54 protein-coding genes are annotated in these 55574 nt (G+C 73.3%); 18 read left to right on the forward strand and 36 right to left on the reverse strand.

The features are described 5' to 3' along the window. Positions 1 to 128: 128 nt before the first annotated feature. Together ACZ60W_RS22470 and recO are read right to left on the reverse strand one after the other, a co-directional pair. A complete protein-coding gene (locus ACZ60W_RS22470) occupies positions 129 to 953 on the reverse strand; it encodes an isoprenyl transferase (protein ID WP_469757122.1) in 825 nt (274 codons plus the stop codon). Between the two features lie 13 nt (positions 954 to 966). Further along, positions 967 to 1716: a DNA repair protein RecO gene (recO, locus tag ACZ60W_RS22475; RefSeq protein ID WP_469757123.1), complete on the reverse strand. Its 750-nt coding sequence runs from the start codon at positions 1714 to 1716 to the stop codon at positions 967 to 969. Between the two features lie 156 nt (positions 1717 to 1872). Between recO and ACZ60W_RS22480 the strand changes: the two genes are divergently transcribed. Both ACZ60W_RS22480 and ACZ60W_RS22485 read left to right on the forward strand, forming a co-directional pair. Then, positions 1873 to 2343 carry a carboxymuconolactone decarboxylase family protein gene (locus tag ACZ60W_RS22480; RefSeq protein ID WP_469757124.1) on the forward strand — a complete coding sequence of 157 codons (471 nt, stop codon included), beginning with the start codon at positions 1873 to 1875 and terminating at the stop codon, positions 2341 to 2343. 35 nt (positions 2344 to 2378) lie between these two features. Then, positions 2379 to 3302 carry an RNA polymerase sigma-70 factor gene (locus tag ACZ60W_RS22485; RefSeq protein WP_469757125.1) on the forward strand — a complete coding sequence of 308 codons (924 nt, stop codon included), beginning with the start codon at positions 2379 to 2381 and terminating at the stop codon, positions 3300 to 3302. Between the two features lie 58 nt (positions 3303 to 3360). Here ACZ60W_RS22485 and ACZ60W_RS22490 read toward each other — a convergent pair whose 3' ends face one another. Next, positions 3361 to 3576, reverse strand: coding sequence for a hypothetical protein (locus ACZ60W_RS22490; RefSeq protein ID WP_469757126.1), 216 nt, complete (start codon positions 3574 to 3576; stop codon positions 3361 to 3363). Positions 3577 to 3926: 350 nt separating this feature from the next. Here ACZ60W_RS22490 and ACZ60W_RS22495 point away from each other — a divergent pair, with 350 nt between their 5' ends. The 7 genes from ACZ60W_RS22495 to ACZ60W_RS22525 all read left to right on the forward strand — a co-directional run bounded on the left by ACZ60W_RS22495 (position 3927) and on the right by ACZ60W_RS22525 (position 10166). Further along, entirely contained in the window at positions 3927 to 4760 is an 834-nt protein-coding gene (locus ACZ60W_RS22495; protein WP_469757127.1) for a helix-turn-helix domain-containing protein, read from the forward strand. Further along, a complete protein-coding gene (locus ACZ60W_RS22500) occupies positions 4742 to 4936 on the forward strand; it encodes a DUF397 domain-containing protein (protein WP_469757128.1) in 195 nt (64 codons plus the stop codon). Before ACZ60W_RS22495 ends, ACZ60W_RS22500 begins: the two co-directional genes overlap by 19 nt. Beyond that, positions 4933 to 5436 carry a hypothetical protein gene (locus ACZ60W_RS22505; RefSeq protein WP_469757129.1) on the forward strand — a complete coding sequence of 168 codons (504 nt, stop codon included), beginning with the start codon at positions 4933 to 4935 and terminating at the stop codon, positions 5434 to 5436. The genes ACZ60W_RS22500 and ACZ60W_RS22505 overlap by 4 nt, the downstream gene beginning before the upstream one ends. Before the next feature lie 55 nt (positions 5437 to 5491). Continuing rightward, a complete protein-coding gene (locus tag ACZ60W_RS22510; protein ID WP_469757130.1) occupies positions 5492 to 6316 on the forward strand; it encodes a hypothetical protein in 825 nt (274 codons plus the stop codon). A gap of 159 nt (positions 6317 to 6475) precedes the next feature. Beyond that, positions 6476 to 7846, forward strand: coding sequence for an FAD-dependent oxidoreductase (locus tag ACZ60W_RS22515; protein WP_469757131.1), 1371 nt, complete (start codon positions 6476 to 6478; stop codon positions 7844 to 7846). Between the two features lie 95 nt (positions 7847 to 7941). After that, complete coding sequence (locus tag ACZ60W_RS22520) at positions 7942 to 9678, forward strand: helix-turn-helix transcriptional regulator (RefSeq protein WP_469757132.1); 1737 nt, start codon at positions 7942 to 7944, stop codon at positions 9676 to 9678. Between the two features lie 284 nt (positions 9679 to 9962). Then, positions 9963 to 10166 carry a BBE domain-containing protein gene (locus ACZ60W_RS22525; RefSeq protein WP_469757133.1) on the forward strand — a complete coding sequence of 68 codons (204 nt, stop codon included), beginning with the start codon at positions 9963 to 9965 and terminating at the stop codon, positions 10164 to 10166. A gap of 18 nt (positions 10167 to 10184) precedes the next feature. Here ACZ60W_RS22525 and ACZ60W_RS22530 read toward each other — a convergent pair whose 3' ends face one another. The 3 genes from ACZ60W_RS22530 to leuA all read right to left on the reverse strand — a co-directional run bounded on the left by ACZ60W_RS22530 (position 10185) and on the right by leuA (position 14336). Next, positions 10185 to 10877, reverse strand: coding sequence for a TerB family tellurite resistance protein (locus tag ACZ60W_RS22530; protein WP_469757134.1), 693 nt, complete (start codon positions 10875 to 10877; stop codon positions 10185 to 10187). Positions 10878 to 11008: 131 nt separating this feature from the next. Then, complete coding sequence (locus ACZ60W_RS22535; RefSeq protein ID WP_469757135.1) at positions 11009 to 12334, reverse strand: choice-of-anchor A family protein; 1326 nt, start codon at positions 12332 to 12334, stop codon at positions 11009 to 11011. 238 nt (positions 12335 to 12572) lie between these two features. Continuing rightward, positions 12573 to 14336: a 2-isopropylmalate synthase gene (gene leuA / locus ACZ60W_RS22540; RefSeq protein WP_469757136.1), complete on the reverse strand. Its 1764-nt coding sequence runs from the start codon at positions 14334 to 14336 to the stop codon at positions 12573 to 12575. Between the two features lie 293 nt (positions 14337 to 14629). On the opposite strand from leuA, the gene ACZ60W_RS22545 reads away from it, so the two are divergent. Both ACZ60W_RS22545 and ACZ60W_RS22550 read left to right on the forward strand, forming a co-directional pair. After that, complete coding sequence (locus ACZ60W_RS22545; RefSeq protein ID WP_469757137.1) at positions 14630 to 15682, forward strand: M4 family metallopeptidase; 1053 nt, start codon at positions 14630 to 14632, stop codon at positions 15680 to 15682. Between the two features lie 20 nt (positions 15683 to 15702). Continuing rightward, entirely contained in the window at positions 15703 to 15960 is a 258-nt protein-coding gene (locus ACZ60W_RS22550; RefSeq protein WP_469757138.1) for a protealysin inhibitor emfourin, read from the forward strand. A 10-nt stretch (positions 15961 to 15970) separates the two neighbouring features. Here the strand turns inward: ACZ60W_RS22550 and era are convergent, their stop codons facing one another. From era to ACZ60W_RS22580, 6 genes are all read right to left on the reverse strand, one after another. Beyond that, a complete protein-coding gene (gene era, locus ACZ60W_RS22555; RefSeq protein ID WP_469757139.1) occupies positions 15971 to 16921 on the reverse strand; it encodes a GTPase Era in 951 nt (316 codons plus the stop codon). A gap of 21 nt (positions 16922 to 16942) precedes the next feature. Continuing rightward, positions 16943 to 17887: a DUF916 domain-containing protein gene (locus ACZ60W_RS22560; RefSeq protein WP_469757140.1), complete on the reverse strand. Its 945-nt coding sequence runs from the start codon at positions 17885 to 17887 to the stop codon at positions 16943 to 16945. 67 nt (positions 17888 to 17954) lie between these two features. Continuing rightward, complete coding sequence (locus ACZ60W_RS22565; RefSeq protein ID WP_469757141.1) at positions 17955 to 19286, reverse strand: beta-xylosidase; 1332 nt, start codon at positions 19284 to 19286, stop codon at positions 17955 to 17957. 201 nt (positions 19287 to 19487) lie between these two features. Further along, positions 19488 to 19967: a hypothetical protein gene (locus ACZ60W_RS22570; RefSeq protein WP_469757142.1), complete on the reverse strand. Its 480-nt coding sequence runs from the start codon at positions 19965 to 19967 to the stop codon at positions 19488 to 19490. A 205-nt stretch (positions 19968 to 20172) separates the two neighbouring features. Further along, complete coding sequence (locus ACZ60W_RS22575; RefSeq protein ID WP_469757143.1) at positions 20173 to 20535, reverse strand: cytidine deaminase; 363 nt, start codon at positions 20533 to 20535, stop codon at positions 20173 to 20175. 122 nt (positions 20536 to 20657) lie between these two features. Beyond that, complete coding sequence (locus ACZ60W_RS22580; RefSeq protein ID WP_469757189.1) at positions 20658 to 21479, reverse strand: helix-turn-helix transcriptional regulator; 822 nt, start codon at positions 21477 to 21479, stop codon at positions 20658 to 20660. Positions 21480 to 21647: 168 nt separating this feature from the next. Between ACZ60W_RS22580 and ACZ60W_RS22585 the strand changes: the two genes are divergently transcribed. Further along, complete coding sequence (locus ACZ60W_RS22585) at positions 21648 to 23051, forward strand: MFS transporter (RefSeq protein ID WP_469757144.1); 1404 nt, start codon at positions 21648 to 21650, stop codon at positions 23049 to 23051. A gap of 15 nt (positions 23052 to 23066) precedes the next feature. On the opposite strand, the gene ACZ60W_RS22590 is transcribed toward ACZ60W_RS22585, so the two are convergent. The 5 genes from ACZ60W_RS22590 to ACZ60W_RS22610 form a co-directional block, all read right to left on the reverse strand. Next, positions 23067 to 23420, reverse strand: a complete 354-nt coding sequence (locus ACZ60W_RS22590; RefSeq protein WP_469757145.1) for an MmcQ/YjbR family DNA-binding protein — start codon at positions 23418 to 23420, stop codon at positions 23067 to 23069. Beyond that, positions 23417 to 24712, reverse strand: coding sequence for a hemolysin family protein (locus ACZ60W_RS22595; RefSeq protein WP_469757146.1), 1296 nt, complete (start codon positions 24710 to 24712; stop codon positions 23417 to 23419). Before ACZ60W_RS22595 ends, ACZ60W_RS22590 begins: the two co-directional genes overlap by 4 nt. Positions 24713 to 24716: 4 nt before the next feature. Continuing rightward, positions 24717 to 25214 carry an rRNA maturation RNase YbeY gene (gene ybeY / locus ACZ60W_RS22600; protein ID WP_366306073.1) on the reverse strand — a complete coding sequence of 166 codons (498 nt, stop codon included), beginning with the start codon at positions 25212 to 25214 and terminating at the stop codon, positions 24717 to 24719. 22 nt (positions 25215 to 25236) lie between these two features. After that, the gene (locus ACZ60W_RS22605) at positions 25237 to 26280 is read right to left on the reverse strand and encodes a PhoH family protein (RefSeq protein ID WP_469757147.1); all 1044 of its coding nucleotides are present in this window, start codon (positions 26278 to 26280) and stop codon (positions 25237 to 25239) included. A 141-nt stretch (positions 26281 to 26421) separates the two neighbouring features. Next, entirely contained in the window at positions 26422 to 27540 is a 1119-nt protein-coding gene (locus tag ACZ60W_RS22610) for a carbohydrate kinase family protein (RefSeq protein ID WP_469757148.1), read from the reverse strand. A gap of 255 nt (positions 27541 to 27795) precedes the next feature. On the opposite strand from ACZ60W_RS22610, the gene ACZ60W_RS22615 reads away from it, so the two are divergent. Further along, positions 27796 to 29145, forward strand: a complete 1350-nt coding sequence (locus ACZ60W_RS22615) for an MFS transporter (RefSeq protein WP_469757149.1) — start codon at positions 27796 to 27798, stop codon at positions 29143 to 29145. Positions 29146 to 29224: 79 nt separating this feature from the next. Here the strand turns inward: ACZ60W_RS22615 and ACZ60W_RS22620 are convergent, their stop codons facing one another. From ACZ60W_RS22620 to ACZ60W_RS22640, 5 genes are all read right to left on the reverse strand, one after another. Then, entirely contained in the window at positions 29225 to 30235 is a 1011-nt protein-coding gene (locus ACZ60W_RS22620) for an adenosine deaminase (protein WP_469757150.1), read from the reverse strand. A 10-nt stretch (positions 30236 to 30245) separates the two neighbouring features. Then, positions 30246 to 31148: a ribonuclease Z gene (locus ACZ60W_RS22625; protein WP_469757151.1), complete on the reverse strand. Its 903-nt coding sequence runs from the start codon at positions 31146 to 31148 to the stop codon at positions 30246 to 30248. Between the two features lie 3 nt (positions 31149 to 31151). Then, positions 31152 to 31511, reverse strand: coding sequence for a histidine triad nucleotide-binding protein (locus ACZ60W_RS22630; protein ID WP_469757152.1), 360 nt, complete (start codon positions 31509 to 31511; stop codon positions 31152 to 31154). Between the two features lie 76 nt (positions 31512 to 31587). Further along, on the reverse strand, positions 31588 to 32682 hold the full coding sequence (locus tag ACZ60W_RS22635) for a tetratricopeptide repeat protein (RefSeq protein ID WP_469757153.1): 1095 nt from the start codon (positions 32680 to 32682) through the stop codon (positions 31588 to 31590). Next, positions 32679 to 34058, reverse strand: a complete 1380-nt coding sequence (locus tag ACZ60W_RS22640) for an ATP-binding protein (protein ID WP_469757154.1) — start codon at positions 34056 to 34058, stop codon at positions 32679 to 32681. The genes ACZ60W_RS22635 and ACZ60W_RS22640 overlap by 4 nt, the downstream gene beginning before the upstream one ends. A 74-nt stretch (positions 34059 to 34132) precedes the next feature. Here ACZ60W_RS22640 and ACZ60W_RS22645 point away from each other — a divergent pair, with 74 nt between their 5' ends. Next, the gene (locus ACZ60W_RS22645) at positions 34133 to 34501 is read left to right on the forward strand and encodes a hypothetical protein (RefSeq protein ID WP_469757155.1); all 369 of its coding nucleotides are present in this window, start codon (positions 34133 to 34135) and stop codon (positions 34499 to 34501) included. Positions 34502 to 34587: 86 nt separating this feature from the next. Here ACZ60W_RS22645 and ACZ60W_RS22650 read toward each other — a convergent pair whose 3' ends face one another. The 4 genes from ACZ60W_RS22650 to hrcA form a co-directional block, all read right to left on the reverse strand. After that, entirely contained in the window at positions 34588 to 35331 is a 744-nt protein-coding gene (locus ACZ60W_RS22650; protein WP_469757156.1) for a 16S rRNA (uracil(1498)-N(3))-methyltransferase, read from the reverse strand. Next, complete coding sequence (locus tag ACZ60W_RS22655) at positions 35328 to 36410, reverse strand: nitronate monooxygenase (RefSeq protein ID WP_469757157.1); 1083 nt, start codon at positions 36408 to 36410, stop codon at positions 35328 to 35330. Before ACZ60W_RS22655 ends, ACZ60W_RS22650 begins: the two co-directional genes overlap by 4 nt. Positions 36411 to 36554: 144 nt before the next feature. Beyond that, entirely contained in the window at positions 36555 to 37694 is a 1140-nt protein-coding gene (gene dnaJ / locus ACZ60W_RS22660) for a molecular chaperone DnaJ (protein ID WP_366306051.1), read from the reverse strand. Then, on the reverse strand, positions 37695 to 38714 hold the full coding sequence (gene hrcA, locus ACZ60W_RS22665) for a heat-inducible transcriptional repressor HrcA (RefSeq protein ID WP_376438464.1): 1020 nt from the start codon (positions 38712 to 38714) through the stop codon (positions 37695 to 37697). Positions 38715 to 38861: 147 nt separating this feature from the next. Between hrcA and ACZ60W_RS22670 the strand changes: the two genes are divergently transcribed. Continuing rightward, positions 38862 to 39590 carry an MBL fold metallo-hydrolase gene (locus ACZ60W_RS22670; RefSeq protein WP_469757158.1) on the forward strand — a complete coding sequence of 243 codons (729 nt, stop codon included), beginning with the start codon at positions 38862 to 38864 and terminating at the stop codon, positions 39588 to 39590. Between the two features lie 10 nt (positions 39591 to 39600). After that, the gene (locus ACZ60W_RS22675; RefSeq protein WP_469757159.1) at positions 39601 to 40407 is read left to right on the forward strand and encodes a DUF3097 domain-containing protein; all 807 of its coding nucleotides are present in this window, start codon (positions 39601 to 39603) and stop codon (positions 40405 to 40407) included. Positions 40408 to 40879: 472 nt separating this feature from the next. Here ACZ60W_RS22675 and hemW read toward each other — a convergent pair whose 3' ends face one another. The 3 genes from hemW to lepA form a co-directional block, all read right to left on the reverse strand. After that, positions 40880 to 42112 carry a radical SAM family heme chaperone HemW gene (hemW, locus tag ACZ60W_RS22680; RefSeq protein WP_469757160.1) on the reverse strand — a complete coding sequence of 411 codons (1233 nt, stop codon included), beginning with the start codon at positions 42110 to 42112 and terminating at the stop codon, positions 40880 to 40882. A 58-nt stretch (positions 42113 to 42170) separates the two neighbouring features. Continuing rightward, positions 42171 to 44048 carry an AMP-dependent synthetase/ligase gene (locus tag ACZ60W_RS22685; protein ID WP_469757161.1) on the reverse strand — a complete coding sequence of 626 codons (1878 nt, stop codon included), beginning with the start codon at positions 44046 to 44048 and terminating at the stop codon, positions 42171 to 42173. A 231-nt stretch (positions 44049 to 44279) separates the two neighbouring features. Further along, positions 44280 to 46145 (reverse strand): translation elongation factor 4, encoded by a 1866-nt coding sequence (gene lepA / locus ACZ60W_RS22690; RefSeq protein WP_469757162.1) that lies wholly within the window; start codon positions 46143 to 46145, stop codon positions 44280 to 44282. A 185-nt stretch (positions 46146 to 46330) separates the two neighbouring features. Between lepA and rpsT the strand changes: the two genes are divergently transcribed. Further along, positions 46331 to 46597, forward strand: a complete 267-nt coding sequence (rpsT, locus tag ACZ60W_RS22695) for a 30S ribosomal protein S20 (RefSeq protein WP_366306038.1) — start codon at positions 46331 to 46333, stop codon at positions 46595 to 46597. 276 nt (positions 46598 to 46873) lie between these two features. Here rpsT and holA read toward each other — a convergent pair whose 3' ends face one another. Continuing rightward, complete coding sequence (holA, locus tag ACZ60W_RS22700) at positions 46874 to 47863, reverse strand: DNA polymerase III subunit delta (RefSeq protein WP_469757163.1); 990 nt, start codon at positions 47861 to 47863, stop codon at positions 46874 to 46876. 33 nt (positions 47864 to 47896) lie between these two features. On the opposite strand from holA, the gene ACZ60W_RS22705 reads away from it, so the two are divergent. Further along, positions 47897 to 48157: a hypothetical protein gene (locus ACZ60W_RS22705; RefSeq protein ID WP_469757164.1), complete on the forward strand. Its 261-nt coding sequence runs from the start codon at positions 47897 to 47899 to the stop codon at positions 48155 to 48157. 52 nt (positions 48158 to 48209) lie between these two features. On the opposite strand, the gene ACZ60W_RS22710 is transcribed toward ACZ60W_RS22705, so the two are convergent. The 6 genes from ACZ60W_RS22710 to ACZ60W_RS22735 all read right to left on the reverse strand — a co-directional run bounded on the left by ACZ60W_RS22710 (position 48210) and on the right by ACZ60W_RS22735 (position 55196). After that, positions 48210 to 49100 carry a YceI family protein gene (locus ACZ60W_RS22710; protein ID WP_469757165.1) on the reverse strand — a complete coding sequence of 297 codons (891 nt, stop codon included), beginning with the start codon at positions 49098 to 49100 and terminating at the stop codon, positions 48210 to 48212. Between the two features lie 104 nt (positions 49101 to 49204). Beyond that, positions 49205 to 50098, reverse strand: a complete 894-nt coding sequence (locus ACZ60W_RS22715) for an arylamine N-acetyltransferase family protein (protein WP_469757166.1) — start codon at positions 50096 to 50098, stop codon at positions 49205 to 49207. After that, entirely contained in the window at positions 50095 to 51384 is a 1290-nt protein-coding gene (locus ACZ60W_RS22720; RefSeq protein ID WP_469757167.1) for an MFS transporter, read from the reverse strand. Before ACZ60W_RS22720 ends, ACZ60W_RS22715 begins: the two co-directional genes overlap by 4 nt. Positions 51385 to 51389: 5 nt before the next feature. Continuing rightward, the gene (locus ACZ60W_RS22725) at positions 51390 to 52004 is read right to left on the reverse strand and encodes a winged helix-turn-helix domain-containing protein (protein WP_469757168.1); all 615 of its coding nucleotides are present in this window, start codon (positions 52002 to 52004) and stop codon (positions 51390 to 51392) included. A gap of 133 nt (positions 52005 to 52137) precedes the next feature. Continuing rightward, complete coding sequence (locus ACZ60W_RS22730) at positions 52138 to 54759, reverse strand: ComEC/Rec2 family competence protein (protein ID WP_469757169.1); 2622 nt, start codon at positions 54757 to 54759, stop codon at positions 52138 to 52140. Continuing rightward, positions 54756 to 55196, reverse strand: coding sequence for a ComEA family DNA-binding protein (locus tag ACZ60W_RS22735; protein ID WP_469757170.1), 441 nt, complete (start codon positions 55194 to 55196; stop codon positions 54756 to 54758). Before ACZ60W_RS22735 ends, ACZ60W_RS22730 begins: the two co-directional genes overlap by 4 nt. Between the last annotated feature and the right edge of the window lie 378 nt (positions 55197 to 55574).

Raw genomic sequence — 55574 nt, forward strand, 5'->3', positions numbered from 1 at the left:
GCACCCCGCCCCCCCCCCCCCCCCCCTCTCCCCCCCCCCCCCGCACCCCCCCCCCCCCCCCCCCCCCCCCCCCCCCCCCCCCCCCCGCCCCCCCCCCCCCCCCCCCCGCTCGTCTGCCAGGAGCGCCCTCAGCCCTTCTCCAGGACGGCCAGGTCGGCCGGGTCGACGCCGCCGAAGCGGCGGTCGCGCTGGGCGTACTCGATGCAGGCGCGCCACAGGTCGCGGCGGTCGAAGTCGGGCCACAGCACGTCCTGGAAGACCATCTCGGCGTAGGCGCTCTGCCAGATCAGGTAGTTGGAGGTGCGCTGCTCCCCGCTGGGCCGCAGGAAGAGGTCGACGTCCGGCATGTCCGGGTAGTACAGGTACTTCTGGATGGTCTTCTCGGTGATCTTCGCCGGGTCGAGGCGTCCCGCCTTCACGTCCTCGGCCAGCGCCTGCGCCGCGTCCGTCAGCTCCGCGCGGCCGCCGTAGTTCATGCAGAAGTACAGCGTGAGCCTGGTGTTGTCCTTGGTCTGCTCCTGGGCGACCTGGAGCTCCTTGGCCACGGACTTCCACAGCTTCGGCATCCGGCCCACCCAGCGGACCCGGATGCCGAGCTCGTCGAGCTGGTCGCGGGTCTTGCGGATGAAGTCGCGGTTGAAGTTCATCAGGAAGCGCACCTCTTCGGGCGACCGCTTCCAGTTCTCGGTGGAGAAGGCGTACAGCGAGATCGCCCCCACCCCCATCTCGATCGCACCCTGCAGCACGTCGAGCACCTGCTCGGCACCGACCTTGTGCCCCTCGGTACGCGGCAGCCCGCGCTCCTTGGCCCACCGGCCGTTGCCGTCCATCACGATCGCGACGTGCTCGGGGACGAGCTCCGACTGGAGCTTCGGCGGGCGGGCGCCCGACGGGTGCGGCTCGGGGGTCCGGTACTCCCGGCGCTGGCGCCCGAGCAGTCGTGCGATGGCCATGGCGATGGATCTCCTAGTTCTTCTCTACGTACCGCAGGGAGCGCAGGCCGCGCTCCAGGTGCCAGTGCAGATAGGCGGACACGAGTCCGCTGCCCTCCCTGACGTGACGCGGCTCGCACGCGTCCGCCGTCGCCCAGTCTCCGGTGAGGAGCGCGCTGAGCAGGCCGATGGCCTCCGCAGAGGGTACGACGCTTCCGGGGACGCGGCAGTCGCCGCAGATGACGCCGCCGGCCGCGACCGAGAAGAACCGGTTCGGGCCGTGGATCCCGCACTTCGCGCAGTCCTCGAAGCTCGGCGCGTAGCCGTTGACGGCCAGGGAGCGGAGCAGGAAGGCGTCGAGGATCAGATGGGGGGCGTGCTCGCCGCGGGCGAGCGTCCGCAGGCCGCCGACGAGCAGCAGGTACTGCTGGACCGCGGGCTCGCCCTCGTGGTCGGTGAAGCGCTCCGCCGTCTCCAGCATGGCCGTGCCGGCCGTGTAGCGGGCGTAGTCGGTGACGATGCCGCTGCCGTACGCGGCGATGGTCTCGCTCTGGGTGCAGAGCGGCAGGCCGCGTCCGACCAGGTCGCTCCCCCGCGCGAAGAACTGCACGTCGACGTGGGAGAAGGGTTCGAGGCGCGCCCCGAACTTCGACTTCGTCCGGCGCACGCCGCGCGCGACGGCGCGCACGCGGCCGTGACCGCGCGTGAGGAGCGTGATGATGCGGTCCGCTTCGCCCAGCTTCTGGGTGCGCAGCACGATGCCGTCGTCGCGGAACAGACTCATGCGCCCCATTCTCGCGTACGCCACGGACAGCCGGGCCCGGGGCGGGGTGTCCGTCCGCGGGGAGACGCAGGTCACATGCGTCCGTGTCACAGGGCTCCCGGCCGTCTCGTCTCAGGGGTGTAGCGAGCGACCGACACACTCACGAAGGAGCACCCCATGGACGCGCGTCTGAACCTCTTCACGAACCCGGTCTTCGGCAAGTCGTTCAAGCACCTCATGGCGGCGGGCAAGGCGGTCAAGGAGTCCACGGTCCCCGCCGCGACCCAGGAGCTGGTGGCCCTGCGCGTGAGCCAGATCAACGGCTGCGCCGTCTGCATCGACATGCACACCAAGGAAGCGGCCCACGCCGGCGAGACCGCGGTACGGATCAACCTGGTCGCGGCGTGGCGCGAGGCGACCGTCTACACCGAGGCCGAGCGCGCCGCGCTGGAACTCGCCGAGGAGGGCACCCGCATCGCCGACGGCACCGGCGTCGGCGACGCCGTCTGGGAGCGGGCCGCCCTCCACTACGACGAGGAGCAGCTCGCCGCCCTCGTCCTCCACATCGGCTTCATGAACCTGGCGAACCGCCTGAACGCCATCACCCGGCAGCCGGCCGGCGACTACGTTCCCGGACGGTTCCACTGATCCGAGCGACGCACACCGACAGGAAGGAAGCGCCCATGAGCAAGGTCGAGGAGTTCGAGGAGCTGCGCCCGCTGCTCTTCTCCATCGCCTACCGCATCCTCGGCAGCGTCGGCGAGGCCGAGGACGCCGTCCAGGAGACCTGGCTCCGCTTCGACGCCTCGCCGACCCGCCCCGCCTCCGTCAAGGCGTTCCTGTCGACCACGATCACCCGCCTCTCGATCGACGTCCTGCGCTCCGCGCGGGTCCGCCGCGAGGAGTACGTCGGCCCCTGGTTCCCCGAACCGCTCCTCAGCGACCCCTACCAGGACCCGGCGCGGTCGGCCGAGCTCGCCGACTCCGTCTCCATGGCCGCCCTGCTCCTCCTGGAACGCCTCAGCCCCCTCGAACGGGCCGTCTTTCTGCTCCGCGAGGTCTTCGCCTTCGACTACGAGGACGTCGCGGAGGCCGTCGGCCGCTCGGAGGCCGCCTGCCGCCAGCTCCTCGTCCGCGCCCGGCGCCACATGCACGACGGCCGCCCCCGCTTCGCCGCCGACCGCGAGGAGCGCCGGGAGCTCGCCGCCCGCTTCTTCGGCGCCCTGGAGAACGGCGACCTCGGCGGCCTCCAGGACCTGCTCTCCGTCGACGTCCGCCTCGTCGGCGACGGCGGCGGCAAGTCCCCCCAGCTCGCCCGCGCCGTCGTCGGCGCGGAGAACGTCGCCCGGCTCCTCACCTCACTGCTCCCCTGGCTGGCCCGCATCGACGTCACGTGCGAGCCCTGCGAGGTCAACGGCCAGCCCGGCGCCCTCTACCGCGACCGCGACGGCCGGATCGTCCAGGCCCTCGCCCTCGACGTCCTCGACGGACGCGTCCAGACCATCCGCGCCGTCACCAACCCCGACAAGCTCGGCCACCTCGGCCCCGTCGCCGACGCCTGGGCCCTCAATCGCGAACTCAAGGAGGCCCGCCGCCAGGCCCGCTGACCCGGCCGCGGTCACCGGCCGGCGAGCTCCCTCCGTGCGCGCCGGCCCGCGGGCGCCCTCAGGGCACCTCGCCCCTGCTCCGCGCGTTCGCGTGCGCCGTCGCCGCGCTCAGCCGCTCCGACGACGTCGCCTCCCGCACCCCGTCCGGCTCCACGTCCCACTCGCGCCCGCCCCCCAGCGGGCGCACCTGCACGTAGGGCCCCTCGTGCCCCATCACCCTCCCGACCCGTCCCGTGCGGATCTCGACGACGTACGACCCGATGGGCAGCGTCATGAGCGACTCTCCTCCCTCGGCAGTACGGCGGCGGCGAGGAGCCGGGCCGTTTCCACCGTGCAGCATCCCAATTCCACGAGCGGCCGCGGAGGCTCGGCCGCGAGCGTGACGACGTCGAGCCCCAGCGAAGGGAGCGTGATTCCCGCTCTCGCCAGTGCCTCCCGCAATTCCGTCACCGCCTCTTGTGCCGCTCCGACCGCCCCCGTGGTCGTCTTCGTGATGTCTTCCTTCACCAACGTATGCCTTTCTGAATCCATTTCCCGCTTCGCCTCTCCAGACTGACGGCACATCCGTAGAATCGGCAGCCGCCCGGCTCCGACAACTGCGGCGTAGCGTGCGGGAGTTAATCCATGGCCAGAAGCAAGCAGCAGGACGCCTGGGAGTTCTTCGGCGAGGTGCTCAAGGAACGCCGCGAAGGCGCCCGCCTCTCCCAGGGCGAGCTGGGCAGACGCGTGTTCGTATCCGGCGCCTACATCGGCCTGTTCGAGCAGGGAATTCGAAAGCCGCAGCTGGACGTGGCACAGCGAATCGACGACGTCCTACAAACCGGTGGTATTTTCGAACGCACGTGGCGGAAACTCATCGACAACTCGCCGTACGCGTCTTATTTCCAGGCCGCCGCCGAACTGGAGGACATGGCCACGAAGATCTGCGAGTTCGAGTCGACGGCCGTTCCGGGACTGCTCCAGACGCCCGCCTACGCTCGGTCGGTCGTGCGCGCGAGCAATCCGCTCGCCACCGACGAGTACGTCGACGACACGGTCAAGGGACGACTGGACCGTTCCGCGATCCTTGCGGACGCCACCCGGCCCGTGTACTGGGTGATCCTGCACGAGACCGCGCTGCGCATCCCCGTGGGCGGAGCCGCCGTCATGGCCGAACAGCTGGACCACCTCGCGACACAGGCCCGGAGGCGCGTGGCCCTCATCCAGGTGCTCCCGTTCGCCGCAGGCGCCTACCCACAGATGGGCAAACCGCTGAAGCTCATGGAGTTCGAGGACGCTCCCCCAACGGCCTATACAGAGGCGGTGTATTCGGGCAACCTCCTCGACGATCCGGCAGTGGTGAAGCGGGCACAGGCCACCTACGATCTGCTCAGGGCCGCCGCTCTGTCGCCGGAAGCGTCCCTGCCTCTCATCGAGTCGGCGGCGGAGGACCACAGACGATGCGCGCGTACGACCTGAGCAACGCCCGTTGGCGCAAGAGCTCCTACAGCGACGGCGACGGCGGCAACTGCGTCGAGGTCACGCGCGACGTTCCCGGCATCGTCCCCGTGCGGGACACCAAGGTCGCCGAGGGTCCCGTGGTCGTCGTGACCGCCGCCGCCTGGTCCGTGTTCGTCGCCGGCCTCGCGAGATGACGACGGCGGCGGCCGCCGCGCCCCGGCACGGTGGGGGCAGGGCCGGGACGGCCGTGCTCGCCGGTCTCGGATGGGTCGTCGTGCCGGCGGTGACGGCGGGCGTGGCGGGCGGCTGGGGGTACGGGGCGCTGATCGTCCTGCCCGCGGTGTTCGCCCTGTTCGGGGCCGGGATCGCGTACGCGGTCGGGGAGTCGCTCCGCGAGTCGTGGTACATCCCGGAGCGCGGGGTCACGGTGGTGGCGGAGTTCGACCACTACACCGACACCGCGAGGGCGTACCGGTACGTGGACACGACCGGGACGGCGCACGTGTACACCGCGAGGACCGGGGGCGACCGGGTGGTCGTGAGCTATCTGCCCCGGGCGCCGCACCACGCGGTCGTCGCGTCGTCGACCGGCGAGCGGATCCGGCTGGCCTTCACGGCGCTGGTCGGCACGGTCATGGGCGCTGCGGGGGTCGTGGGGGTCGCGGTCCTCGCGGTGCAGGCGTTCGCGGGGTGATCGGGGAGGCGTCATGCCTTCCGGGGCCGCCGCGTCCCCCTCTACGATCACGCCCATGTCGATCACCTCGCCCATACCCGTCCTCCACGCCGGCGCGGACACCGTCGTGCGGCCCGAGGGCGAGGCGCTGCTCGTCCGCCGGCCGCACGAGCAGGCGCTCATCCCGCTGCGGGCGGTCGCCCGGGTGCTGGCCGAGGGACGGACGGTCACGATCGAGCTGACGTCCGCGCCGGGGTCGGAGCGGACGCACGTGCACCGGGTGTGGGACGTGGTGGACGAGGCGGCGGCCACGGCCTTCGCGGCGGCGGTGAACGCGGCGCTGCCGGAGCGGGCGGACGCGGTCGACGGCGCGGACCTCGTCACGGGCGAGCGGCTGTACCAGCCGAGCTACCGGAACTGGCTGCGGCGGGTGAAGCGCGGCACGCTGATCGCGACGCTGACGGTCGTCGCCCTGTGCGTGCTCGTGAGCGTCGCGGGGTACCCGGCCACCCTCATCGTGCTCATTCCGTTCGCCTGCGTCGGGGTGCCGGTGGTCGCGCTCGCGGCGGTGCTGGCGTACGACTACGCCGAGGAGCGGCACCTGCGGCGGCACGGCGTACGCACCGCGGCGATCCGGCTGCGGGACGAGGACGTGTACGTCTACACGGATCCCGCGGGCCTGGTGCGTTCGGTGCGGTCGCCCGTCCGGACCTGGGACATCCAGGCGGCCTACGATCCGCGGGACCCCGGACGGGTCGTGCCGCTGCGGGCGCGGTCGCGCCGGGTCAGGAACGCCGTCGGGGTGCTGGCCGTCCTCCTCGTCGGCCTCCTCTTCACGGGGGCGGCCCTGGGGTCGGTCGTCGCGGCCTTCTTCTTCGGCAGCTTCGACACCCTGTCGTGACGGCCCTGCCGACGGTCACACAGGCACACTTATGGAAGCCATAAGTCCGTCTTATGAGCTCATAGACCGGGGCCGGGTACCATTTCTCGAGCGTCATTATTTAGGGTGACCTAAGTGTCGGCGGCTTCGCCGCCACGTCGCTTGCGAAGGGAACCTGACATGCCCCGCCCCCTCCGGGTCGCGATCGTCGGCGCCGGCCCCGCCGGAATCTACGCCGCCGATGCGCTGCTGAAGTCCGACGCCGCCGCCGAGCCGGGTGTGTCCATCGACCTCTTCGAGCGGATGCCCGCGCCCTTCGGCCTCATCCGCTACGGCGTCGCCCCGGACCACCCGCGCATCAAGGGCATCATCACCGCCCTCCACCAGGTCCTCGACAAGCCGCAGGTGCGCCTCTTCGGCAACGTCGACTACGGCACCGACATCCACCTCGACGACCTGCGCGCCTTCTACGACGCCGTGGTCTTCTCCACCGGCGCCATGGCCGACCGCGAGCTCCGCATCCCCGGCGTCGAGCTCGACGGCTCCTACGGCGCCGCCGACTTCGCCTCCTGGTACGACGGCCACCCCGACGTCCCGCGCACCTGGCCGCTGCACGCCGAGAAGGTCGCCGTCCTCGGCGTCGGCAACGTCGCCCTCGACGTCGCCCGCATCCTCGCCAAGACCGCCGAGGAGCTGCTGCCCACCGAGATCCCGCCGAACGTCCACGAGGGCCTCCAGGCCAACAAGGCCGTCGAGATCCACGTCTTCGGCCGCCGCGGCCCCGCCCAGGCCAAGTTCAGCCCCATGGAGCTGCGCGAGCTGGACCACTCCCCCACCATCGAGGTCATCGTCAACCCCGAGGACATCGACTACGACGAGGGCTCGATCGCCGAGCGGCGGAAGAACAAGCAGACCGACATGGTCGCCAAGACGCTGGAGAACTGGGCGATCCGCGACGTCGGCGAGCGCCCGCACAAGCTGTTCCTGCACTTCTTCGAGTCGCCCGTGGAGATCCTCGGCGAGGACGGCAAGGTCGTCGGCCTGCGGACCGAGCGCACCGAGCTCGACGGCACCGGCAACGTCACGGGCACCGGCACGACCACCGACTGGGACGTCACCGCCGTCTACCGCGCCGTCGGTTACCTCTCCGACGAGCTGCCCAAGCTCCCCTGGGACACCGCCAGCGGCACCGTGCCCGACGAGGGCGGCCGGGTGATCGAGGAGACCGGCGAGCACATGGCCTCCACCTACTGCACCGGCTGGATCCGCCGCGGTCCCGTCGGCCTCATCGGCCACACCAAGGGCGACGCCAACGAGACCGTGGCGAACCTCCTGGACGACTTCGCGAACGGCCGCCTGCTCACCCCCGACACCCCGCAGGAGGACGCCGTCGTGTCCTTCCTGGAGGAGAAGGGCCTCACGTACACGACGTGGGAGGGCTGGTACGCCCTGGACGCCGCCGAGAAGGCGCTCGGCGAGCCGCAGGGCCGCGAGCGGGTCAAGCTCGTCGAGCGTGAGGACATGCTGCGCGCCAGCGGCGCCCTCCGGTAGCCGGACCCCCGAGGGCCCCCGCGACCACCCCGGTCGCGGGGGCCCTCGCCCCTTCCCGGTCCTACCCTGAAAGGACCGGGAAGAGGTGAGGCCCCATGTCCGCACCCGCGCTCCACACCGCCGACGGGACCGCCGGTGCCGACCCGGTCGAGCGGGCCCGGGACGCCGCCGCCCGGGAGTCCTGGCCGGAGGCGTACGCGCTGCTGCGCGCCCACGACCGGCACCCCTCCCCGGCGCTGACCGCCGACGACCTCTCCGTGCTCGCCGACGCCGCCTGGTGGTCGGGCCGCGTCGACGAGTCCGTCACCGCCCGGCTCCGCGCCCACGCCGGATACCTCGCGGCCGGCGACCACCGGCGCGCCGGGCTCGCCTCCTGGTGGCTGCACTACGAGTACCGGGGCCTGGGGCGTCCCGCCGCCGCCTCCGGGTGGCTCCACCGGGCCCGGCACCACCTCGCCGACCTGCCGCCCTGCCCCGAGCAGTGCTTCCTCGCCTGGGCGGACGCCGAGGAGGCCGAACAGCACGGCGACCCGGCGGCGGCCCTCGCCGCCACCCACCGCATGACCCGCCTCGCGCTCCGCTCCGGCAGCCCCGACCTGCTCGCCCTCAGCCGCCAGGCCGAGTCCGCCGTCCTGCTCGCCCAGGGCCGCCGCGCCGAGGCCCTCGCCCTCCTCGACGACGCCATGTGCGCGGTCTGCGCCGGCGAGCTCACCGGCATGTTCACGGGCTGGCTCTACTGCCTCGCCCTCACCCAGTGCCTGGAGGCCGCCGACTTCGGCCGCGCCGTGGAGTGGACGAACGCGGCGATGGAGTGGTGCGCGCCGCCCTGGTCGGGCCGGCCCACGGCCTCCCCCGGGACGGGCGGCCCCCTCCCCATGGCCGTCTCCTCCGGCGAGAACCCCTTCCGGGGCGTCTGCCGGGCCCACCGCGTCCGGGTGCTCGACCTGCTCGGTTCCTGGGAGCTCGTGGAGGAGGAGGCCCGGATGGCGTGCCGGGAGGTGCCGGTGGACCGCCTTGAGTCGGCCGCGGCCGCGTACTACGCCGCCGGGGACGTGCAGCGGCGGCAGGGCAGGCTCGACGCGGCGGCGGAGTCGTACGCCCACGCGCACGAGCTGGGGCGGATCCCGCAGCCGGGGCTCGCACTGCTGCGCCTCGCGCAGGGCCGGGCCGACGCGGCGGTCGCGGGCGTCGCCCTCGCCCTCGCCTGCCAGAGCGACCCGCGCCACGACGTCCTGGGCCGCGCCCGGCTGCTCGCCGCCCGCACCGAGGTGGCCCTCGCCGTCCGGGACGCGGCCGGGGCCGCGGAGGCGGCGCGGGAGCTGGCCTCCCTCGCCGGGGACGTGCCCCTGCTGCGGGCGATGGCCGACACGGCGGAGGGCGCGGTCGCCCTCTCCGCGGGCCGGGCGGCCGCGGCGGTGCCCCTGCGCCGGGCGCTCGCCGGGTGGCTGGAGCTGCGGGTGCCGTACGAGGCGGCGCAGGTGCGGATGCTGCTCGCCGCGGCCTGCCGGGCGGCGTGTGACGAGGAGGCGGCCCGGCTGGAGCTGGCCGCCGCGCGCGCCGCGTTCGAGCGGCTCGGGGCCGCCCCGGACGCCCGGCGCGCGGCGGCGCTGCTCTCCGGCGGGGCGCGGCGACGGCTGCCGGGCGGGCTGACCGCCCGGGAGGCCGAGGTGCTGAGGCTGGTCGCCACCGGCGGCACCGACCGCGACATCGCCCGGGCGCTGGTGATCAGCGAGCGCACCGTGGCACGGCACCTGAACCACATCTTCGCCCGGCTGGGCGTCGGCTCGCGCGCCGCCGCCACGGCGTACGCCTGCGCGCACGGCCTGGCCTGAACCGGCCGTGGGCCGTCCGGCCCATCCCCGGCCTGCCGCCGTCCGTGGGCGGTTCGGGCGATGCGGCCCCGCCGTCCGCCGGGCTGGACCGGGACCATGACCACCACGACCGCATCCCCGGACACGCTCCGCGGTGCCGTGCGCGGCACCGCCGTCACCCGCGGCGACCCGTCGTACGACGTCTCCCGCCGGGTCTGCAACGCCCTGCACGACCGCCGGCCGGCCGTCGTCATCCACGCCGTGGACGCCGGGCCATCGCGGTCCACACGGCGTATGGCGAGACGATGCCGTCGCCGGAGTCGGACACCGTGGTCTTCCCGGTCGTCGGGGCCTGCCACGAGGTGGGACCGGAGGAGACCGCCTTCGCCTCCCGGGACGCGGCCTTCTCGCACTCCTTCGGCGGCAGGAACTACGCCCGGCTGCGCGGGGTCAAGCGCCGGGACGACCCGGACAACCTGTTCCGGCTCAACCGGAACATCGTCCCCTGAGCGCGGCGGAGCCGGCCGCTACGGCACCGTCCGGGCGGAGGCGAGCAGGCGGACGGTGTCGTCGGGGGCGAACGCGAGGGCGTTGCCGACGGTCCCGAGGACCTCCATCTCGGCCGGGCTGTACGCCCCGTCGGCCAGCGCGATCCGCGCGGCCTGGAGCAGGATCGACTCCCGCCCGGAGGGGGCCAGGTGCGGGGTGAGGGGCTCCAGGGCCTCGTGGAGCTCGATCGCGAGGAGCGTCCCCTCGGGGTTCACCTCGGGCATGAACCGGCCGGTGTCGGCCTCCAGCGCCTCGACGAGGTCGACGAGCTGGACGGCCGTGCACTCGGCGAAGCCGGCGGACCGGACCGCGCTCACCGCCCGGTCGAGCACGGCCCGGGAGTCGGTGCCGCCGGCCGCGAGCACGGCGAGGGCGACGGTGTGCACGCCGTCCCGCAGCATCGCCGAGAAACGGCTGGTCGTCGGGTGGTCCAGGACCTCCGTGCCGAAGTGCGTGTGACAGGCCGCGCACTCGACCACGGGGCCCGTACAGCCGCGCGGCAGGACCGGGACGCCCAGGACGGCGAACCTGCGCCGGCCGGTGCGCCGCCGGTAGTTCCGGTCGCCCCCGCACTCCTCGCAGAAGAACTCGCCGTCCCCGACCGTGTTCCAGGAGGTGCGGATTCCGCAGACGCCCACTTTCCCACCACGTGAATTCCGGGCAGACCGCACACGCACCTCCTCAACGGCCCGGCTGCACTGCCGGCGTTGGCGTGATGTTAGCCACATCCTTGATGCGACGTCAGCACCCCGTCAGGAGTTCACCACGGACTTGGCCGAGACACGCCACCCCGCCGGGGCCTTCAGGAGGAGCGGCGGCGGCGCTTTCCGAAGGCCAGGAAGGCTCCGCCGACGGCCACGGCGGCCGCGGCGGCGCCGATCACCCCGGGGCCGATGGCCGAACCGGTCGTCGCGAGATCACCCTCCGGGGTGGCGGAGGGCGCCGGGGCGGTGGCCGGGGCCGTGGTGGCCCCTCCCGGGGTGGCGGGCGCGGACGGGGAGGCGGAGGTCTCCGGCGTCGCGGAGGCGCCGGGGGTCTCGCCGCCCTCGCTCGGGGTCGCCTCCGGGGTCGGCGGCGGCGTGGGGACGGGCTTCTCGGTCGGCTTCGGCTTCTCCGGGGGGACGACCGGGCCCGGCTCCGTGCCCGTGGGCAGGCAGCCGGTGAAGTTCATCCGGTGGGTCTCGGCGCCGGGGACGGTGAGCAGCTCCTCGGCGATGACGGAGCCGTTGACGTGCCCGGGGCCGACGTTCCTGCCGCCCATCTCGACGGTGGCGTTCGGCGCGAGGATGGTGCCGGGCCAGGAGGTGTAGTTCTTCTTCACGCTCTCGGCCTGCGGGAAGTTCCACAGCAGCTTGGCGCGGATCCGGCGGTACTCGTCGCGCGGCACGGCGTAGTCGTCGATGACGTCGCCGCCGCCGTCGAGGTTCTTGTAGTAGACGCCGTAGGTGGCCGAGGTGCTCATGTCGTACGAGGTGCCGAGCACGTTCACCAGGGTCGTGGAGCCGACCGGGACGTCCAGGGTGATCGCGCGGGCCTTCTCCAGGTCGGCGGCGTCGATCGCGAAGACGTTGAGCCGTGCGTCGGTGCCGGTGAGGAACAGGCCCTGGGAGCCGGCGGCGACCTCGCCGTTCGCCCGGAGGGCCGCCCAGCCGGTGGAGAGCGCGCGGAGGCTCTTGAACTCCCGCGCGAAGTCGACCGGGGAGCCGCCGGTCGCGACCTTGCCGCCGTCGACGCCGAAGCCCTGGCCGGGGGTGGAACGGTCGACGACCCCGGCGGCCACGCCGGTGCCGTGGTCGAGGACGACCTGGTTCGCGTAGAGGGTGCCGCCGACGACGAGGCTGTGGCCGCCGGGCAGCTTCGCGAGGTCGGCGGCGGTGAGCTCGTGGCCGATGGAGAAGCCGGAGCGCTGGGCCGGGTCGCCGAAGCGCGCGTCCCCGCCGACCGCGACCGCCCCCTCGGAGTCGGAGTGCCGGACGGAGTCCTTCTCGACGAACTCGGCGTAGAGACCGGCCGTGCCGAGCGGCTGCGTCACGCACTCCGCGGAGGTCGTGGCGGAAGCGGCGGGGGCCCAGGAGAGGGCGGCACCGGTCACCGCGAGAACGGCGGCCACGGCAGCGGTGGTGCGCATGCGGAACTCCAGGTCAGGAGGGGTGGGGAGGGGGCGCGTGGGGGGGATGTCCGAGGGGACGGGCCGACCTTCCGCCATTCCGCGATCTACCGTCAACTCACCGGATATCGCGCCGATTCCGGCATGTCGGAACGATCTTCCTTAAGCGAACCTGAAACCGTGACGCAGCTCACAGACGAGACCGCCCCGCGCCCTCCGGGAAGGGAGGGCGCGGGGCGGGCGCGGAGCCGGGTGGCGGTCAGCGGGCGGAGCGGTTGACCGCCGAGACGACCGCCTTGAGCGAGGCGCGGGTCGTGTTGGCGTCGATGCCGATGCCCCACAGGACCTGGCCGTCGATGGCGCACTCGATGTACGAGGCGGCCTGCGCGGAGGCGCCCTCGCTCATGGTGTGCTCCTGGTAGTCCAGCAGGCGGGCGTCCACGCCGATCGCCTGCAGCGCGGCGAAGAAGGCCGAGATCGGGCCGTTGCCGGAGCCGGTCAGCACGGTGTCGGCGCCGTCCACGACGGCCTCGACGGTCAGCGTGTCCGTGCCGTCGGTGTCGGAGGTGCTCTGGCCGGAGCGCAGCTGGATGCGGCCCCAGGCGTTGTCCGGGTTGGGCAGGTACTCGTCCTGGAAGACGGACCAGATCGCGGCCGGCGTGACCTCGCCCCCCTCGGTGTCGGTCTTCTGCTGGATGATCTTCGAGAACTCGATCTGCATCCGGCGGGGCAGGTCCAGCTTGTGGTCGTTCTTCAGGACGTACGCGATGCCGCCCTTGCCGGACTGCGAGTTGACCCGGATGACGGCCTCGTAGGAGCGGCCGACGTCCTTCGGGTCGATCGGCAGGTACGGCACCGCCCACTCGATCTCGTCGACGGTCTTGCCCGCGGCGGCCGCGTCGGCCTCCATCGCGTCGAAGCCCTTCTTGATGGCGTCCTGGTGGGAGCCGGAGAAGGCGGTGTAGACCAGGTCGCCCGCGTAGGGGTGGCGCGGGTGGACCTCCATCTGGTTGCAGTACTCGGAGGTGCGGCGGATCTCGTCGATCTGCGAGAAGTCGATCTGCGGGTCGACGCCCTGGCTGAACAGGTTCATGCCCAGGGTCACCAGGTCGACGTTGCCGGTGCGCTCGCCCTGCCCGAACAGGCAGCCCTCGATGCGGTCCGCGCCGGCCATGATCGCCAGCTCGGCCGCCGCGACCGCCGTACCGCGGTCGTTGTGCGGGTGGACCGACAGGCAGACGTGCTCGCGGCGGGTCAGGTTCCGGGACATCCACTCGAACCGGTCCGCGTGCGTGGACGGCGTCGAACGCTCCACGGTGGCGGGCAGGTTGAGGATGATCTCGCGGCCCGGGCCGGGCTGCCAGACGTCGCAGACCGCCTCGCAGACCTCCAGGGCGAAGTCCAGCTCGGTGTCGGTGAAGATCTCCGGGCTGTACTGGTAGCCGAAGGCCGTCTCCGGGCCCAGCAGCTTCTCCGCGTACTCCATGACCAGGCGGGTGCCGTCCACGGCGATCTGCTTGATCTGCTCCTTCGAGCCGCGGAAGACGACCCGGCGGAAGGTGGGGGCGGTGGCGTTGTACAGGTGGACGGTGGCGCGCCGGGCGCCGACCAGGGACTCCACGGTCCGCTCGATCAGGTCCTCGCGGGCCTGGGTCAGTACGGAGATGGTCACGTCGTCCGGGATCGCGCCGTCCTCGATGATGGAGCGCACGAACGCGAAGTCGGTCTCACCCGAGGACGGGAAGCCGACCTCGATCTCCTTGTAGCCCATGCGGACCAGCAGGTCGAACATCTCGCGCTTGCGGGCCGGCGACATCGGGTCGATCAGGGCCTGGTTGCCGTCGCGCAGGTCGGTGGAGAGCCAGCGCGGCGCCGTGGTGATCCGCTGCTCGGGCCAGGTGCGGTCGGGGATGGCCACGGCCTCGTACCGGCCGTACTTGTGGATCGGCATCCCGGACGGGCGCTGCGTGTGGGTCGCGGTGGTGAGGGGCGTCGGGCGGCTGACGAAAGGCGACTGGGACATTGCGTAGGGCTCCTCGGGGGTCCAACGGAGGGACGGCCGACTGTCGAACGCAACGCCAGTACCCGCGGGGAGGGGGTCGGCCTACGACTACAGGCCCTCGCCGCGGCAGCTAAGGAGAAGCAGCCCGAAACGCATGATGTGCGTCACCATAGCCCAGGTCCGTGGGGGCGGACGTCCTGTTCCAGTATGCGGGACGGCCTCCACGTCAAGCCCGAACAGTGACGCATCACTCCATTTCGCCAATCCTCGTCTCTCCTCGTGACAGTGGCATCACTCAGTGCCACATTGCAGGGATGACTCCCCAGACGTCCGTCTTCTGCTCGATCGTCCCGCCCCACCTCCTGGAGCACCTGGCCCGCTCCTCCAACGAGGCGGTCGCCGCCACCGCGCGCCGCACCCTCGTCGCCGACGCCGCCGCCCGCACCTTCCGGGTGCTGCCCCTGCCCGGCGCGGTGCCCACGCTCGCCCCGGGCGACGCCCAGCGCCCCCACCGCACCGTCCACGACTGCGGGCGCGGCACCGACCTGCCGGGGACCAAGGTGCGGGGCGAGGGGGACGAGGCGGTCGCCGACGCCACCGTCAACCGGGCGTACGCCGGCCTCGGCGCCACCTTCGACCTCTTCCTCCAGGCCTTCGGCCACGACTCGATCGACGGCTCGGGACTCCCCCTCGTCGCCTCCGTCCACTACGACGAGAACTACGGCAACGCCTTCTGGAACGGCGAGCAGATGGTGTTCGGCGACGGCGACGACGAGATCTTCCTCGACTTCACCCTCCCGGTGGACGTCATCGGCCACGAGCTCGCCCACGGCTTCACCCAGTACACGGCGAACCTGGAGTACTTCAGCCAGTCCGGCGCCCTCAACGAGTCGGTCTCCGACGTCTTCGGCTCCCTGGTGAAGCAGCACGCCCGCGGCCAGAGCGCGAGCGAGGCCGACTGGCTCATCGGCGAGGGCCTCTTCCACCCGAACGTGCAGGGGACGGCCCTGCGCTCCATGAAGGCCCCGGGCACCGCGTACGACGACGACGTCCTCGGCAAGGACCCGCAGCCCGGGCACATGGACGACTACGTCCGCACCGGCCGCGACAACGGAGGGGTGCACATCAACTCCGGCATCCCCAACCACGCCTTCTACCTGCTCGCCACCGAGCTCGGCGGCAACGCCTGGGAGCGCCCCGGGCAGATCTGGTACGACGTCATGACCGGCGGCGCCCTCACCCCCGAGGCCCGCTTCTCGGAGTTCGCGGCGGCGACGGTGGCGGCGGCCCGGGCCCGGTACGGCGACGGGGAGGAGATCCAGGCCGTCCTGAAGGCCTGGACCGCGGTGGGGGTGCCCACCGGCTGACGGCCTGGTAGACAGGGCCCATGCGGATTCGAGTGCGGCGCACGGGCGGCTTCGCGGGCATCGAGCGGTCGGCGGAGGTGGTGGTCGCGGACCCCGAGCTGGAGTCCCTGGCCGCCACCGTCCTCGCGGACGGCGACGGCCACGGCGACGCCCGGGGCGTCCCGGACGGCTTCTCCTACGAGATCACCGTCGACGGCACCACGGTGCACTGCCGCGACCCCCGGCTGACCGACGCCCAGCGGACCCTCGTCACGAGGGTCCTCAAGGAGGGCGCCTGAGCGGGCCCGGCTAGAAGCCGAGCTTGCGCAGCTGCTTCGGGTCGCGCTGCCAGTCCTTCGCCACCTTGACGTGGAGGTCGAGGAAGACGGGGGTGCCGAGCAGCGCCTCGATGTGCTTGCGGGACTTCATGCCGACCTCCTTGAGGCGGCTGCCCTTCGGGCCGATGATGATGCCCTTCTGGCTGGGGCGCTCGATGTAGACGTTGGCGTGGATGTCGAGCAGCGGCCGGTCCGCGGGGCGGTTCTCGCGCGGGATCATCTCCTCGACGACGACCGCGATGGAGTGCGGCAGCTCGTCCCGGACGCCTTCGAGGGCGGCCTCGCGGATCAGCTCGGCGACCATCACCTGCTCCGGCTCGTCCGTGAGGTCGCCCTCCGGGTAGAGCGGCGGGGACTCCGGCAGGAGCGGGACGAGGAGGTCGGCGACGAGCTGGACCTGCCGGTCGCCGACGGCCGAGACCGGGACGATCTCCGCCCACTCGAAGCCCAGCTCCTTGCCGAGCTGGTCGACGGCGATGAGCTGCTCGGCGAGGGTCTTGGAGTCGACCAGGTCGGTCTTGGTGATGATCGCGACCTTGGGGGTCTTCTTGATCCCGGCGAGCTCCTTGGCGATGAAGCGGTCGCCGGGGCCGAGCTTCTGGTCGGCGGGCAGGCAGAAGCCGATCACGTCGACCTCGGCCCAGGTGGTGCGCACGACGTCGTTGAGCCGCTCGCCCAGGAGGGTGCGCGGCTTGTGGAGACCGGGGGTGTCGACCAGGATCAGCTGGGCGTCCGGGCGGTGCACGATGCCGCGGACGGTGTGCCGGGTGGTCTGCGGCCGGTTGGAGGTGATGGCCACCTTCTGGCCGACCAGAGCGTTCGTGAGGGTGGACTTGCCCGCGTTGGGGCGGCCGACGAAGCAGGCGAAGCCGGCCCGGTGGACGGCTTCGGTTTCTTGGTTGCGAGCGCTCATGGGGGCCATTGTCCCCGATGAGCGCCCTCCTCACGTACTCAGTGCCCTGCGGCGCCGTATCCGCAGGCCGAAGAGGCCGGCGGCGGCGCCCACGGCGAGGACGGCGGCCGCGAGCCAGGGCAGGGCGAGGAAGGAGACCCGGCCGGTCTCCCGCACGTCCTTCGCGGTGGCCGTGAGGGTCACGTCGCCCCAGTCGAGCTGCGGGGAGCCCGTCCACCGCTCGGTGAGCCGGATCTTCTGGCGGGGCAGCAGCTCGGACGGGACCTCGGTCAGGTCGCGGTCGAGGAGGGTGCGGCCGAAGAGCCCCCGGGCCTTCAGGACGACCTTGGGGTTGAGCGTGACGTTGCCCCGGTTGTGCAGGGTGTACGAGACGACGGCGGTGCTCGTGCGGGTGCCGGGGACGAGCGGCCGGTCCTGGTCGAGGGTGACGTCCTCGACGCCGAGTGCCGCGAGCGTCGGCCCGCCGACCCGGAGGTAGAGGCGGGCGGCGACCGCGCGCTGCACGCCGACGGCGACGCTCCCCTTCCCGCCGGCGCTGATGCGCTCGTCGAGGGCGACGAGGGCGCCCGGGTGGTCGCCGGGGTCGGCGTCGGCGGGCACGGCGAGGGTGTAGGCCACGGTGACGGCCGAGCGGGGCGGGACGGTGATCCGGGTCCGCTCGGGCGTGATCCAGGCGCCGGCGCCGGTCTGCCGCTCCTGCCGGGTGCGGACGGCGAAGCCGCCGTCCCGGTCGGTGTTGTAGGCGTCGGCACCGTAGAGCCGGAAGGTGAGCGGGGCGGCGGTCTTGTTGGCGACGGTGACCCGGTCGGTGAGGGTCGCGCCGGGGGAGGCGGTCAGGAAGAAGTACGGGCGGCTGCCCAGGGTGGCGGCCGCCGGGTAGACGGCCCATTCGCCGTTCTCGGCGGCGCGCGCGTCCGGCACGGGGGCCAGCAGCGCGACGAGGACGCTCAGGAGGAGGACGTACAGCTTGCGCACGGTGCGGAACCCCCCGGGGTGCGGAGACGGAGCGGGCCGGCCGGGTGCGCGCCCGGCCCGCGGGCGGTCAGGAGAGCGTCAGCGTCAGCACGCCCGCGTACGCGCCGGGCGCGGTGAACGCCGGGACGTCGAGGGAGAGCTGTGCGTCGACGGTGAACTCGCCGCCCGTCAGCGTGCCGTTCGGCGTGGAGGCGAGGGTCGCGCCGCCGCTGCCGACCGGTCCGGCCGAACCCGCCGCACAGGCGCTGGGACTGCCGGCCTTGGCGGTGCAGGCGGGCGTCCAGCTGAGGTTCCCGGCGCCGATGGCACCGCCCGGTCCGGCGAAGTCGGTGACCTTGCCGGTCAGGGACCAGCCCGCGGGTCCGCCGCGGAAGTCCTTGACCGTCACCGTCTGCAGGGCGCCGGTGGCCGCGCCACCCTGGCCGAAGTCGACGGAGGACAGCTGGACCGCGTCCCCCGCCTGAGTCATGGACAGCTCGCCCGCCGTGACGGCCGCGGTGATCGTCTGGCTGTTCGGCGGGGCCGGCACGACGACCTTGTAGGCGACGGGTCCGGCGCCCTTGTCCAGGTCCCAGGCCGCGCCCTCGTACGCCACGATCCCGGTGGTCGCCGCGTCGTTGACCTTCAGCCGCGCGGCGAAGCCGCCCTCGCTGTCGGTCGTGACCGTCATCCGGTCGGCGGTCTCCGCCGCGCCTGCCCGGCCGGCGACAGTGACCTCGGTGAGCGGCGTGAAGCGGCTGCCGGTGACGGTGACGCGGACGCCGGGATCACCCGAGGCGTTGTCCAGCTGGAGCGCCCGGGTGTTGGGGTCGGTCGCGGGACTCACCACGACGGTCTCGGAGACCGGGGCCGGCGGGGTGAGGACCGTACAGGGGGTGTCCAGCTCCATGAGGTAACTGGTGTGGATGTTGTAGTCGCCCGGCGAGAGGGTGACCGAGCCCGCCCCGGTGGCCGTGAAGGTGCCCGTCATGGAGAAGGCCGGGAAGGAGCCCTTGCCGGGGACCGGCGGGTTCTTCCGGGGGCCGGTGACGGTGACCTGGCCGGTCTGGGCGCCGCCGAGGACGACCTTGCCGGTGGGCGTCATGATGTCGGCCGGCAGCGCGAGGTCGACCGGGTTGGACGCGGCGGGCTTGGTGATCGTGTAGGTGACGGTCACCGTCTCGCCGACCTTGGGGCTGAGCTTGTCGACCGTGATCTCGGCGGTCGTGGTGCCCGTGATCGGCGGGATGCCGGCGATCGGCGGCGGGACGCAGCGGGTCTGGAATTCCACCGGCTGCGAGGCCGTGGACGCGCCGGCCGGGGCCGCGAGCGCGCCGCCGGCGACCGCGAGGGCGGTGGCGGCGAGGACGGCGGTCCAGCGCCGTCTTCGGGCCGCCGCCCGGGATCGGGTGAGTGCCATGGGGTGCCCCTCCTGAGGGTTGGGTGGGCGCCATTGACGGCCGCGCGCGGAGAGAAGTCAAGGGAAGCGAAAGACCTCGACTGATGACCCATCAGATACTGTCAAGATCGACGATCTGTTGCCGTTTTCGCAGGTCACAGCCTTCTGCGCACGAGAGGAACCGGTGCCGCCCAGGGCGACACCGGTTCGGGGTGGAGCGGCTCAGCTGAAGACGAACGGGCCGGGCGACTGTGACGTCAGCGCGTCGCAGTTCACCGTGACCCCGAAGATCACCATCTTGAGGGCGACCCCCGCGAAGTACGAGTTGAGGCTGTCGCCCGAGGCCACGGTCCCGCTCAGGGGGCCGATGACGACGGACTGGCCGGCGGCGAGCGCCGGGTTCTTCTTGCCGGTGAAGACCCGGGTGCCGCCGCCGCCCTTGGCCATCGTCAGGGTGGCGTTGATCGTGTTCGCACCGACCGCGATCGGCGTCGTGACGGCCGAGGTGACGGTGATCGTCGCGGCGGTGCCGCTCTGCGTGGCCGTGAGGGTGGCGCCGCCACCGCCCCAGCTGCCGCAGTCGTACGTCGCCGTGGCGGTGCCCGGCGAGACGGCGCCGGCCGTGGGGGCGAACGCGAGCCCCGCGGCGGCGAGCGCTCCGGTGAGTACCGCGACGGTTCCTAAGGTGCTTCTGCTTCTCATGGCGGGTTCGTACCCCTTCCGATGACGAACGCAGGGGTGCGGACACTGCGTGGACGGTGAACATCTGACGGTCCGTCGGGCGAACCGATGCCATTGATGCGCAGACGGCCGGGGAAGGCAAGAGAAGATGCGGTGCCACTTCACAAACGCGCAAAGGGCCCGGCGCTGCGCCGGGCCCTCGTCGTACGCGTCGCCGCCGTCCGGATCAGCCGGCCGTGACCGCCGAGCGCAGCCGGCCGTCGGGACCCGCGAGCAGGACCGGGGTCCCGGGGCCGCCGAGGTCGCGCACCGCCGCGCGGTCCTCCTCCGACGCCGCCCCGGCGGTCGACACGACGGCCGCCGCCTCCAGGGACTCGGCGCCGCTGGCCACCGCCATGGCGACCGCGGTCCGCAGCGCGCTCAGCTTGAGCGACTCCAGCTCCACGGTGCCGGCGACGTAGGTCCGGCCCGTCTCGTCGCGCACGGCCGCGCCCTCGGGCACGCCGTTGCGGGCGCGGGCGCTGCGCGCCAGGGTGATGATCTTGAGGTCCTCGGCGCCGAGGTCGCCGTGCTCGCTGCTGAGTGTCATGCCCCGAGCATAGGTCGCGGGCCCCGGACGCCCGGACGCCGTCTCAGCCCTCGACCGCTCCGTCTCGGCCCGTGACCCGGACCCCGGCCGGTGGCGCAGTCGGTCCGCGCCCGCCCGCACCCTCAGCCCGCGACCGGGTACATCGCCCCGCGGCGCCCCTCGGGCGACACCAGCCACTCCAGCTTCCCGGCCGTGTCCGCCTCGGGGAGCGGGGTGTGCATGACGATGACCAGGTCCGGGCGGGCCGGCACCCTCAGCTGGGTCGCCTCGACGACCAGCGTGCCGACCAGCGGGTGCTCCAGCTCCTTGCGGTTCTGGCCACCCGGCAGGATGTCCCGCCGCTCCCACAGCTCGGTGAACTCCTCGCTGCGCTCCTTGAGCTCGGCGATCACCGCCTGGAAGCCGCCGTCGTCGTCGCACTCCGAGCACGCCGAGCGGAACTGCGCGACCACCTTCGGCGCGATCTCCTCCCAGTGCCCCACCCGCGAGCGGTAGAGCGGGTCGGTGAAGAAGTCGATCAGGCAGTTCTGGGAGATCTCCGGCCGCATCCCGAGCACGATCGCCGCCGCGTCGTTGTACATGACCGTGTTCCAGTACTGGTCCATGATGTGCGCCGGGAAGGGCATCCACGCGTCGATCAGGCGCCGCAGCCCGTCGCACATGTCCCGGTCCTCCGGGGCCGCCTCCAGCGCCGGCGGGTTCAGCGCCGCCAGGACGTACAGGTGGCGCCGCTCCGCCGGGCTCAGCCGCAGCACCCGGGCCACCGAGTCGAGGACCTGCGGCGAGACCGTGATGTCCCGGCCCTGCTCCAGCCACTGGTACCAGGAGACGCCGACCCCCGCGAGGACCGCGACCTCCTCCCGGCGCAGCCCCGGGGTGCGCCGGCGCGCCCCGCCGTCCGGGAGTCCCGCCTCCGCGGGGCTGATCCGGGCCCGACGGCTCATCAGGAACTCGCGCAGCTCCCCGAGTCGCCGCTGTTTCGCACTGGTGCTCTCAAGAGCGGTGGCCACGTGTGCTTCCTCCCCCTGGACGCATGGTGGATGCCTGGTGGTGCGACCAACAGGATAAGTTCCCGCTCCCCACCGTTGTTCCCGCCCGCCGAAGGTGGGGGCATGGCAACGACGACCTCTCCCCCGGCCTCCCCCACCGCCCCCGCGGCGCCCCCCGCGCTCACCGGCCGCACCCGGCTCATCCTCTTCGTGCTCTGCGCCGCCCAGTTCATGGTGGCGCTCGACTTCTCCGTCCTGAACGTGGCCCTGCCCGTCCTCGGCGCCGACCTCGGCCTCGGCCAGTCCGCCCTCCAGTGGGCCGTCACCGCCTTCGCCCTGCCGTCCGGCGGCTTCCTGCTCCTCTTCGGACGCGTCGGCGACCTCTTCGGCCGCAAGAGGCTGTTCCTGGCCGGCCTCGTCCTCTTCGGCGCCGCCTCGCTGCTCGCCACCTTCGCCTGGAACCCGGCCGCCTTCCTCACCGGGCGTGCCCTCCAGGGCCTGGGGGCCGCGGCCATCGTCCCCACCGGCATGTCCCTGCTGACCACCACCTTCCCGGAGGGCCCGCTGCGCGACCGGGCGCTCGGCATCTCCGGCACCCTGCTCTCGCTCGGCTTCACCGTCGGCATGGTGCTGGGCGGCGTCATGACCGACACCCTCGGCTGGCGCTCCACCATGGGCCTGCTCGCCCTGTTCACCGTGATCGTGCTCCCGCTGGCGCCGGGCCTGCTGCCCGAGTCCCGCACCCCGGAGCGGCCCCGTCTCGACGTGCCGGGCGCGGTGACCGTCACCGGCGGCCTGCTCGCCCTGATCTACGCCCTGTCGACGGCGGCCCAGCGCGGCTTCGGCGGCGCGGACGTGCTGGTCAGCCTGGTGGCGGGGGTGGCGCTGCTGGCGGTCTTCGTGCGGGTCGAGTCCCGGCACGCGGCCCCGCTGGTCTCGCTGCCGATGCTGCGGCGGCGGACGGTGGCCTTCGGCAACCTGGCCGGTCTGGTCACCTTCTCGATGATGTCGACCGTCGTCTTCGTGCTGACCCTGTACCTCCAGGAGACCCTGGAGCTGTCGGCCTTCGCGACCGGTCTGGTCTTCGGCGTGCAGGGCCTGGCGGCGATCCTGGCCGGCACGCTCGCCCCGAAGGTGATCGGCCGGCTCGGCACCCGCCGCGTCCTGGTCGGCTCCCTCGCCGGGCAGGGCCTGCTGACCGCCGCGATCCTCGGCGTGGGCCGGGAGTCAGGGGTCGTCCTGGCGACCGTCGCGGCCTCGCTGGCCTGCATGTTCCACCTGGGCGCGATCATCTCGTACGGACTGACCGTCACCTCCGGCGTCCCCGACGAGGAGCAGGGTCTGGCGACCGGCCTGGTCACCACCACCCAGCAGGTCGGCCTCACCGTCGGCATCCCGCTGCTCGGCGTCCTCGCGACCACGGGCGGGGACCTGTACGGAGGGGTCCGCACGGTCCTCGCCCTGGACGCGGCGATCGTGGTCGGCACCGCGGTCCTCGTCGGCCTCGGACTGCGGCGCCGGTCCTGAGGCCGGGCCGGCCTCCTACGGCCGGTCGAGGCGGAGCCGTACCGCCTTCGGCAGACCCGCGACGACCAGGTCGTACGAGTCCTCGACGAGCTCCCGGACCATCCGGTCCGGGAGCTCCGCGACGGTGACGGTGTTCCAGTGCCGCTTGTTCATGTGGTAGCCCGGGGCGACGGCCGGATGCTCCTCGCGGAGCCGTACCGCCTCGTCCGGGTCGCACTTGAGGTTGACCTTCAGCGGGTCGGCGTCGAGCCAGGACAGCGCGAACATCTTCCCGGCGACCTTGAAGACGGAGACCTCCGGACTGAAGGGGAACTCCTCTGTCGCGTCGTTGAAGTCCAGGCAGAAGGCGCGCAGTTGCTCGGGGGTCACGCCGGCTCCTCCTCCGGTTCCAGGGGCTCCACGAGAACGGTCACGATCTTGTTCCGGCGGCCTGCCGGAGCCTCGGCGGTCAGCCGCAGCGAGCGGCCGTCCGGCAGCTCCACCACCGCCTTCGCGCCCGCGATCGGCACCCGGCCGAGGGCCTTGGCGAGCAGACCGCCGACGGTCTCCACGTCCTCGTCGTCGTACTCGTCGGGGCCGAAGCCGTACAGCTCGCCCAGGTCGCCGATGTCGAGGCGGGCGGTGACCCGGTGGCGTCCCTCGCCGAGCTCCTGGACCGGCGGCAGCTCCCGGTCGTACTCGTCGGTGATCTCGCCGACGATCTCCTCCAGGATGTCCTCGATGGTGACGATGCCGGCCGTGCCGCCGTACTCGTCGATGACGACGGCGACGTGGTTGCGCTCCTGCTGCATCTCGCGCAGCAGGTCACCGGCGTTCTTGGTGTCCGGCACGAACGCGGCGGGCCGCATCGCGGTCGACACCACGTCCGCCTCGGCGTCCCGGTTGATGTGCGTCTTGCGGACCAGGTCCTTCAGGTACACGATGCCGACGATGTCGTCCTCGTTCTCGCCGGTGACCGGGATCCGGGAGAAGCCGGAGCGCAGCGCGAGGGTGAGGGCCTGGCGGATCGTCTTGTACCGCTCGATGCAGATCAGGTCGGTCCGCGGCACCATCACCTCGCGCACCAGGGTGTCGCCCAGCTCGAAGACCGAGTGCACCATGCGGCGCTCCTCGTCCTCGATGAGCGACTCCTGCTCGGCGAGGTCGACCATGGCCCGCAGCTCGGCCTCGGAGGCGAAGGGGCCCTTGCGGAAGCCCTTGCCCGGGGTCAGCGCGTTGCCGATGAGGATGAGCAGCTGCGGGATCGGGCCCATGATCCGGGCCAGCGGCAGCAGGACGTAGGCGGCGGCGGTCGCCGTGTTCAGCGGGTGCTGGCGGCCGATGGTGCGCGGCGAGACGCCGACGGCCACGTACGAGACGAGGACCATCACCACGATGGCGACGAGCAGGGCCTCCCAGGTCTCCGGGAAGGCCTCCAGGCAGGCGTACGTGACGAGGACGCCGGCCGCCATCTCGCAGGAGACGCGGACGAGCAGCGCCACGTTGAGGTAGCGGGTGGGGTCGGCGGCGATCTGCGCCAGCTTCTCCGCCCCGCGCCGGCCGGACCGTACGGCCTCGGCGGCGCGGAAGGTGGAGACGCGGGCGAGGCCGGCCTCGGCGCAGGCGGCGAGCCAGGCGACGATGACCAGCGCGACGGCGCCGAGGATCAGGGAGACGTCCATCGGGTCAGGACACGGTCGGCGCCGGGGAGGGGCCGGTCAGGCCCTTCTCCGCGCGCCAGCCGTCGACGATCGCCGCCTGGAGGCCGAACATCTCGGCCTTCTCGTCCGGCTCCTCGTGGTCGTACCCCAGCAGGTGCAGCACGCCGTGGACGGTGAGCAGCTGGAGCTCCTCGTCCATGGAGTGCTCGGTCGGCGCGTCCTTGCCCTGCTGCGTGGCGACCTCGGGGCAGAGCACGATGTCGCCCAGGAGCCCCTGCGGGGGCTCCTGGTCGTCCTTGGCCGGCGGGCGCAGTTCGTCCATCGGGAAGGACATGACGTCCGTCGGTCCCGGCAGGTCCATCCACTGGATGTGGAGCTGCTCCATCGCCTCGGCGTCCACGACGATCACCGAGAGCTCGGAGAGCGGGTGGATGCGCATGCGCGCGAGCGCGTAGCGGGCGATGTCGAGGATCGCCTGCTCGTCGACCTCGGTGCCGGACTCGTTGTTGACGTCGATCGACATGGTGCCTGTGTACTTCTCTCGTCTAATGGCGCAGCCCGTTGCGGCTGTCGTACTGCTCGTACGCGTCGACGATACGGCCGACGAGCTTGTGCCGGACGACATCCTGCGACGTGAGCGTCGAGAAGTGGACGTCCTGGACGCCGTCCAGGATGTCGCGGACCTGCCGCAGACCGCTCTTCGTCCCGTTCGGCAGGTCGACCTGGGTGATGTCACCGGTGATGACGATCTTCGAGTCGAAGCCGAGGCGGGTGAGGAACATCTTCATCTGCTCGGGGTTCGTGTTCTGCGCCTCGTCGAGGATGATGAACGCGTCGTTGAGCGTCCGGCCGCGCATGTACGCCAGCGGCGCGACCTCGATCGTCCCGCTCGCCATGAGCTTGGGGATCGAGTCGGGGTCGAGCATGTCGTGCAGGGCGTCGTAGAGCGGGCGCAGGTACGGGTCGATCTTCTCGTAGAGCGTGCCGGGCAGGAAGCCGAGCCGCTCGCCCGCCTCGACGGCGGGCCGGGTCAGGATGATCCGGGTGACCTGCTTGGACTGCAGGGCCTGGACCGCCTTGGCCATGGCGAGATAGGTCTTGCCGGTACCGGCGGGGCCGATGCCGAAGACGATCGTGTGCTTGTCGATCGCGTCGACGTACCGCTTCTGGTTGAGCGTCTTGGGGCGGATCGTGCGTCCCCGGCTGGAGAGGATGTTCTGGGTGAGCACCTCGGCGGGAGTCTCCTCGCCGCCCTCCGCCGATCCGTTCCCGCTCGCCCTGAGCATGGCGATCGAGCGTTCCACTGCGTCCTCCGTCATCGGCTGACCGGTGCGGAGCACCAGCATCATCTCGTCGAACAGGCGCTGGATCAGGGCGACTTCCGCCGGGTCGCCGACCGCGCTGACCTGGTTGCCCCGGACGTGGATGTCGGTGTCCGGGAACGACCGCTCGATGACGCGCAGCAGCGCGTCACCGGAGCCGAGCAGGCTCACCATCGGGTGCTTGGCGGGGACCGTGAACCGGGCGTGGGCCTGACCGGGGGCGCCGTCCTGCGGCGCGCCGTCGTGGGCTGTGGGTGTCTGAGTCATGGGCCGGCACTGTGGCCTGCACATACCTCCTGTTGCAGGGTTCTCGCTGCTCGACAACCTCTCGGCCTCCCAGCCTACGACCTGGTGCCGACAAGCCCGTAGCGGTTTACGGCCCGTGCGCGGACGGCGACCCGCCGCCGCTCAGGAGGCCGCGGCGCGGAACCCGATCGTGGGCACCGCGCGGCGCAGCGGCCAGGGGCGGGCGGGGGCGGGCAGCAGGCGCTCCAGGAAGGCGTAGCGGTCGCGCAGCGCCTCGGGGTCCTGGCGTGCGTGGCCCTGGACGTGCTGCCACCAGGCGGCGATCTCGCCCCAGGTGGGGGCGGAGAGGGAACCGCCGAACTCCTGGACGGAGAGGGCGGCGGTGAGGCCGGCGAAGGCGAGCCGGTCGGCGAGCGGCCAGTCGGCGAGGGTGCCGGTGACGAAGCCGGCCACGAAGACGTCCCCGGCGCCGGTGGGGTCGAGGGCGTCGACCTGGATGGCGGGGACCTCGGCGGTCTCGCCGGTGGCGCCGTCGACGGCGTAGGCGCCCTCGGCGCCGAGGGTGACGACGGCGTAGCGGACCTTGTCGGCGAGGGCCCGGGCGGCCGCCCGCGGACATTCGGTGCGGGTGTAGCGCATGGCTTCGGCGGCGTTGGGCAGGAAGGCCTCGCAGTGCTCCAGGTCGGTGAGTCCGGCCAGGTCCCAGCGGCCGGTGTCGTCCCAGCCGACGTCGGCGAAGACCATGGCGCCGCCGCGGGCGGCCTGGGCGACCCACTCCTCGCTCCGGCCGGGGACGAGGGAGGCGACGGCGGCGCGGGCGTGCGGCGGGTAGGCCGGCAGGGCGCCGTCCGACGGCGGGGCCTCGTGGCCGTGGGAGACCATCGTGCGTTCGCCCTCGTAGGCCATGGAGACGGTGACCGGGGAGTGCCAGCCGGGGACGGTGCGGGAGAGGGAGAGGTCGATGCCCTCGCCCTGCTCCAGGGCGTCCCAGCAGTACTCGCCGTAGTGGTCGTCGCCGAAGGCGGCGGCGAGCGAGGTGCGCAGGCCGAGGCGGGCGAGGGCGGTGGCCATGTTCGCGACGCCGCCGGGGCTGGAGCCCATGCCGCGGGCCCAGGACTCGGTGCCGCGGACGGGCGCGCTGTCGAGGCCGGTGAAGATGATGTCGAGGAAGACCGTGCCCGTCAGGAAGACGTCGCAGGCGGGGTCGGTGGGTTCGCGCAGGCAGACCAACGGGTCGACCCCGGCGTCGTGTTGCGGCTGGTCTCCCCTTGCTGTGGTCACGGCTGGCTCCCTGCGCTGGTGCGGATCAGGTCAGTGTGCCCGATGGGGTGCGCGTGACGAGTGGGACGCAGCGAGAAAGCGGGCCTGTACCCGCAATCCCGTACTCCAAACCGAACGTGACCCAGATCACATGGCGAAACGGCGGATACCACCTTCTCCCGTCACTCACCTGCTTGATACACATGGTTCCGCGACCCCGTGTTCCCCGCACCACCGGGCGCCCACCCCGCCCCTTTTCCGTACCTGGGAACGCCCATGTCCTCGCGGACCCGCGGCCCGGCGGCACTCGTCGCCCTCGTCGCCCTCTTCACGGCCGGCTACCTCGCCCCGTACCTGCTGCCGACCGTCGTCGGCCGGCTCTCCGCCGGCCTCGGCCTCACCCCCGCGCAGGCCGGCCTCGCCGGCTCCGTGCTGCTCCTCGGCTCCTCGTCCGCCGGCTTCACGCTGGCCGCCCGCGGGGACCGCATCGCCCCGCGCACGGCGGCCCGCGCCGGCCTGCTCGCGATGGCCGTCGGCTACGGCTCCGCCGCCGCGACGGGCACCGTGCCGCTGGTCGTCGCGGGCGCGGTCCTCGGCGGCGTCGGCTCCGGCACGGCGACGGCGGTGGCGGCCGCCGGGATCGCCGGCCTGCGCGACCCGCACCGGGCCTCCACCCTCGGCCTCCTGACCGTCTCGGCCACGGCGGGCGCCCTCTACCTGACCCTGCCGCACCTGGGCGGCGGCCACGCGGCCCCGCTGCTCGCGATCGCCTGCGCCGCGGCCCTGGTGTGGCCGCTCACCGGCCGGCTCGCGGCCACCGCGTCCGCGCGGGACGGACGGCCCGGGCGGACGACCGCGCCCGCCGGCCCGCTGCCGTACCGCCGGGCCGGCATCGTCCTCGCCGGCGGCATCCTGTGCTGGTCCCTCGCGCAGAACGCCCTGTGGGGCGTCAGCGGCCGCATCGGGCTCACCCAGGCCGGGCTCTCCGAGGTCGCCGTCGGCGCCGTCTTCGCGGCGGCGCTCGGCGCCGGGCTCGCCGGGGTCACCGCGGCCGGCGCGCTCGGCTCGCGCCTGGGCCGGGCGGTGCCGATCGGCGTGGGCACCGTCCTCATCGCGGCGTGCGTGCTGCTGAGTTCGGCCGCCGGGAGCCTGGCCGCCTTCGCGACCGGCGAGATCCTCTGGAACGCCGTCTACCCGGTCGTCCTGTCCTACCTCCTCGGCCTGGCCGCCTCCCTCGACCCGCGCGGCCGCTGGGCCGTCCTGGTCGGCTCGGCCTCCTCGCTCGGCGTGGCCTGCGGCCCCGTGACCGGCAGCCTGCTCTCCGAGCACGCCGGCTACCCGGGCATGGGCGCCGTCCTCTGCGCCCTGCTCGTCCTCGTCGCGGTCCCCATGACGGCGGTGGCCCGCCACGCCTCGGGCCGCCCCCTGGTCCCCGGCTCGGTCCGCCGCCGCGGCGGCGCCCCGGCGGCCGTCCTCGCCGGCACGGCCTCCGCCACCCCGGCCCTCGTCCCGCAGATGGGCGCTCCGGAACAGCCCGTCACGGCCATCCCCGTCCCCGCCACCGCCGGCCGCCGCCGGCTCGCCAAGTCCGCCTTCCGCCTCGCCCGCCCCTCGGACCGGGGCTAGGTCGTCTCTTTCGGATCTTGCCGGGTCAGGCAAGATCCGGAAGAGACGGCCCAGGGGGCGTCGTGTCGATCAGGCCGGATCAGCGCTGCGGGAAGGCGTACGCCTCCACCTCGGCGAGGTAGCGGGCGCGGCGGGGCTCGTCGTCCTCCAGGAAGGAGGCGGTGAAGGAGTTCCGGGCGAGGTCGCGCAGCTGCTCGTCGGAGAGGCCGAGGGCGTCGCGGACGCCGTCGAAGTTGTCGCCCGCGTAGCCGCCGAAGTACGCCGGGTCGTCGGAGTTGACCGTGACGAGGAGGCCGGCGGCCATCATCGTGCGCAGCGGGTGGTCGGCCAGGGTGTCGATGACGCGGAGGCGGACGTTCGACAGCGGGCACAGGGTGAGCGGCACCCGCTCGCGGGCCAGCCGCTCGACGAGCTCCGGGTCCTCCATGCAGCGCAGTCCGTGGTCGATCCGCTCCACGCCCAGCACGTCCAGGGCCTCCCGGACGTAGGCGGCGGGGCCCTCCTCGCCCGCGTGGGCGACGCGGCGCAGACCGAGGCGGGCGGCCTCCTCGTACACCGCGCTGAACTTCGCCGGCGGGTGGCCGACCTCGGCCGAGTCCAGGCCGACGCCGGTGATGCGGTCCAGGTACGGCTTCGCGGCCTCCAGGGTCGCCAGGGCCGACTCGGCGGACTCGTCGCGCAGGAAGCAGAGGATCAGCCGCGTCGAGATCCCGTACCGCTCCTCGGCGCGGTCCAGGGAGGCGGCGAGTCCCTCGACGACCGTGCCGATCGGCACGCCCCGGGCGGTGTGCGCCTGCGGGTCGAAGAAGATCTCGGCGTGGCGCACGCCCTGGGCCGCGGCCCGCTCCAGATAGGCGTCCGCGAGCTCCGTGAAGTCCTCGGCGGTGCGCAGGACCGCCATCAGGCCGTAGTAGAGGTCCAGGAACGACTGGAGGTCGCTGAAGCGGTAGGCCTCGCGCAGGGCGGCGGTGTCCGCGTACGGCAGGGTGACGCCGTTGCGGGCGGCGAGGGCGAAGGCCAGCTCCGGTTCGAGGGTGCCTTCGATGTGGAGGTGCAGTTCGGCCTTGGGAAGGGGCTCGGGGAGGTGCATGGGTGGTGCTCTATCTCTTCGGTACGGGGACCCTCATGAGGTCCTGGGCAATGCTCAGCTCGCCGTCGAACCCTGCCTCCCGCGCCTGCCGTTCGAACGCGGCGGGGTCGGAGTAGCGCTGCGAGAAGTGGGTGAGGACCAGGTGCCGCACCCCCGCGTCCCGGGCGACCCGGGCGGCCTGCCCGGCCGTCAGGTGGCCGTGGTCGGTGGCGAGCCGGACGTCCTCGTCGAGGAAGGTCGACTCGATCACGAGCATGTCGGCGCCCTCGGCGAGGGCGTGCACGCCGTCGCAGAGGCGGGTGTCCATGACGAAGGCGAAGCGCTGTCCGCGCCGGACCTCGCTCACGTCGTCGAGCGTGACGCCGTCCAGCACGCCCTCGCGCTGGATCCGGCCCACGTCCGGCCCCTTGACGCCGTGCGCGGCGAGCCGCTCGGGCAGGATGCGGCGCCCGTCGGGCTCGGTGAGGCGGTAGCCGTACGACTCCACCGGGTGCGACAGCAGGCGCGCGTCCAGGGTGTACGCCTCGGTGACCGCCAGCGGGCCGTCGGCGGAGACGGGCGCCTCGGTCAGCCCGACGGTCTCGCGGTACGCCGTGGCGTACCGCAGCCGCTCGAAGAAGTGCTGCCCGCTCGCCGGGTAGTGGGCGGTGACGGGGTGCGGGACCTGGTCGAGGTTGATCCGCTGGATCACCCCGGCCAGGCCCAGCGAGTGGTCGCCGTGGAAGTGCGTCACGCAGATCCGGTCGAGGTCGTGCGCGGCGACCCCGGCCCGCAGCATCTGGCGCTGGGTCCCCTCGCCGGGGTCGAACAGGATGCCCTGGCCGTCCCAGCGCAGCAGGTAGCCGTTGTGGTTGCGGTGCCGGTTCGGGACCTGGCTCGCGGTGCCGAGGACGACCAGTTCGCGTACGGACACGGCTTATCCGGGGGGCCAGTTGAGGCCGCGGCCGCCCAGCACGTGGGCGTGGGCGTGGAAGACGGTCTGCCCCGCGCCGGCGCCGGTGTTGAAGACGATCCGGAAGCCGTGGCCGTCGACCTTCTCCTGGGCGGCGACCTCCCCGGCCTCGCGCAGCACGTCGGCGGCCACCTCCGGCACGGCGGCGGCCAGCGACGCGGCGTCGGGGTAGTGGAGGCGCGGGATCACCAGGACGTGGGTCGGCGCCTGCGGGCTGATGTCACGGAAGGCCACCGTCGTCTCCGTCTCGCGGACGATCGTCGCCGGCACCTCCCCCGCCACGATCTTGCAGAACAGGCAGTCGCTCTGCGGCTCTCCGGCCATGGCCCGGGCCTCCTCGCCTCTGTCGGTCGGTACACGGGCATGCTATCGGCCGCCCCCGGCCCGACGGCGCCCCCGGTCAGTCCCTCGGCGCGCGCCGGTTCAGGGCCGAGCGGCTCACCCAGTAGGTGATGATCACGGCCCAGAACAGGGGCGTCCCCAGCCCGCTCACCACCGCCGAGTCGACCGACCACAGGGCCAGGGCGGCGAGCGAGTGGAGGCCGAGGAGCCCGACGGCCCCGGCCATGAACAGCACCGGCCGGCAGTTGCGCGCCACGAGGAGCAGCGGCCGGCGCAGCCGGGGCGGCACCCGGCGGGCCATCCACACCGCCCACCCGGTCCACACGCCGACGACCACGGCCCCGCCGACGAGGAGCGGGACGGCCGCCTCGGACCAGCTCGCCCCGTCGGGGACCCAGGCGCGTGCGACGGCGGAGGCGATGAACCCGAGGAGGGCCACCCAGCGCGACCCGGCGACGGTGTTCCAGGCCATGGCCTCCAGGTTGTAGCGGGCCTTGCGGTCCTGGAGGTCGAGCGCGGCGGAGGCGACGAACCCCTCGGCCGCCTGGGTCCACGCCCCCCGCCGGAACCAGCGGCGCCGCAGCCGCAGCAGCGACAGGTTGTTGTGGGCCTCGCTGCTCTGCGGATTGAGCCGCAGCGTCGTCTCGTACGCCCGCTGCGCGGTGACCCTGTCCCCCCGGCGCTGGGCCGTCAGCCCCACCAGGAAGTGGGCCGCGTCCTCCTCGGGGGCGAGGGCGACGGCGGCCCTGGCGGCCTCGTACGCCTCGACGGTCCGGCCCGGCGTGCGGGTGTGCTCGCCGTGCTCGGCGAGGGCGGTGCCGAGCGCGTAGTGGGTGCCCCAGTACTGCGGGGCGAGTTCCACGGCGTGCCGGGCGGACGCCTCCGCCTCCGCGTACCGCTTGGCCGCGAGGAGGATGTGGACCCGCATCAGCCACCCGCCGAGCAGCTCCGGCTGCGCCCGCAGCGCCTGGTCGACGGCGGCCAGCGCGGCGGGGCCCTCGCCGCCGCGGTGGTGGCAGCGGGCCAGCAGCACCAGGGCCTCGGCGTCCTCCGGTTCGGTCGCGAGGTACTGGGCGACCAGGGCCCCGGCCTGCGCGTACCGCCCCGTGTCGTAGAGCGCCTCGGCCCGCAGCAGCGCGGTGGGGGTGGTCACAGCTTGCGCTTCCGCTTGAGGTGGGCGAGGAGGTCGTCGTACAGGCCGCCCTCGTTGGCGAACATGGCGACGTTCTTGGCGGAGGCGAACCACGGCTCCGTCGACGGCTTGATCTGCTTGGCCGCGCCGAGCAGGTCCTTGGTGGTGATCAGCCGGACGGAGCCGGTGCGGGCCGAGTCGAGGAGCGCGGTCTCGGCGGCCGTCTCGCACAGGTGGGCCAGGTCGGCGCCGGAGAAGTCCTCGGTGGCCTTGACGAGCTTGCCGAGGTCGACGGCCTCGATCGGGCGGTCGCGCAGGTGGTAGCGGAGGATCGCCTCCCGGGCGGTGGCGTCGGGCGGCAGGACGAGCAGGGTGCGGTCGAGGCGGCCGGGGCGGCGCAGCGCGATGTCCACGTCCCAGGGCACGTTGGTGGCGGCGAGGACGAAGACGCCCTCGTTGCCGGCGCCGCTCGCGATGCCGTCGAGTTCGGTGAGGAGCTGGTTGACGACGTTGCGCAGACCGCCGTGGTGGGTGCGCGAGCGCTTGGCGCCGAGCGCGTCCAGCTCGTCGAGGAAGACGACGCAGGGGGCCTGGCGGCGGGCGGTCTCGAAGATGTCGTGGATGTTCTTCTCGGAGGCCCCGATCCACATGTCGAGGACGTCGGAGAGCGACACGGTGAGGAAGTTCGCGCCCAGCTCGCCCGCGACGGCCCGCGCGATGAACGTCTTGCCGCAGCCGGGCGGGCCGTAGAGCAGCAGGCCGCCGCGGAGCGACTTGCCGTACAGCCTGCGGAGTTCGGGGTTGCGCATCGGCGCGAGGAAGGCGGCCTCCAGGCGGTCCTTGACCTCCTCCATGCCGCCGACGTCGGCCAGCCGCACGGCGCCGGGCGCGTCGACGTCCCAGGCGGCGGCGTCCCCCGCCGGCCCGTCGCCGCCGGCGGCCTGCGGCTCCTCCAGGAAGCGGGGCCCGACGAGGTCCTGCACCTGCTGCTCGGCGGCGGCCCAGTCGAAGGCGTCGTGCGCGGCCGCGGCCGGCTCGGACGCGCCCTCCGGGGGCGCGTCGCCGTGTTCGGATGCACCGCGGTCCGTGGCGGCGGCCGGGGCGGGCGCCGGAGGTTCCACGGCCGGCGCGGGGGCGGGGGCCTGCGCCGGGGGCTCCACGGCCGGCGCGGGCGCCGGGGGCTCCGCCGGCGGCATCCCCATCGCCCGCATCATCAGCGTCCGCGCGGCCGCGTCCCCCGGAGCGTGCTGGAGCGCGACCGCCGCCTCCGCGACGGCCTCGTCGTTCCGCCCCTCGGCGAGGAGGAGTTCGGCGAAGTGCAGACGCAGGGGCACGTCGCCGGGGGCGGCGGCCACGGCGGCGCGCAGACTGCGGATCAGGGGGGACTCGTCGGCCATGCGGTCAGCCTAAGGAGGACCCGGGGGCCGCTGTCCACCGGGTGCGGCGGACGGCGCCGCGTAGGGTGCCCGGCATGAGACGGGAGAACGCGCCGCGCAGGCTGACCGTGGACGGCACCGTGTGGCTCTGGAACGTCCGGCACCGCCACCCCGACTGCCGGACGGTGCTGTCGCTGCGGCGCGCGGAGCACCCCCACGCCCAGCTGCGGCTGGTCTTCCGGGGCGGCCCGGGCCGCGTCGTGGCCGGGTACCCCTTCGGGCTGGGCGACGTGGCCTCGGCCGACGGCGCGATCCTCAACCTGAACATGCCGGGCGTCGTCCGCCGCTTCCTCGACGAGGCCGCCGCCCGCGGCCTCCTCCCCACCGCCCACGGCGTCGTCGAGGAGGACGCCTGGCCCCTCTACGACACCCTGGCGCCGGCGGCCGGCGGCCGGGACGCCTGAGAGCCCCGCCGGGCGCCGGGGGACGGCCCCCCAGGGGGGTCTCGCCGATCACGCCGCGAGCCCGGGCATGGTCGGCGGGGCGCCCCCTAGCTCCAGCGGCCGGTGCGGCCCAGGACCAGGGACGCGGCCGCCGTGCCGGCCGTGGAGGTGCGCAGCACGCTGCGGCCGAGCCGGTACGGCTTGGCCCCGGCGGCCTCGAACACGGCGAGCTCGTCCGGCGAGACCCCGCCCTCGGGGCCGACGACCAGCACGATCGAGCCCTTCTCCGGGAGGGCGGCGGTGGCGAGCGCCCCGCTGGGGTGGTCGCGGTCCTCGTGCAGGACGGCCGCGAAGTCGGCGTCCGCGAGGAGCGCGGCGACCTGCTTGGTGCTCATCGGCTCCGCGACCTCGGGGAAGCGGGTCCGGCGCGACTGCTTGCCCGCCTCGCGCGCGGTGGAGCGCCACTTGCCGAGGGCCTTGAGACCGCGGTCGCCCCGCCACTGGGTGATGCAGCGGGCGGCGGACCACGGCACGATCGCGTCGACGCCGGTCTCGGTCATCGTCTCGACCGCCAGCTCGCCCCGGTCGCCCTTGGGGAGCGCCTGGACGACGGTGATCCGCGGCTCCTCCGGCGCGTCCTCGTGCACGGACGAGACCTCCACCGTCAGCCGGTCCTTGCCCTCCGCGGCCGTCACCACGCAGTCGGCCCAGCGGCCCCGGCCGTCGGTGAGGACGACGGCCTCCCCCGGCTCCAGCCGCTTCACGGAGACGGCGTGCCGGCCCTCGGCCCCGTCCAGGACGAGCTGCCGGGTGTCGGGGAGGGTGTCGACGACGAAGACGGGTGCGGTCATGGGGCGCTCCTGTGGGCCAGCTCGGAGAGGGCGGTGTCGAGTTCGGCGGCCAGCACCTCGACCAGCTGCCCGGCGGGGAGTCCGCGGGCGAGCCGGTGGCCCTGACCGGCCCACAGGGCCATGCCCTGGGCGTCGCCCGCGGCGGCGGCGGCCTTGCGGATCGGGGCGGTGAGGTGGTGGATCTCGGGATAGGCGGCGGGGGCGTACGGCCCGTGCTCGCGCATGAAGCGGTTGACGAGGCCGCGGGCCGGGCGTCCGGAGAAGGCCCGGGTGAGGGCGGTCCGGGTGAACAGCGGGTCGGTCAGGGCCCGCTTGTGGAGCGGGTGGGCGCCGGACTCGGGGCAGCCGAGGAAGGCGGTGCCGAGCTGGGCCGCGTCGGCTCCGGCGGCGAGGACCGCGGCGATCTGCGCGCCGCGCATGATCCCGCCGGCGGCGAGGAGCGGCAGCCCGACCCGCTCGCGGACCTGGGTGACGAGGGCGAGCAGCCCGGTCCCCGGGGCGCCCTCGTCGGCGGGGTCGTCGCGGTAGGTGCCCTGGTGGCCGCCGGCCTCGACGCCCTGGACGCAGACGGCGTCGGCGCCGGCCTCCTCGGCGGCGAGCGCCTCCTCGGCGGAGGTGACGGTGACCACGGTGTACGTGCCGACCCGGGCGAAGGAGGCGAGGACCTCGGGCTCCGGGCAGCCGAACGTGAAGGAGACCACGCGGACCGGGTCCTCCCTGAGGATCGCCAGCTTGGCCTCGTAGGCGTCGTCGCGGCTGTCGTCCGCCTCGCCGAGCGGGGTCTCGTACCAGCTGGCCTCGCCGGCGAGCTGGTGGCGGTAGACCTCGACCGCGGCGGGGTCGGCGGGCCGCCCGCCCTGCGGCATGAAGAGGTTGACGCCGAAGGGGCGTGCGGTGAGCCCGCGCACCTGCTTGATCTCCTGGTACAGGCCGCCGGCCGTCTTGTACCCGCCGGCCAGGAAGCCGAGCGCCCCGGCCTCGCAGACGGCTCCGACGAGTTCGGGACAGGAGGCGCCACCCGCCATGGGGGCCTGCACGATCGGGAACCGAGAGAGACCGTTCAGTGCGGTGGTGGACATATGGGCATCGTGTCATGCCCCTGCTTCCGGGCCGAATCGGTACGTCAGGTCCCGGAGGCACTCATTCCGGTGGCCCGGCGGAACGCCGGAGGGGGCGGGCCGGCGCACCGCCGTCCCGCCCCCTCCGTCCGCTTCCGGCTCCGGTCAGGTCCGCCCGTTGAAGGCGTCCTTCAGCCGCGAGAACAGCCCCTGCTGGCCCGGCTGGAACTGGCCCGTGGGCCGCTCCTCGCCGCGCAGCTTGGCCAGTTCGCGCAGCAGCCGCTCCTGCTCCGCGTCGAGCTTGCCCGGAGTCTGCACCTCGACGTGCACGATCAGGTCGCCCCGGCCGTTGCCCCGCAGGTGCGTGACGCCCCGCCCGTGCAGCGGGATCGACTGGCCGGACTGCGTGCCCGGCCGGATGTCGATCTCCTCCAGGCCGTCCAGGGTCTGCAGCTGCACCTTGGTGCCGAGCGCGGCCGCCGTCATCGGGATCGTGACCGTGCAGTGCAGGTCGTCGCCGCGCCGCTGGAACGTGTCGTGCGGCGTCTCGTGGATCTCGACGTACAGGTCGCCGGCGGGGCCGCCGCCGGGGCCGACCTCGCCCTCGCCCGCCAGCTGGATGCGGGTGCCGTTGTCGACGCCGGCCGGGATCTTGACCGTGAGGGTCCGGCGGGACCGGACCCGGCCGTCGCCCGCGCACTCGGGGCACGGCGTCGGGACGACCGTGCCGAAGCCCTGGCACTGCGGGCAGGGACGCGAGGTCATGACCTGGCCCAGGAAGGACCGGGTGACCTGCGAGACCTCGCCGCGGCCGCGGCACATGTCACAGGTCTGCGCGGAGGTGCCGGGAGCGGCGCCCTCGCCCGAGCAGGTCGTGCAGACGACCGCCGTGTCGACCTGGATGTCCTTGGTGGTGCCGAAGGCCGCCTCGTTGAGGTCGATCTCCAGACGGATCATGGCGTCCTGGCCCCGGCGGGTCCGCGAGCGCGGTCCGCGCTGCGAGGCCGTGCCGAAGAAGGCGTCCATGATGTCGGAGAAGTTGCCGAAGCCACCGGCGCCGAAGCCGCCCGCGCCGCCCCCGCCGGAGGCCGACAGGGGGTCGCCGCCCAGGTCGTAGACCTGCTTCTTCTGCGGGTCCGACAGGACCTCGTAGGCGGCGTTGATCTCCTTGAAGCGTTCCTGCGTCTTCGGATCGGGATTGACGTCCGGGTGCAGCTCGCGCGCGAGCCTCCGGAAGGCCTTCTTGATCTCGTCCTGGGACGCGTCGCGGCGCACGCCGAGTACGGCGTAGTAGTCCGTGGCCACTTACGACTCCGCCAGGATCTGTCCGACGTAACGTGCCACTGCGCGTACCGCTCCCATCGTTCCGGGGTAGTCCATGCGGGTCGGTCCGACCACGCCGAGTTTGGCGACTGCCTCGCCGCCCGAACCGTAGCCGACCGAGACGACGGACGTGGAGCTCAGCCCCTCGTGGGCGTTCTCGTGCCCGATGCGTACGGTCATGCCCGATTCCTTGGCCTCGCCGAGCAGCTTGAGGAGCACGACCTGCTCCTCCAGGGCTTCCAGGACGGGCCTGATCATCAGGGGGAAATCGTGTCCGAAGCGGGTCAGATTGGCGGTGCCGCCGATCATGAGCCGCTCTTCGTGCTCCTCGACGAGGGTCTCCAGGAGGGTCGCGAGCACGGTGGACACCGTGGCGCGGTCCTCGATCTCCTCGAAGGACTCGGGAAGGTCCTGCACCAGTTGCGGCACGTCCGCGAACCGGCGCCCGACGACCCTGCTGTTCAACCGCGCCCGCAGGTCGGCCAGCGAGGTCTCGCCGAACGGCGCCGGGCAGTCCACGACCCGCTGCTCCACCCGGCCGGTGTCCGTGATGAGCACCAGCATCAGGCGGGCGGGCGCCAGCGAGAGCAGCTCCACGTGCCGGACCGTCGAACGCGTCAGCGAGGGGTACTGGACGACCGCGACCTGACGCGTCAGCTGGGCGAGCAGCCGGACGGTGCGCCCGACGACGTCGTCCAGGTCGACCGCGCCGTCGAGGAAGTTGTGGATGGCGCGCCGCTCGGGCGTCGACAGCGGCTTGACGCCGGCCAGCCGGTCGACGAAGAGCCGGTAGCCCTTGTCGGTCGGGATGCGGCCCGCGCTGGTGTGAGGCTGGGCGATGTAGCCCTCCTCCTCCAGGACCGCCATGTCGTTGCGCACGGTGGCGGGCGAGACGCCGAGCTTGTGCCGCTCGGTGAGCGCCTTGGAGCCGACGGGCTCCTCCGTCCCGACGTAGTCCTGGACGATGGCGCGCAGCACCTCGAGTCTGCGTTCGCTGAGCATCGTGCGCACCTCCAGCTGTCGTCGTCATTCCGGTTGCTCCGCTTTTGGCACTCACCCGGTCCGAGTGCCAGCGATCCCCGGTCAGTGTACGGCGGCGGGCATCGCTCCTGGCAAGGAGGCGGCGCCCCCACCGGCTAGCGTCGCCGCATGGACGTGGATTGGGAAGCGCACGGATGGCAGCGTCTCGCGGACGGGGTGGGCCGGCGCCGGCTGCCCGGCTGGGACGCCACGGTCGGACTGGTCCTGGGAGAACAGGGGGTGTTGCTGTACGACACCGGCTCCTCGCTCGCGGAGGGCGCGGAGCTGCGCGGCCAGGTCGCGGACCTCACGGGCGGGCGGAGAGTGACACACATCGCACTGAGCCATCCGCACTTCGACCACGTGCTCGGCACGGCCGCCTTCGCCGGCGCCGAGGTCTTCGGCGCGGTCGGCTCGGACGACCTCCTCGCCCGGGAGCGGGAGCGCGAGGCGCTGCGCGGCGACGCCGTGGAGCAGGGACTCGACGCGGCGGCCGCCGCCGAGGCGGTGGACGTCCTCGTGGTGCCCCGGCACGTCGTCTCCGGCGAGTGGACGCTCGACCTGGGCGGCCGCCAGGTCCTCCTCGCCAACGTCGGCCCCGGCCACACCGGCCACGACCTCGCCCTCTGCGTCCCCGGCGACCGCGAGGTCGTCTTCTGCGGCGACCTGGTCGAGGAGTCGGGCGAACCCCAGGCCGGCCCGGACGCCATCCCCTCCCGCTGGCCGGACGCCCTCGACCGGCTGCTCCGCCTCGGCGGCCCCGACGCGGTGTACGTCCCCGGCCACGGCGCGGTGGTCGACGCCGCGTTCGTGCGACGCCAGCGGGAGGAACTGGCACACCGCTTCGAGGTGTCATAACGTCGCCCGAATGCGGAGCTACGACCCGGACCTGACGCCCTCCTGGAAGAAGCCGAAGGCCGTCCCCGAGATCCCGGCCGACCCCGACCTCGTCGTCGAGGAGGTCGTCACCGGCTTCTGTGGGGCGGTCATCCGCTGCGAGGCCGGCACGGTCACCCTGGAGGACCGCTTCGGCAAGCACCGGGTCTTCCCCCTCGAACCGCGCGGATTCCTCCTGGAGGGCCGCGTCGTCACCCTGGTCCGCCCCTCCGCCGCCGCCCCGGCCCGCCCCACCCGTACGGCCTCCGGCTCCGTCGCCGTCCCCGGCGCCCGCGCGCGCGTCGCCCGCGCCGGCCGGATCTACGTCGAGGGCCGCCACGACGCCGAGCTCGTCGAACGCGTCTGGGGCGATGACCTGCGGATCGAGGGCGTCGTCGTCGAGTACCTGGAGGGCGTCGACCACCTCCCCGACCTCGTCGCCGCCTTCGGCCCCGGCCCCGACGCCCGCCTCGGCGTCCTCGTCGACCACCTGGTCCCCGGCTCCAAGGAGTCCCGCATCGCCGCCCAGGTGGCCTCCCCCGACGTCCTCGTCGTCGGCCACCCCTACATCGACGTCTGGGAGGCCGTGAAGCCCTCCTCCCTCGGCATCCCCGCCTGGCCCTCCGTCCCCCGCGGCCAGGACTGGAAGACCGGGGCCTGCCGCGCCCTCGGCTGGCCCTCCGACAACACCGGCGCCGTCTGGCAGGCCATCCTCCGCCGCGTCCACTCCTACAAGGACCTCGAACCCACCCTCCTCGCCCCCGTGGAACACCTCATCGACTTCGTCACCGCCCCGTAGCCCCACCTCCCACCCCCACACGGGCCGCGGCCGGTCGGCCCCTCCCGGCGTCGGTCCAAGCCGCCACCGTGACGGCCGGGGGCCATGGTCCACCCACCCCACGGCAAGCGCCCGCGCCGGGCCTGGGCGGCGCGCCTCCGTGTGGGCGATCGTCCCGCTGGGCGGGACGGGTGGGCACACGGGACGGCGCCCTGGGCGGCGCCTCCGCCCCCTCGCACCCAGGCCCGCACCCACAAGGCGGTGCACAACGGGTGCGGGTTCAGGCCCGAAAGCCCCGGCCCGGCACGGGGCGCCGTTCCGTCGTGCCCACCCGTTGCGCCCCAGCGGAACGATGGCCCACAACGGTCGTGGCACCGGCCCCGTCCCGGGGACGCCGCGGGCCCGGCGGAACGCTGTCCACGACGAGGCGGGTCCGGCCCCGCAGCCGCAGGCACCGGCCGGGAGAGGCAGCCGCAGGCACCGCCCGGGAGGGTCAGTCGACCAGGTCGCGGACGACGGCGTCGGCGAGCAGCCGCCCGCGAAGCGTCAGCACCGCCCGCCCCTCCCCGAACGCCTCCTCCGCGAGGAGCCCGTCCGCGAGCGCCCGCTCGGCCGCGGCGAGCCCGGCGGGCCGCAGGAGCGCGAGGGGGCACCCCTCGCGGAGCCGGAGTTCGAGGAGGATCCGCTCGACGCGCCGGTCCTCGTCCGAGAGCAGCTCGCGCCCGGCCCCCGGCGACTTCCCGGCGGCCAGCGCGGCGGCGTAGGAGCCGGGGTGCTTCACGTTCCACCACCGCACGCCGCCGACGTGCGAGTGCGCCCCGGGCCCGGCGCCCCACCAGTCGGCGCCGCGCCAGTACAGCTCGTTGTGGAGGCAGCGGCCGGCCTCGGAGGTGGCCCAGTTGGAGACCTCGTACCAGGTGAAGCCGGCCTTCTCGAAGGCTTCGTCGGCGATCAGGTACCGGTCGGCGTGGACGTCGTCGTCGGTCATGGGGACCTCGCCGCGGCGGATACGGCGGGCGAGCTGGGTGCCTTCCTCGACGATGAGGGCGTAGGCGCTGACGTGGTCGGGTCCCGCGCCGATGGCGGCGTCGAGGGAGGCACGCCAGTCGTCGTCGGACTCGCCGGGGGTGCCGTAGATGAGGTCGAGGTTGACGTGGTCGAACCCGGCGGCGCGCGCCTCGGCGACGCACGCCTCGGGACGGCCGGGCGTGTGGGTCCGGTCGAGGATCTTCAGGACGTGCTGCCGGGCGCTCTGCATGCCGAAGGAGATCCGGTTGAAGCCGCCCTCGCGGAGCCGCGCGAGGTAGGCCGGGTCCACGGACTCGGGGTTGGCCTCCGTGGTGATCTCGGCGTCGTCGGCGAGCCCGAACTCGTCGCGGATCGCCCCCAGCATCCGCACGAGGTCGCCGGCGGCGAGGAGCGTGGGGGTGCCGCCGCCGACGAAGACGGTCCGGACGGGCCGCGGGTCGTCGCCGAGCACCTTGCGGGCGAGCCGGATCTCGTCGACGACCTGCTCGGCGTAGTTGTCCCGGGAGGCGAGCACGCCTCCCGTACCGCGCAGCTCGCTCGCCGTGTACGTGTTGAAGTCGCAGTAGCCGCACCGCGTGGCGCAGTACGGCACGTGCAGGTAGAACCCGAGGGGCCGCTCCCCCGCCCCTTCGAGGGCGTGCGGGGGCAGCGCCCCGTCGTCGGGCACGGGCTCACCATCGGGCAGTACGGAAGGCATGAGCCCATTGTCCCGTACCGCCCGTGGTGCCCGGCCGGGGTGCGGCCGGGCGGGCGGGTCAGGACTCGCGCGAGCCGGCGTACATCTCCTCGATGAGGTCCTTGTACTCGCGCTCGACGACGGGCCGCTTCAGCTTCAGCGAGGGGGTGAGCTCGCCGTGCTCGATGTCGAGGTCACGGGGCAGCAGCCGGAACTTCTTGATCGTCTGCCAGCGCTGGAGGCCCTCGTTGAGGCGGTCGACGTAGCCCTGGATCAGCTTCTGGGTGCGCTCGTCGGCGACGACCTCGGCGTACGTCCTGCCGCCGAGGCCGTGCTCGGCGGCCCACCCGAGGAGGGCGGGCTCGTCGAGGGCGATGAGGGCGGTGCAGAAGTTCCGGTCGGCGCCGTGGACGAGGATGTTCGAGACGAACGGGCAGACGGCCTTGAACTGGCCCTCGACCTCGGCCGGCGCGATGTACTTGCCGCCGGACGTCTTGATCAGGTCCTTCTTGCGGTCGGTGATGCGGAGGTAGCCGTCGGCGGACAGCTCGCCGATGTCTCCGGTGTGGAACCAGCCGTCCGACTCCAGGACCTCGGCGGTCTTCTCGGGCAGGCCGTGGTAGCCCTCCATGATGCCGGGGCCGCGGAGCAGGATCTCGCCGTCGTCGGCGATGCGGACCTCGGTGCCGGGGAGCGGCTTGCCGACGGTGCCGGTGCGGTAGGCCTCGCCGGGGTTGACGAAGGAGGCGGCGGAGGACTCGGTGAGGCCGTACCCCTCCAGGATGTGGATGCCGGCGCCGGCGAAGAAGTAGCCGATGTCGGGGGCGAGCGCGGCGGAGCCGGAGATGCAGGCGCGCAGGTTGCCGCCGAACGCCTCGCGGATCTTGCCGTAGACGAGCGCGTCGGCGACCTTGTGCTTGGCCGTGAGGCCGAAGGGCGCGGAGGCGGTGCCGGTGCGGCGGAAGTTGTCCTGGGTGGTCCTGGCGTACGTGCGGGCGACCTCGGCGGCCCACTGGAAGATCTTGTACTTGGCTCCGCCGCCGGCGCGGGCCTTGGCGGCGACGCCGTTGTAGACCTTCTCGAAGATGCGCGGGACGGCGGCCATGTAGGTCGGCTGGACCACCGGAAGGTTCTCGATGATCTTGTCGACACGGCCGTCGACGGCGGTGACGTGGCCGACCTCGATCTGGCCGGAGGTGAGGACCTTGCCGAAGACGTGGGCGAGGGGCAGCCACAGGTACTGGACGTCGTCCTGGGTGACGAGCCCGGTCGCGGCGATGGCCTTGGCCATGTACGACCAGTTGTCGTGCGGGAGGCGGACGCCCTTGGGGCGGCCGGTGGTGCCCGAGGTGTAGATGACGGTGGCGAGCTGGGTGGAGGTGATCGCCCCGACCCGCTCCTTGACCGCCTCGGGGTGGTCCTCCAGGTAGGCGCGGCCGCGGGTCTCCAGCTCGGCGAGGGTGAGGATCCAGTCGCCGTCGCTCTCCACGCCGGCGGCGTCGAGGACGACCACGTGGTGCAGGTTCGGGAGCTCGGCGCGGCGCTCGACGGCCTTGGCGAGCTGCGCGGCGTCCTCGGCGATGAGGACCCGGGACTCGGAGTCCGCCAGGATGAACGCCGACTCCTCGGCGTTGGTCTGCGGGTAGACCGTGGTGGTCGCGGCGCCCGCGCACATCACGCCGAGGTCGGCGAGGATCCACTCGACGCGGGTGGAGGAGGCGAGGGCGACGCGCTCCTCCGGCTGGACGCCGAGGTCGACGAGGCCGGCGGCGATCGCGAAGACCCGCTCGGCGGCCTGGCCCCAGCTGAGCGACTTCCACTCGTCGGGACCGGCGCCGGAGGCGGCGGCCACGGGATAGCGGTAGGCCTCCGCGTCCGGAGTCCGCCCGACGCGCTCAAGGAAGAGCGCCGCCACGGAGGGCGGCCGGTTCTCGATCAGGGTCTGTGTGTCGCTCACGACGTCCTCCGGGCGGCGGCGGTGCCTTCTGGCGGTGCGTACTACGAAACCAAAGCTGTGGCTGTGACTGCGTAACTAACTGGCGAGTAACCTTCGAGTCGGGATCAGAGTAAAGGCCAGGGGACCGGCGCGTAAGGGCTAGCAGGGCGTCGCTTCATAACGAACGGGTCCACGCGCCGCCTGCGCGTGGACCCGTTCGATGCACGGGGCAGCTATCCGCCGCCCGCCCCGCTACTTCTTCTTGCCGGAGGACTCGTCGCTCGACAGGACGGCGATGAAGGCCTCCTGCGGCACCTCCACCGAGCCGACCATCTTCATGCGCTTCTTGCCTTCCTTCTGCTTCTCCAGCAGCTTCCGCTTACGGGAGATGTCACCGCCGTAGCACTTGGCGAGGACGTCCTTGCGGATGGCGCGGATGGTCTCGCGGGCGATCACCCGGGAGCCGATCGCGGCCTGGATCGGCACCTCGAACGCCTGCCGCGGGATGAGCTCGCGCAGCTTGGCGACGAGCCGCACGCCGTAGGCGTACGCGGCGTCCTTGTGGGTGACGGCGGAGAACGCGTCCACCTTGTCGCCGTGCAGCAGGATGTCGACCTTGACCAGGCTGGACGCCTGCTCGCCGGTGGGCTCGTAGTCCAGGGAGGCGTACCCGCGGGTCTTGGACTTCAGCTGGTCGAAGAAGTCGAAGACGATCTCGGCGAGGGGCAGGGTGTAGCGGATCTCCACCCGGTCCTCGGAGAGGTAGTCCATGCCGATCAGCGTGCCGCGCCGGGTCTGGCAGAGCTCCATGATCGCGCCGATGAACTCGCTGGGGGCGAGGATCGTCGCGCGCACGACGGGCTCGAAGACGTCGTCGATCTTGCCCTCGGGGAACTCGCTCGGGTTCGTGACCGTGTGCTCGCTGCCGTCCTCCATGACCACGCGGTAGACCACGTTGGGGGCGGTGGCGATCAGGTCGAGGCCGAACTCGCGCTCCAGCCGCTCGCGGATCACGTCGAGGTGGAGCAGGCCGAGGAAGCCGACGCGGAAACCGAAGCCGAGCGCGGCGGACGTCTCCGGCTCGTACACCAGCGCGGCGTCGTTGAGCTGGAGCTTGTCGAGCGCCTCGCGCAGGTCCGGGTACTCCGAGCCGTCCAGCGGGTAGAGACCCGAGAACACCATCGGCTTGGGGTCCTTGTAGCCGCCGAGCGCCTCGGTCGCGCCCTTGTTCAGGGAGGTGATCGTGTCACCGACCTTGGACTGGCGGACGTCCTTCACACCGGTGATCAGGTAGCCGACCTCGCCGACGCCGAGACCGTCGGACGCCGTCATCTCCGGCGACGAGACGCCGATCTCCAGCAGCTCGTGGGTGGCGCCGGTCGACATCATCCTGATGCGCTCGCGCTTGTTGAGCTGGCCGTCGACGACCCGGACGTACGTCACGACGCCCCGGTACGAGTCGTACACGGAGTCGAAGATCATCGCGCGCGCGGGGGCGTCCGCGACGCCGACCGGGGCCGGAACGTCCCGGACCACCCGGTCGAGCAGCGCCTCGACGCCCATGCCGGTCTTCGCGGAGACCTTCAGCACGTCCTCCGGCTGGCAGCCGATGAGGTTCGCCAGCTCCTCGGAGAACTTCTCCGGCTGGGCGGCCGGCAGGTCGATCTTGTTCAGCACCGGGACGATGGTGAGGTCGTTCTCCATCGCCAGGTACAGGTTGGCGAGGGTCTGCGCCTCGATGCCCTGGGCCGCGTCGACCAGCAGGATCGTGCCCTCGCAGGCCGCCAGCGACCGGGAGACCTCGTACGTGAAGTCGACGTGCCCGGGGGTGTCGATCATGTTCAGGATGTGCGTCCTGCCCTCACCCTGCCCGTCGGTGGGCGCCCAGGGCAGGCGGACCGCCTGGGACTTGATCGTGATGCCGCGCTCCCGCTCGATGTCCATGCGGTCGAGGTACTGGGCACGCATCTGCCGCTGGTCGACCACACCGGTCAGCTGGAGCATCCGGTCGGCGAGCGTGGACTTGCCGTGGTCGATGTGCGCGATGATGCAGAAGTTGCGGATCAGAGCCGGGTCGGTACGGCTCGGCTCGGGCACGTTGGTAGGAGTCGCGGGCACGCAGGGTCTCGTCTCGGGGCGATGTCGGATCGATACGTAGGCTCCATGGTCCCATGCCCGTCGCCCGGCGCCCGGTTTGGGCGGCCCGGAGGGTGACTGGTAACGTGGACGGCTGTGTCTCGTGTGCCCTCTCAGCCTGCGAGATCACATCCAGAAGGAACATCGAACCTGTAAAGGCTCTTTCAGTGGCGAACATCAAGTCCCAGATCAAGCGGAACAAGACCAACGAGAAGGCGCGCCTGCGCAACAAGGCCGTCAAGTCGTCGCTCAAGACCGCGATCCGCAAGGCCCGTGAGGCTGTCGCCGCCGGCGACCTCGAGAAGGCCACCGTCGCCTCTCGCGCCGCCTCGCGTCAGCTCGACAAGGCTGTCTCGAAGGGTGTCATCCACAAGAACGCCGCCGCCAACAAGAAGTCGGCGCTGGCGATCAAGGTTGCCTCCCTCCAGGGCTGAGCTCTGATCTCACGGTCGTAAGGGACCCAGCGGGCCCTCTCTCCCGCTCCCTCCCGACCACCCGGACTCGCACGCGGACGCGTTCGCCACGCGGGTGCGAGCCCACCGTCTTCACGTCGAAGGCCCCGCCGTCTCCTCCCCGGGAGCCGGCGGGGCCTTCGCCGTACCCGGGCGCGGTGCGCCGCACGCGCCCGGGCCGCGCCGTCGACCCGCACCCGGGCCGGCGCCCGGACCGGGGAGGCCGCGCCGGGCGCCGGCCCGGTCCCTCCGGTCCGCTCAGGCGCGTCGCAGCCGGGCCGCTCGCGCCACGGCGACGACCGCCTTCTCCAGGGCGTACTCGGGATCGTCGCCGCCGCCCTTGACCCCGGCGTCCGCCTCGGCGATCGCGCGCAGGGCCAGGGAGACGCCGTCCGGGGTCCAGCCGCGCATCTGCTGGCGGACCCGGTCGATCTTCCAGGGCGGCATGCCGAGCTCGCGCGCGAGGTCGGCGGGCCGGCCGCCTCGGGCGGAGGAGAGCTTGCCGATGGCGCGGACGCCCTGGGCGAGCGCGCTGGTGATGAGCACGGGCGCGACCCCGGTGGACAGCGACCAGCGCAGCGCCTCCAGGGCCTCGGCGGCACGGCCCTCGACGGCGCGGTCGGCGACGTTGAAGGAGGAGGCCTCGGCGCGGCCGGTGTAGTACCGCCCGACGACGGCCTCGTCGATGGTGCCGTCCACGTCGGAGGTCAGCTGGGCGATGGCGGAGGCGAGCTCCCGCAGGTCGCTGCCGATGGAGTCGACGAGGGCCTGGCAGGCCTCGGGCGTGGCGGAGCGCCCGAGGGTGCGGAACTCCTGGCGGACGAACGTGAGCCGTTCCGCCGGCTTCGTCGTCTTGGGGCAGGCGACCTCGCGCGCGCCGGCCTTGCGCGCGGCGTCGAGCAGGCCCTTGCCCTTGGCGCCGCCGGCGTGGAGGAGGACGAGGGAGATGTCCTCGACGGGGTCGGCGAGGTAGGCCTTGACGTCCTTGACGGAGTCGGCGGAGAGGTCCTGCGCGTTCCGGACGACGAGCACCTTGCGCTCGGCGAAGAGCGAGGGGCTGGTGAGCTCGACCAGCGTCCCGGGCTGGAGCTGGTCGGAGGTGAGGTCGCGCACGTCCGTGTCGGCGTCGGCGGCCCGCGCGGCGGCGACCACCTCCTGGACGACGCGGTCGAGGAGCAGGTCCTCCTGCCCCACCGCGAGGGTCACGGGGCCGAGGAGGTCGTCGGGGGAAGTCTTTCTGGTGGCCATCGCGCTCCAGCATCCCACGGGCCACCGACAGCCATGCCCGAGAATGACGGGGTGAGCGAACGACACGTACTGGTACTGCCCGACCGCGACACCGCCGAAGAGGTCGCGGGCGAGCTCCCCGACCGGTTCGGCGTGCCCGAGGAGCCCCAGCTCGTCCGGGACGCCCTGGCCGGGGAGGACGACGCCGAGGACGCCCAGTGGCTGGTGGTCGTGGAGGACCCGGAGGGCCGGCTCGACCCGGCGGCCCTGGACGCGCTGGCCGCCGAGTACGAGGGCTGGCTGGAGTCCCCGTAGGCACCGTGGGCGCCCCGCGGCGAGGGAGGCGGGGAGGGCCTCCGGCGGCTCCTCAGCCCTGTGCCTTCTTGGGGACGATCTGGATGTCGAGGTCGATGCTGATGCTGGACCCGACGGCCGCGATGCCCCGCGCGAGCAGCGTCTGCCAGGTGAGCGTGAAGTCCTCGCGGTGCAGCTCGGTGGTGGCGCGGCAGGCGGCCCGCGTCTCGCCCTCCAGGCCGCTGCCGAGGCCCAGGTAGCGGGTGTCCAGCGTCACCGTGCGGCTCACGCCGTGGAGGGTGAGGGCGCCGGTGACGGCCCAGCGGTTCCCGCCCCGGTGGGTGAACCGCTCGCTGAAGAACTCGAGCGTCGGATGGACGCCGACGTCCAGGAAGTCACCGGAACGCAGGTGGTCGTCCCGCATCTGGACGCCGGTGTCGATGGAGGCCGCGTCGATGACGACGTGCATCGCCGACTGCTCCATGCGGTCGGCGATCCGCACCGCCCCCGCGAAGCCGTTGAACCGGCCGTGGATCCGGGCGAGCCCGATGTGCCGGGCGGTGAAGCCGATCTGCGAGTGCGTGGGGTCGATCTCCCAGTCGCCCGGTTCCGGCAGCTGGGGCTGCGGGGCCACCTGGAGCAGGACGTCGCCGAGGCCGGTGTGGCCGCCCTCGGCGACGACGGCGGAACCGTGGTGCGGCGTGTACCCCTCGGCGGTGACCGCGAGCCGGTACTCGCCCGCGGGCACCGTCGCGAGCGCCGTGCCGTACGGGTCGGTCTCGCCCGCCAGCACCTTGCGGCCCGCGGCGTCGCTGACGACGAACTCGGCCTGGCGGACGGGTTCGTGCACGGGGTCGAGCACCCGGCAGCTCAGCACTCCCGCCGAGGGCGGGACGGCGATGCCGGCGAGCGGTCCGCCGCGCGCGGCGCCCGCCGCGCGCTTCCCGAAGAGACGGTCCAGCATTCCTTACGCACCCCCGTGCGACTCGTTCATCATGCAACTAAGTTGCATTCGATCATCGATGAGGGGTTCGAGGCAAACGAGCCAAGTGTTACCGAGGGTCCGAATTATGCATTCCGCTTTTCCCCGATCCCTCCCCGTACGACCGGCAGCGCGTCCAGCACGATCCCGAACAGGTCCCGGTAGGCGTCCCGCACCTCCGCCTCGCTCTCCAGCTCCCGCTCGACGCGCTCGCCGTGGGCCCGGGTGATCAGCTTCCGGTCGCTGAGGGTGACCCGGCCGTCCTCGGTCAGCAGGGAGCAGATGAGCGAGCGCGGGAAGTGCGAGTCGGGCGAGGTCCGGTGGTACCAGGCCCCGGCCGTGAAGTCGGCGAGCTCGCGCGGCCTGGGCTCCAGCCGGTACTGCGGCTTGCCGTCCCTCAGGACGTCCAGGTCGCCGTCGCCGGTCTCCGCGATCCGGAAGACACCGCCCGGGTCCTCCTGGTCGGTGCGCGAGTCGAAGGCGAGCGGGAAGTGGCTGTGATCGCCGAAGCCGACGTCGGCCAGCCACCTCTCCCCGTCGGCGGTCTCCACCAGCGACGCCATGTGGTCGTACGGGATGCCGGGCCTCCCCTCCGGGCCGATGACCCGCGCCTGGAGCAGCGCCACCCGGTAGCCCAGGCCCCGGAGCAGGACGGCGAAGGTGGTGTTGACCTCGTAGCAGAAGCCGCCCCTGCGGGCGCCCACCACCTTGTCGAGCAGCGCCTTCTCGTCCAGGACGATGTCCTCGCCGAGGTGGATCGACAGGTTCTCGAACGGCACCCGCCGCAGGTGCCGCACGTGCAGCTCCCGCAGCGCCGCGGCGTCCGCCCGCGCCGGCCGCACCGCCCCGATGCGCAGCAGATAGGCGTCGACCTCGGACGACCGGGGCACATACGGCCCGGCCGGGGGCGTCGGCGCGGTGGGCGGGGTCGGGGGCGTCGGCGCGACGGGCGGGGTCGGGGGCGTCGGTGCGGTCGTCATACCGGAAGTCTGCCGGTCGGCTCTTCCTCCACGGGCATCATTTCCTCCTCCCTGACGGGAAGTTCCCGCATCCTCGGCAGCGGCGAGGGCAACAGCCACAGGACGGCGAGAACGGCGCCGGCGGTCGCGATCCACAGCGTCGGACGCAGCCCGATCGCGGAGCCGAGCAGGCCGCCGGCGAGCGCGCCGAGCGGACGGAATCCGTGGTTGAGCGTCCGGAACGCCCCCATGACCCGCGCCCGCACGGCGTCCGGTATCAGCGCCATCTGCAGGGACCCCGCGGAGATGTCCGCGAGCATCACCCCGACGCAGGAGAGGAACTCCGCCACGAACACGACGGCCACCACCAGCGGAAGCGGTCCGCCGGCCAGGGGGATCAGGAGCAGCGGCAGCGTGAACCCGAGGAAGCCGACGACGATCGAGGCCCCGACGCCGATCCTGCGGACGACCGCCCCTCCGCAGGCAGCGCCAAGCAGGCCCCCCACGGCCCCGGCCCCGAGGATCAGTCCGAGCAGGCCGGCACCGATGCCGAGTTCGGCGGTCGCGTAGAGCACGAACAGGGTGTGGAACATGTAGTTGAAGAACTGGATGGTGCCGGACGCCGCGAACAGCGCCCGCATCGAGGGCTCCCTCAGCACCCAGCGCATCCCCTCGCTGAAGTGCCCCTTGGCCACGGGGGCCGGCGGGGGCTCGACGGGCCTGATCCGGGCCAGGTACCCCGCGGACACCAGGTAGGTGAGGGCGTCCGCGACGAGGGCGAAGGGCGCGCTGAGCACCTGGACGAGGATGCCGCCGATCCCGGGACCCGCCAGCCACGCCATCGAACGGCTGCCGTTGACCAGCGCGTTCGCCTGCACGTACCCCTCGGTGGGGACGAGCGACACGAGGAGGGTCGTGTTGCAGACCTCGAAGAGAACGGTGAGGGCCCCGATGCCGAAGGCCACCGCGTACAGCTGGCCGAGCGTCAGCGCGTCCAGGGCGTAGGCCACGGGGAGCGTCAGGACCAGTGCCGCCCGGCCCACGTCGGCGGCGATCATGGCGCGTCTGCGGTGGGCCTGGCGGTCGGCCCAGGCACCGATCGGCAGGTTGAGCAGCAGGGCGGGCAGCAGTTCGGCCGTCTTGAGCCAGCCCATCGCGGCGGCGTCGGCGCCGAGGATCAGGACGGCGGCGAGCGGGATGGCGATCAGCGATATCTGGTCCCCGGCGAGGGACACCGTCTGGCCGGTCCAGTAGCGGCGGAAGGACCGCTCGCGCAGCAGGGCCGGTACACGTTCCACGAGGGCCATCTCCTTCACTCCTCTTCGCTCTCGGGGACTTCCTGGTCCAGATGGGCGATCCGCAGGATGCTGACCTGCCGCGCGCCCTCGGGCCTGAGGGACGGGTCGGAGCGGCGGTCCTCGTAGGGGCGGAGCAGCGCGTCGATCCGCTCCCCGAGGCCGGTCAGCTCCTCGGGGGTGAGGTAGAGCAGGGTGTCGCCGAACTCCTCGGCCTCCCGCCACTCCCTCGGCAGCCGGTGCCGGTTCTCCATGGCCCGGGTGACCCGCTCGAAGTACCGCTCGATGACCGCCAGGCTCAGCGCGTCGGCGGCCTGCGCCACCGTCGCGTCCTCGCTGTACTCGGGCCACTCCGTGTACCGCGCCGTCGCCCTCCAGGGCTTCTCCCGCCCCCGCCCGCCCGGCGCCTCCTCCACGAGCCCGTACTTGGCGAGTATCCGCAGGTGGTACGAGCAGCTGGCCACGGACTCCCCGGTCAGCTCGGCCGCCCGGGTGGCGGTGAACGGCCCGCTGCCGCGCAGCAGCCCCACCAGGGTCATCCGCAGCGGGTGGGCGTAGGCCCGCAGGGCGCGGGGGTCGGTCAGTCGGATACTGCGGGGCTGTCCGCCCTCGGGCTCGCTGATCTCCGGCATGATGAAAAGATATCTTTAGAAAGACTCCTTTACAAGCAATCTCCACCCACGACTCCCCTGGGCAGCAGTCCCGGGCCAGCGCGCCGGCGAGCTGCTTCGGCCCACCTGGGACGCCCCCCGGTACCCGCCTCCGTCACCACCCCCTCGGCACCGCCATCAGCCCCCTCCCCGCACCCACCACCACGATCGCCCCGTCCCGGTCCGTCCGCAGGACCCGCGCACCGCCCGCCCGCAGTGCCCCCACCGTCCGGGGCGAGGGATGCCCGTACGGGTTGTCCCGGCCCGTCGACACCAGGGCGAGCCGTGGCCGCGCCGCCGCCATCAGCCCCGGGTCCTGGTGCGCGGACCCGTGGTGCGCGACCTTGAGGACGTCCACCGGCAGGAGTGCGGGGTACGCCCGCAACAGCTGCCGCTGCGACGGCGGTTCGAGGTCGCCGAGGAGCAGCAGACTCGCCCCGCCCCGGGCCCTGACGAGCAGCGCGACGCTGGCGTCGTTCGGCCCGGCGCGCGCCCCACCGGCGACAGCCGCCCTGGCGTCCGCCGGAGGCCAGAGCACCCGCCATGCCAGGGCCCCGACCCGACGCTCCTCCCCCGGCCCCGCCCTGACCAGCGGGACCCGCGCCGCGGTCGCCGTACGCCGCACGAACGCCGCCTGCGCAGGTGGCTCTTCGAGCCCCGTCGTCTGGATCGCCCCCACCGACCGCCCCCGCAGCACGCCCGGCAGTCCGGCCACGTGGTCCGCGTGGAAGTGGGTGAGCAGCAGCAACGGCACCCGCATCACGCCGAGTTCCCGCAAGCAGCGGTCGACCGCCGCCGGGTCGGGTCCCGCGTCCACCACCACCGCGGCGTCCCCGCCCGCCGCGAGCACCGTCGCGTCCCCCTGCCCCACCTGGCACATCGCGAACACCCAGTCGTGCGGCGGCCACCCGGTGGCCCACCGGGCGAGCGGCGCCGGCCGCACCACCACGACCAGCAGCAACGCGGCGAGCACCACGGCGACCGGCCCCCGGTACGGCAGCCTGCGCGCCCCGAGCACCACCAGCGCCGTGAGCAGCGCGAGGAGAAGACCACCCCACCAGCCACCGGGCCAGACCAGCTCGGCACCCGGCAACGCCGCCCCGCCACGGGCCACGCCGGCGATCCACCCGGCGGGCCACCCCGCCACCCACGCCAGCACCTCCGCACCCGACGCCCACACCGGCGCCAAGGCGAGCGTGGCGAACCCGAGCACCGTCGCCGGAGCGACCGCCAGCTCCGCGAACAGGTTCGCGGGGACGGCGACCAGGCTCACCCGGGCCGCGAACACCACCACCACCGGGGCGCACACCGCCTGCGCGGCCAGCGCCGCCCCCAGCGCCTCGGCGAGCCGGCCGGGCACCCGGCGCTCCTTCAGCGCATCGCCCCATCGCGGGCCCAGGGTCAGCAGGGACCCGGTCGCCAGGACGGAGAGCAGAAAGCCGTGACTCCGCGCGAGCCAGGGGTCGTAGAGAACCAACAGCAGGACCGCGGCCGCCAGGGCGGGGATCAGCGATCTCCGTCGGCCGGTGCCGATCGCCAGCAACGCGATGCCTCCGCAAGCGGCCGCGCGCAACACGCTCGGATCGGGCCTGCAGACGACCACGAAGGCGGTCGTCAGCGCGCCGCCCACCAGCGCGGTGAGCCGAAGCGACAGGCCGAGCCGGGGCGCGAGCCCCTTCCGCTCCACCTGGTGCGCCCGCCCGGGGCGCCCGATGAGCAGCAGCAGGACGATCGAGAGGTTGCTGCCGGACACCGCCAGCAGGTGGGTGAGGTCGACGGCCTCGAAGGCGGCCCGCAGGTCGGGGGCGATCCGGGAGGTGTCCCCGACCACCAGCCCGGGCAGCAGGGCCCGGGCGTCCGGGTCGAGCCCCTCGGTGGCCCTCCGCAGCCCTGCCCGCAGCTCTCCCGCCGTCCGCTGTGCGGCGCTGGGCGCTCCCACGATCCGCGGGGGCCCCGCCCCCTCGACCTTGAGCACCGCGGCGAACGGCTCTCCGGACCGCAGCGGCGGCGCGAGCCGGGCACCGACCCGCAGCCGGGTCGAGGGAAGCAGCCGCAGCCACTCCTCCCGCCCCTCCCCCGAGGGCACGATCAACAGGACCGGCGCCCTGGTCCGGTGCACCATGCCGTCCGACCGCTCGACCCGGGTCACCTCCCCGTCCAGAACGACCGAGACCGGCGCCATCGCGTCGCCCCGCACCCGGGGTCTCGTCAGCCGCGGGTCGGACGTCACCGTCACCTCGGCCTGCGCCCGCGCGTACTCCGCAGCGAGCACCGGCACGGGCCCGCGCCTCAAGTCCGCAGCGTGCAGCCCCGCCGACATCCCCCCGGCCGCCGCACACAGCAGGATCCCGGCACACGCCGTCCCCCGCAGCCGCCACCCCGACGAACCCCCCACCACCCGGCCGGCACCCACGCTCCCGCCCGCACGCGTGCCCCCGCCGCCGCCGACACCGGCACCAGCACCAGCACCAGCACCGGCACCGGCACCGGCCTCGGCCTCGGCCTCGATCTCGATCTCGGTCGCAGATGTCCCACCCGACCTCCGCGCCCGCGCCGCCACCTCAACCGACACCCACACGGCCGCGGCACCCACCATGCAGACCGTCACGCCCGCCACCGTCGACCATCCCGTGGCGCCCACGGCCCAGGCGGCGGCCGCCCAGGCCGCGCCCGCGAGAGGAACGAGCCGGAGATCCAGCGGACCTTCGTCCTCCACCGGCTCCGGGTCGCGCCTCACGGCCGCACCAGCGGTTCGAGGTCGGCGAACCGTCGCTCACCGATACCGTTGACCTCCCGCAACTCCGCGACGGACCGGAATCCGCCGTGCTCGACGCGGTGGTCGACGATGTGCTGGGCGAGAACGGGTCCGACGCCGGGCAGCGTGTCGAGCTGCTCGACCGTCGCCGTGTTGAGGCTCAACGGCACGGCCGGTCCGCCCCCACCGCCGACTCCTCCGCCCGCGCCCCCACCGACGCCCACGCCGCCCGGCGGCGCTCCTGGCAGACCGACGAGCACCTGCTCCCCGTCGAAGAGGACACGGGCCCGGTTGAGCCCCGTGAGATCGGCGCCCGGACGGGCCCCGCCGGCCGCCTCCAGGGCGTCCGCCACCCGCGAGCCCGCGGGCAGCGTCAGCACCCCGGGCCTGAGCACCTTGCCGCCCACGTCGACGACCACCTGCGCCCCGGCCCCCGCGGGCCCAGCAGCCGGCCCCAGGCCGGCCCCCGTCCCCGGCCCGGCCCGCTCGGCGGGAACAGCGCGCCCCGCGGACCCTGCAGACCCCGCGAGCCCGGCAGCTCCAGCAGGCCCGCCGCCGAGCAGCCCCACCACGCCACCAGCGCCTTCACCCGCACCCTCCGCCCCGGCCCCACCACCCACGGCGCCACCCGCACCCGCACGGACAAGCTCCGGAGCCCGCACCGGCTCGGGCCTGCCCCTCCAGAAGTAGCCACCCGCCAGCCCCACGGCCACGACGAGGAGCACCGTCAGCGCGGCCAGCGTCCTCGGTTCGAGCCCGCACCTCGTCTGCACCCACACCGGCGTCCGTTCCCGGAT

The sequence above is a fragment of the Streptomyces sp. NPDC104202 genome, from assembly GCF_055584185.1.

Coding starts and splice junctions, on each gene's coding strand:
- ACZ60W_RS22470 (WP_469757122.1), bottom strand. CDS start 953: ATGGCCATCGCACGACTGCTCGGGCGCCAGCGCCGGGAGTACCGGACC.
- recO (WP_469757123.1), bottom strand. CDS start 1,716: ATGAGTCTGTTCCGCGACGACGGCATCGTGCTGCGCACCCAGAAGCTG.
- ACZ60W_RS22480 (WP_469757124.1), top strand. CDS start 1,873: ATGGACGCGCGTCTGAACCTCTTCACGAACCCGGTCTTCGGCAAGTCG.
- ACZ60W_RS22485 (WP_469757125.1), top strand. CDS start 2,379: ATGAGCAAGGTCGAGGAGTTCGAGGAGCTGCGCCCGCTGCTCTTCTCC.
- ACZ60W_RS22490 (WP_469757126.1), bottom strand. CDS start 3,576: ATGACGCTGCCCATCGGGTCGTACGTCGTCGAGATCCGCACGGGACGG.
- ACZ60W_RS22495 (WP_469757127.1), top strand. CDS start 3,927: ATGGCCAGAAGCAAGCAGCAGGACGCCTGGGAGTTCTTCGGCGAGGTG.
- ACZ60W_RS22500 (WP_469757128.1), top strand. CDS start 4,742: ATGCGCGCGTACGACCTGAGCAACGCCCGTTGGCGCAAGAGCTCCTAC.
- ACZ60W_RS22505 (WP_469757129.1), top strand. CDS start 4,933: ATGACGACGGCGGCGGCCGCCGCGCCCCGGCACGGTGGGGGCAGGGCC.
- ACZ60W_RS22510 (WP_469757130.1), top strand. CDS start 5,492: ATGTCGATCACCTCGCCCATACCCGTCCTCCACGCCGGCGCGGACACC.
- ACZ60W_RS22515 (WP_469757131.1), top strand. CDS start 6,476: ATGCCCCGCCCCCTCCGGGTCGCGATCGTCGGCGCCGGCCCCGCCGGA.
- ACZ60W_RS22520 (WP_469757132.1), top strand. CDS start 7,942: ATGTCCGCACCCGCGCTCCACACCGCCGACGGGACCGCCGGTGCCGAC.
- ACZ60W_RS22525 (WP_469757133.1), top strand. CDS start 9,963: ATGCCGTCGCCGGAGTCGGACACCGTGGTCTTCCCGGTCGTCGGGGCC.
- ACZ60W_RS22535 (WP_469757135.1), bottom strand. CDS start 12,334: ATGCGCACCACCGCTGCCGTGGCCGCCGTTCTCGCGGTGACCGGTGCC.
- leuA (WP_469757136.1), bottom strand. CDS start 14,336: ATGTCCCAGTCGCCTTTCGTCAGCCGCCCGACGCCCCTCACCACCGCG.
- ACZ60W_RS22545 (WP_469757137.1), top strand. CDS start 14,630: ATGACTCCCCAGACGTCCGTCTTCTGCTCGATCGTCCCGCCCCACCTC.
- ACZ60W_RS22550 (WP_469757138.1), top strand. CDS start 15,703: ATGCGGATTCGAGTGCGGCGCACGGGCGGCTTCGCGGGCATCGAGCGG.
- era (WP_469757139.1), bottom strand. CDS start 16,921: ATGGCCCCCATGAGCGCTCGCAACCAAGAAACCGAAGCCGTCCACCGG.
- ACZ60W_RS22565 (WP_469757141.1), bottom strand. CDS start 19,286: ATGGCACTCACCCGATCCCGGGCGGCGGCCCGAAGACGGCGCTGGACC.
- ACZ60W_RS22570 (WP_469757142.1), bottom strand. CDS start 19,967: ATGAGAAGCAGAAGCACCTTAGGAACCGTCGCGGTACTCACCGGAGCG.
- ACZ60W_RS22575 (WP_469757143.1), bottom strand. CDS start 20,535: ATGACACTCAGCAGCGAGCACGGCGACCTCGGCGCCGAGGACCTCAAG.
- ACZ60W_RS22580 (WP_469757189.1), bottom strand. CDS start 21,479: ATGAGCCGTCGGGCCCGGATCAGCCCCGCGGAGGCGGGACTCCCGGAC.
- ACZ60W_RS22585 (WP_469757144.1), top strand. CDS start 21,648: ATGGCAACGACGACCTCTCCCCCGGCCTCCCCCACCGCCCCCGCGGCG.
- ACZ60W_RS22595 (WP_469757146.1), bottom strand. CDS start 24,712: ATGGACGTCTCCCTGATCCTCGGCGCCGTCGCGCTGGTCATCGTCGCC.
- ybeY (WP_366306073.1), bottom strand. CDS start 25,214: ATGTCGATCGACGTCAACAACGAGTCCGGCACCGAGGTCGACGAGCAG.
- ACZ60W_RS22605 (WP_469757147.1), bottom strand. CDS start 26,280: ATGACTCAGACACCCACAGCCCACGACGGCGCGCCGCAGGACGGCGCC.
- ACZ60W_RS22615 (WP_469757149.1), top strand. CDS start 27,796: ATGTCCTCGCGGACCCGCGGCCCGGCGGCACTCGTCGCCCTCGTCGCC.
- ACZ60W_RS22620 (WP_469757150.1), bottom strand. CDS start 30,235: ATGCACCTCCCCGAGCCCCTTCCCAAGGCCGAACTGCACCTCCACATC.
- ACZ60W_RS22630 (WP_469757152.1), bottom strand. CDS start 31,511: ATGGCCGGAGAGCCGCAGAGCGACTGCCTGTTCTGCAAGATCGTGGCG.
- ACZ60W_RS22640 (WP_469757154.1), bottom strand. CDS start 34,058: ATGGCCGACGAGTCCCCCCTGATCCGCAGTCTGCGCGCCGCCGTGGCC.
- ACZ60W_RS22645 (WP_469757155.1), top strand. CDS start 34,133: ATGAGACGGGAGAACGCGCCGCGCAGGCTGACCGTGGACGGCACCGTG.
- ACZ60W_RS22650 (WP_469757156.1), bottom strand. CDS start 35,331: ATGACCGCACCCGTCTTCGTCGTCGACACCCTCCCCGACACCCGGCAG.
- ACZ60W_RS22655 (WP_469757157.1), bottom strand. CDS start 36,410: ATGTCCACCACCGCACTGAACGGTCTCTCTCGGTTCCCGATCGTGCAG.
- hrcA (WP_376438464.1), bottom strand. CDS start 38,714: ATGCTCAGCGAACGCAGACTCGAGGTGCTGCGCGCCATCGTCCAGGAC.
- ACZ60W_RS22670 (WP_469757158.1), top strand. CDS start 38,862: ATGGACGTGGATTGGGAAGCGCACGGATGGCAGCGTCTCGCGGACGGG.
- ACZ60W_RS22675 (WP_469757159.1), top strand. CDS start 39,601: ATGCGGAGCTACGACCCGGACCTGACGCCCTCCTGGAAGAAGCCGAAG.
- hemW (WP_469757160.1), bottom strand. CDS start 42,112: ATGCCTTCCGTACTGCCCGATGGTGAGCCCGTGCCCGACGACGGGGCG.
- holA (WP_469757163.1), bottom strand. CDS start 47,863: ATGGCCACCAGAAAGACTTCCCCCGACGACCTCCTCGGCCCCGTGACC.
- ACZ60W_RS22705 (WP_469757164.1), top strand. CDS start 47,897: ATGCCCGAGAATGACGGGGTGAGCGAACGACACGTACTGGTACTGCCC.
- ACZ60W_RS22710 (WP_469757165.1), bottom strand. CDS start 49,100: ATGCTGGACCGTCTCTTCGGGAAGCGCGCGGCGGGCGCCGCGCGCGGC.
- ACZ60W_RS22715 (WP_469757166.1), bottom strand. CDS start 50,098: ATGACGACCGCACCGACGCCCCCGACCCCGCCCGTCGCGCCGACGCCC.
- ACZ60W_RS22720 (WP_469757167.1), bottom strand. CDS start 51,384: ATGGCCCTCGTGGAACGTGTACCGGCCCTGCTGCGCGAGCGGTCCTTC.
- ACZ60W_RS22725 (WP_469757168.1), bottom strand. CDS start 52,004: ATGCCGGAGATCAGCGAGCCCGAGGGCGGACAGCCCCGCAGTATCCGA.